Source organism: Paenibacillus sp. IHB B 3415 (assembly GCF_000802655.2).
GTDB lineage: Bacteria > Bacillota > Bacilli > Paenibacillales > Paenibacillaceae > Paenibacillus_AQ > Paenibacillus_AQ phytohabitans.
In genome coordinates this window covers 1-57,671 of the sequence record NZ_JUEI01000076.1, presented here as the reverse complement: position 1 = coordinate 57,671, position 57,671 = coordinate 1, and the positions used below count along the sequence as shown (strand labels likewise).

Genomic DNA, 57,671 nt, shown 5'->3' with positions numbered 1-57,671 from the left:
TCGCCTCCTGCACAATTCGGAACAAATGATTCTCGACGCCTTTGAGCAGCTGCACGCCCTGATCCATCTCGAACACAATATCAATCGGAACCTTGATCTTCAGTTCCTTGATCAGCTCCTGCAGCCCCTGCTCCAGCCCCTTGCCTTCCAGATATACCGGCCTCAGGTGCAGCAGCAGTGCCCGCATCTCCGACTGGGCTACGGCGGACATCTCCTCAATCAGCGCAATTTGCCGCTGCGCCTTGTCGAAATCCTTCTCCAGCGTCCGGCCTACAGCCGTTGCCGTCATCGAGATCGCGAACAGCTGCTGGGATACGGCATCATGCAGCTCGCGTGCCAGCCGCTGACGTTCCTCGATAATCGCCGTCACCCGGGCTTGCTCGGCAAGCTTGGCATTATTGGTGGAGAGCCGCTGCAGCGTAGTCACCTGATTCTCCCACTTGCCGCCGATCCGTCCGAGCTGTTCCCCGAGCCGGCCCAGCTCATCATGGCCCAGATCCGGCATTACCGGGGTGAGGTTACCCTTCTCCCAGGCTACCAGCGTCGCCCGCAGCAGCTCCAGCTTGCGCTTGCTGCGGAAGCCCTGATAGAACCCGTACCCGATGCCGAAGGCCATCGGCAGCAGGATCAGCGTCATTGCCGTTCTCACGCCGACCTTCCAGTCCTCAAACGGCTGTAATAATCCATATGTATACATAATGTATGTAATAACAAGCAGCATGATCAAAGAGAACAGAGCCCCCTCGCCCATACTGCGCGTTACCATGTTACTGCTTTTTTTGCCCATGCCCGGGAGCCCTCCCTTCCATCTCTCTGCTCATATGCTGTATTCATCAGGGAAACCGTATGTCCAGATCGCCCATCAGATATGAGATATTGAATTTCACTTTATGCTCGCTGCTGTCGTAGTTGGGTGACTTCCAGTTCAGCCGGTTCAGCATCCCTGTGTCCCGGTGACTGCCGGATTCAATAGAGCCGAACAGCACGAAGGCTTCGATCTCTACCCCGTAATCCTCGGACATCAGAATATCCACATCGCCAAAAATACCCTGGAACAGCATAATCGTCTCTTGTTCTTCCGCCATGGCCAGCGAAAGATCCACATCCGCCTCACCCAGCACATGCCAGGCACTGAGGCTGCGCATGACCCACGGCGAGAGATCCCAGTCGAATCTGGAAGAGAAGCTTTGCTTCTGCATAAACCCGGCCTTGCGCTGCATTCTTTTGGATTTGACAAAGAACATACCCAGCGAAATCAGGCAGATTCCAAGCACCAGCAGCAGATGGTCCAGCAGCAGCAGCACCGCGCCGATCCCCAGAAGCTTATACCCTTGCTTCACCTTGCCTGACGTTGTCCGGTAAATACCCAGCAGCAGGAACAGGAGTGCGACAATGGAGAAGAAGCCGATCCATTTGCCAAAAATCATCAAGCAGCCGACACCAATCAGTCCGATGGCAATCAAACGGTTCCGTTTATCCATTCCGCACCTCCTAAAAGTTTTGCCAAGCAAAACTGACTTCGTAAGCATGATCTAAGTTTTGCGAAGCAAAACTCTCTTCGCAAGCATGATCTGAGTTTTGCGAAGCTGGCTTCGTAAGCCTCAGCCTATCTGCATCTATAACCGCTTCCCGCTACAAAAGCCATACCGGTATGGAGAATCCATACCGTATGGCTTTACCTTGTTCAGCATATCATATCTGCCTATTCTTTAGGAACAGGCATTATTCTTCTTTTTTATCAAGTGAAGGAGCTGCCGGAGCAGAATTCAGCTTGCTCTTAAGTGCTGCGAGCTGTTCTTCCACTTTGAGCTGCTTCTCAGGATCTACCGGCTTAGCATATGCGGTTGCCGAAGGGCTATACGGAGCACGCATAACATCTGCTTCCGCTTCAAGCTGCATGATCTTTTCTTCCATGCGGTGGAATCCAAGGGATGCACTTCCGCTTTCAATGGAATGTACACTGCTGATCTGGGACATTTGCTTCTTGGCTTTAGCCATTTGAGCGCGGGAGACCAGTTCATTACGTTTGTTGCGCAGCTTGTAGAACTCATCCTTCATATCATGAAGCTGCTGCACCAGTTCCTTGGCTTGAACTTCAGCCTGGGCGTGAAGCTCGCTGTATTCAACATGCTTTTGGTCGAAATAAATCTTCTCTTCCAGCAGCTTGCGGGTAACTTCCTCCTGGCCGTTCTTAAGCGCAAGTTCCGCTTGTGCTGCACGCTGTCCGGATACCTTAGCGGCTTCATCCACACGCTGCTTCATACGGCGTTCATTGGCCATCTGCTTCGCTACCGTTACTTCAGCCTCATGAATCTCAGCCTCCATATCGCGCAGATATTGATTCAGCATTACGATTGGGTCCTCTACCTTATCCAACATGTCGTTTACCGACGCTTTAGTCATATCTTTAATCCGTTTGAATACTCCCATGATTTACACTTCTCCCTTCTCGTATTTAGACAGTTTTTGTTTGAGCTCTTCTACTTCTTTTTGCAGTGCCTTCTTCTCAATATCCTTCATCATGGCATCCAGACCGGAATCGGGAGCCGTGTAAGTGCCCGCTTTGTCATAGCCGGGATTATAGCCCGGCTGTCCGCCGTAAGGGCCATATCCTTGTTGTCCCTGAGGTCCCTGCGGTCCGCGGCCATGCTCAGGTCTGCCTGAGTAAGGACCGCCATATGGGCCGCCCGGCGCACCGGGTCCAGGTCCGAAGGGATTGTACTGGGTAGGCTCCTTGGGAATTACCATTGCTGCGATAAGGTACACCAGAATAGTGGCTCCTCCGCTAAAAGGAATGCTGACCACCAGCAGAATTCTGAACAGTGTGGAGTCAATGCCGAGTGTCTCGGACAATCCGCCTGCCAGCCCTGTCATTACCCTGTCTCTGGTTGAACGGTACAATCGGGTCATAGTACTACTCCTTTCTGCCATCATTGTTCAGCTTCTCCTTCAGGCGGGCCATTTCTCTTTCGAGCACGGTCGCCACCGTCTCACCGGCCTGCACTGCGTATTCCTGTCCCATCCGGCGCAAATCGCTCAGGCTTTTGGCTTCCAGCTCCCAATCGGTCATCTTGTCTTCCAGACGGCCGAACATCTTGGGAACATCACCGCCGCCAAAAGCACTCGCTCTTTGATTCATGCGCTGCTGCAGCCGAAGTGATTCCATCCGGGCTGCATAGAACTGGCGTTTGCTGTACACTGTCTGATACTCAATTTTGAGTTCATTCAACTGGCTTTCAAGCTCAAAGAGTGATTGCTGGCTGGTTTCCAGCAGCCCGCTGTATTGCTCCAGCTTTTCCTCGTGGATAATTTTCTCCTGCAGTGCCAGTTTGGCGAGATGATCTTCGCCGGCCTTGAGCGCGAGGAGTGCCTGCTCTTCACGTTTGTTTCTCATGGCGGTTGCCTGATTCACCTGCTGCTGCAATTGCTTCGTATGGGAAGCATACTGCTGGTACAGCCGCTCAGCCTCCCCTATTTCTTCACGGGTTGAATGTAGAAATTGATCAATCAGCTTCACGGGATCCTGACTCTGCTCCAGGCGTTCATTCAAGTTGGCTACGGTGATATCCCTCATTCTGCGAAAAACACTCATGATTTCCTGTTCCCTCCCTGCTTCTAATTAAGTAATTGTTCTGCCTCTTAGTATGTTCTGCTCCGCTTACCCCGGAGTACCGAGATGCCCCACACTACCAGCGCCACACCGAGCAGCGGTCCGATAATCCAGGAAAGCTTGGAGAGCAGGGACATGATACCGATGAACATTACCACCCAGCCGATAATCTTGCGTCCGCTCTTAATTCCATAGTATCCGAGAACAACCAGCAATACCGGGAACAGGATGCCGAAGATGCCGTGAATCAAATGAGGCAAAATCCCTAACAGCATTACCGCTCCAATTGCAATCAACACAATCGCAAGTCCGTTACCTTTTCTTTGCATTTTTTCTCACCGCCTTTCGCTGATCTCTTTCTTATAACCTTATTCTAGGGTAAACCGCAGATTTTCAAAACAGACTGTGGACGGTTTTATGTACTGGACCTTAGTCGGGGACTTATGCACGACCGCAGACGGCGGGGCTCGGGAAATAATTCATCTTGCATAAAGCTACACAACAATTGTTGGACTCTACATTATAATGAAGACTTTTGTCGGATAATGTCCAGAATATGTCCACTTTACTGTGATAGAGTGTGATATATATCATTTCGAATCAAATGGAGGGATTGAATGCAAGTATCCATTATCATATTGGCCCAACATCTTCGATTACTTAAATCATGCCTGGCCAGTATTGAGTTATTTACGGAAGCCCCCTATGAGCTGATTGTGATTAACGATGGCGGCGGTGATGAGATCAGCAGCTATTTAACTCTCCATAGAAAAGCGCGCTCCTTCTCGTCCAAGGAACGTATCGGCGTGTCCGGAGGATACAATCTGGGCGCATCCTTTGCGGCTGGCGAATACCTTGTATTCATGCGTGACCATATGATTGTGTCTGAAGATTGGCTGTCCAGCCTGACCGGCTGTGCCCGGCAGCACCCGCAGGCAGCGATGATCGGCCCTGTCAGCAATGATGTTAGCGGCCCGCAAAGACTTCCGGTGATCTGTACAGAGATGGAGCAGCTGGATCATATCGCCAGATCGTTCGCACTCTCCAAAGCCGGACAAGCCAAGACCACAACCCGGCTGCTAAGCCATCTGCTGCTAATGCGCCGTGATGCCTTCAATCAGCTTGGAGGCTTCGATGAACAATTCGGACTGGAATGCTACGAGGATGACGATCTATGCTACCGTGCGCTCCAGGCAGGATACAGTATGCAGATCGCCCTGGACTGCTTCGTGCGCTATATCCAGCCTCCACCGCTGTTCCCGGAATCCCCCGGCTGGTACAACGCACAGCTGATTGCCAATAAAGAAAAAGCCCGCAGGAAATGGGGCCTCGATATTACAAGTGCTCTATATGAAATGAAACGCAGCGTCACCGTGAGTCTCTGCATGATTGTCAAGAACGAGGAAGCCACCCTTGAACGCTGTCTGGACAGCGTCTCAGGACTGGTGGATGAGATCATCATTGTGGATACCGGGTCTACAGACCGTACCAGGGAAATTGCCCTCCGCTACACGGACAAGGTAGCTGACTTTACATGGGTTAACGATTTTGCCAAAGCACGAAATTATGCCTTCAGCCTGGCGACACAGGATTACCTGCTCTGGATGGATGCTGATGATATTCTGCTTCCTGCAGATGCTGAGAAGTTCAGCACCTTAAAGAGCGCCTTGGAATGGGATACGGATGCGGTATCCATGAATTACAATCTGGCCTTTGACGAGCACGGTAATGTCACCTCCAGCCTTACACGCAACCGCCTGGTCAAGCGGGAGAACGGCTTCCGCTGGATCGGTATCGTCCATGAATACCTGGAGGTTAGCGGCAAGGTGCGACGTTCGGATATTTCTATCACCCATGGCAGAGTCCACGGGAATTCTGACCGTAACCTGAATATCTACGAGAACCGTCATGCGGCCGGGGAGATTTTCTCCACCCGGGATCTGTTCTACTTCGCCAATGAGCTGAGGGAACATAAGCAATGGGACAAAGCCATCTCCTTCTATGAAATGTTCCTGCAGCAGGTAGACAGCTGGATCGAGGACCGGATCAATGCCTGCGGAAGCCTCTCCGATTGCTACCGGGAGCTTGGCAATGAACAGCAGGCCAAAGCTAAAGCGCTCCAGTCTTTCTCTTATGATCTGCCCCGTGCAGAGAATTGCTGCCGGCTTGGCAGCCTGTACATGCTGGAAAACGACTTCAGCAAAGCCATCTTCTGGTACAAAATGGCGAGCGAATTGACCAAGCCGCTGGACAATTACGCCATTCTCCAGCATGCCTGCTGGAGCTGGCTGCCGCATCTGCAGCTCTGTGTCTGTTATGACCGCATCGGCCAGTATGAACGGGCTAGTGCCCATAACGAAATGGCTGCGGAACACATTCCTTTTGACAGCAAAGTGCTGGCGAACAGAGCCTACTTCACCGGCCTGGGCGTTGCAAGACAAACATATACTTTAGGGGGAACTACTCGATGAAAAAAGCAACAACCCGCTATACAGAAATCGCCCATAGCAGCGAACACTCCAAAAAGGATATCAAACCCGCTTTAGTAAAAACCTCTATGGCGGTTATGGTGCTTAGCCAGGTAGCTGCCGTGCTGCCCAGTGCCGGATTCGGCGGTACAGGCATTGCCTCAGCAGCTGAAAAGAAAGGCTTCAATGATGTAAGCAGCAGCTCGTGGATGTACAAATATGTAATGAAAATCGCCGCATTGGGGTTTGCGGAGGGAGATACTACCGGGAACTTCAATCCAAAGGCGCCGCTGACTCATCAGGAAGCTGCAATTATGGCAGTCCGTTTCCTGGGCACAGAGGAGCCTTCCGCCACTTCGGCCAGTTCTTCGCTTGAAGTCAATGATTGGGCAAGTGCCTGGGTGCAGACCGCCATTAATGAAGGTTTAATTAAACCTGAAGAGGAAACCGCTTCGGGCTGGGGAACACAGAATGCCAGCCGCGAGTGGCTGACTAAACTTGTAATCCGTCTGCTCGACAAGGAGAATGAAGCACTCGCCCTGGCCAGCGAACCGCTCCCCTTCAATGATGAGAATCAAATTTCCGCCTGGGCTACCGGCTATATCAATGCAGCTTCCCAGTTAAAAGTAGTCCAAGGCTTCGAGGACAAAACGTTCAGACCTACCGCTGATGTGACCCGTGCTCAGGCGGCAGCTATTTTCAGCTTGGCGGAAAGATATGCTCCGGCCCAATCCGGAACCGTTGCCCGCGGCACCGTCGTCAGCCTGACTGGCAGCCAGATTGGTGTACTGACAGAAGCAGGCCAAGTCGTCAACCTGAAGATTGACAGCACAACGCTGATCTTCGGCACTGGCGGAGCTTCCACTTCTGATATAGCCGTCGGGCAGCCCATCACGGCAATCTACAGTAACGGCGCAGCTTCTTATATTGAAATCGCCGACATTACCAAGGCAGAAATTACGCTGCCGGCGCCAAAAGGCGAAACCGGAGCGACGGGCGCAGCAGGCCTGGTGGGTGCTACGGGGGCCACTGGCGCTACTGGGGCGACTGGCGCAACGGGCAGCGCCGGCTCCTCAGGAAACCAAGGAGCAATCGGGGCGACTGGGGCGACGGGGTCTGCCGGTCCTGTCGGTGAAATAGGTGTAACAGGTGCAACGGGCCCGGCAGGTGAGACCGGCGTAACCGGAACCACGGGGCCTACCGGGGCGACGGGGCCTGCGGGTGAAGTCGGCGCTACGGGTGCGACTGGTGCAACCGGCCCTGCGGGTGAAGAAGGAGCCACTGGCGCTACTGGCGCTACTGGACCTGCGGGCGAAGAGGGAGTCACTGGCGCTACTGGGGCGACCGGAGCCACTGGCGTTACGGGAGCAACTGGTGCTACGGGGCCTGCGGGCGAAGAAGGAGCCACTGGTGCTACTGGTGCTACTGGTGCAACGGGCGCTACTGGGGCCACTGGCGTTACGGGGCCTGCGGGCGAAGAAGGAAGCACTGGCGCTACTGGGGCGACCGGAGCCACTGGCGCTACTGGCGCTACCGGGGCGACTGGTGCGACTGGTGCTACCGGAGCTACAGGTGCTACTGGTGCTCCAGGGGCTAGCGCAAATGCCTATATCCCGTTTTCTTCAGGAAACCCTGCTACTGTAACTACGATAGCAGGCGGTTTGCCAGGCACTGGTGCACTGATTGGCTTCGGAAACTCAGTAAGCGGCGTATCAGTTACCTCAGGAACTATTGATTTAACCGGAGCAAGCGGCACAAATCTCAATTATGCCTTTTCTGTACCAAGTGCCGGAACCATTACATCCCTAAGCGGATATTTCAGTACAACACAAGCACTTACTCTGGTGGGAACTACGGTGACTATTACAGCCCAACTGTACGCGAGCACAGCTCCCAACAACACATTCGTGCCTGTACCTGGAACTGCAATGACATTGTCTCCCCCGCTTTCAGGATTAATAGCCTTAGGATCCATCTCTTCCGGTATAATTACAGGCCTATCTATTCCTGTTACAGCACAAACGCGCCTGCTTATGGTATATTCAGCATCCGCGGCAGGTCTCAGCCTTATCAATACTGTTAACGGCTACATGAGCGGCGGCCTCAATATTTCGATGCCGGCAACTGTACCAACACCTCCTTGATAATTCATTTTATTAATTAAAAAGCTGATTCTTAGCAGATATTCTGCTGGGGATCAGCTTTTTTTACTGTCCCTTCCAACATTATACGGCATCATACTCCCTTGCAGGATCTCCCAGTCATGGCCATAATATTGAGATAACGCTTCATTCACACAAAGGAGTTACGCCCATGAAGACACTGCTGATCGTTGAAGATGACCGAAGCCTGAACAAGGGAATCGCCCTGTCCTTGGCTCAAAATGACTTAATTATAGAGCAGGCCTATACTGTGGCAATGGCTGATCAGATTATCTCGTCAACCCAGATAGATCTCATTCTGCTGGATGTGAATCTTCCGGACGGAAGCGGACTCGATTACTGCGAGAGAATCCGCCGAACCTCACAAGTGCCGATTATATTTCTGACTGCCAACGACATGGAGCCGGATATTGTTACCGGCTTTGCGCTGGGAGCTGATGACTATATTACGAAGCCATTCAGTCTGATGATTCTGCGAGCCCGGGTAATGGCCGTCCTGAGAAGGAGCGATGCGCCTGCCAGTGACAGGATCGTTATCGGGCCGCTGGAATTTGATTTTGGCAAAATGGAATATTTCAAGAACAGCCGCCCCCTGCTGCTGAGCAAGTCCGAACAGAAGCTGCTGCGCATACTGGTAGCGAACAGAGGCAACATTCTGACCCGAGAGCAGTTAATCGACAAAACGTGGAGCCAGGAGGCTGTTTTCGTGGATGAGAATGCATTGACTGTAGCGATCAAAAGATTGCGGGCCAAAATCGAAGATGAACCCTCCTCGCCCCAATATATTAAGACCGTTTATGGTTTAGGGTATACATGGACAGAAGGGCCGACTCTATGAAGGGACAAGATCGACTGCCGCATACCCGGCTGGTAAATCTGGGGTTTGCTGCGGCTTTTATCATTCTGGTGCTGGCTTATGCAGCTTGTATTATTTTACTGGAGACCACAGGTTCATCCCTCCTCGGACTCTCCCTTCTGTTTATACTCTGCATGCTGATCCTTGGAGGGGCCTGGTCCTGGTCGCTCAGGCATCAGCTCACTTCTTTTATGGGAAAGGTAGAGACACTGGTAGACAACGCTACTCTCGGGCGTGAGCCAAACTATAATTATGAAGAAACCCTTCTCTCCTCCATAGAACATAAATTAATGCGGTACATAGAGATTGCCAGAGTGAACGGACAGAATCTGGAAACGGAAAAGAACAAAATTAAAGAACTGATCTCCGATATCTCCCATCAGACCAAAACACCGTTATCCAATATTATGATTTACAGCCAGCTGCTTGAGGAGAATCTGGTGCATGATGAGCATGCGCTCCCGCTTGTTCTCCAAGTTAAAAAGCAGTCGGAAAAGCTCGACTGGCTGATCCAATCCCTGGTCAAGCTGTCCAGACTGGAGACGGGCATAATTTCTTTGCACATGGAGTCTTCTCCTGTGATCCGCGCCGTCTCTGAGGCAGTCTCGCAGATTTTCATCCAGGCAGAGAGCAGCTGTATCACTATCAGTATAAGCTGTGAAGCTCACATCACCGCGTACCATGACTCCAAGTGGACAACCGAGGTGTTATTCAATCTGCTGGAGAACGCCGTGAAATATACAGAACCGGGAGGCAGCATCCATATCACCGCTGAAGCGAATGAGATGTTTGTACGCCTGGATATCGCAGATACCGGCCGGGGAATCTCACAGGAAGAGCTGCCCCAAATCTTCAAGCGGTTCTACCGGGGAAATAATGTGCGCGATATAGATGGCGTGGGAATAGGACTATTCCTGGCCCGGGAGATTATCACTGCACAAGGCGGACATATGAAGGCTGCTTCTGTGCCCGGGCAAGGCACTGTGTTCTCGATCTTCCTGCCGCTATGCTGAATATGTCCATTCCGTCAGAATTCAGACACTCTCCTGTTAGATTTGTCTGATACCTTGAAGATGTGAATAAGAACATACGCACAGGAGGAATAGAACATGCCCATTCTGCGAATAGAAAATCTCAAGAAATATTATGGAAAAGGAGCGCAGACGGTCAAGGCTCTGGATAACGTATCTATGAATGTCGAGAAAGGGGAGTTCGTGGCAATCGTCGGCACGAGCGGCAGCGGAAAAAGTACACTGCTGCATATGCTCGGGGGTCTGGACCGGGCCACAGAAGGCAAGGTGTATGTCAACGGGCATGATATTTTTCAGATGAGTGATGAGAAGTTAACCATATTTAGGCGCCGCTCTGTCGGATTCGTCTTCCAGAGCTATAATCTGGTGCCGATCCTGAACGTGCTGGCGAATATCGTCCTGCCCATTGAGCTTGACGGAGGCCAGATCGACCAGGAGTATCTGAACCTGATTATCACGAGTCTGGGACTGCAGGAGAAGACCCGCAATCTGCCTGCTGCACTCTCCGGCGGCCAGCAGCAGCGCGTGGCCATCGCAAGAGCGCTTGCGACCAAACCTTCCATTATCCTTGCTGATGAACCCACCGGCAACCTGGACAGCAAGACCAGCCAGGAGGTGCTTATCCTGCTGAAGCAGCTCAGTGTCAAATTCGACCAGACTATTGTTATGATTACGCATAACGAAGCCATCGCCCAGATGGCGGACCGGATCATCCGCATTGAGGACGGCAGGATCGCCTCAGGATTAACGCAGACACCCGGGGAGAGCCGGTTATGATCGCTACGAACAACCGGAAGACCGTATTCAACCTGGCGATGGCCAGCCTGCGGGCCAACCGGTTGCGAAATTTGGCTGCCATCTGCGCTATTGTGCTGACTACTCTGCTTATTACTTCCATTTTCACTATGGCGCTGAGTATCAACCAATCTATGCAATATGCACAGATGAAAACAGCCGGAAGTGACTTCCACGGAGGCTTCAAATACCTTACTCCGGAAGAAGCCGCTACGCTGCGCAAGCATCCTTCAATTAAACTAAATGACTACTCGCTTAATTCCGGCAGATTGGGGAATAAAGAATTTAAGCATGATCCCGTTGAGGTGCTGCAGATTGATCAGGTCTATGCGGATCACAGCTTTATCGTGTTCACAGAGGGAGGATTGCCTACTGGAGAGAACGAGGTTGCCCTGAACACCTGGATTCTGGACAAGCTGGGGGTGCAGCCGGAGCTCGGTAAGGAAATCACGCTGCAGATAGATATTGGTGAGCGGATGATCAGCCAGAAGTTCACTTTGTCAGGCTATTATGAAGCGGACAAAGAGCTTGCGATGGCGGGACTGGCCTTTGTCTCGAAAGCTTTTACCGATAAAAATCTCTCAGACATCGATCCCGTACAATCAAGGGACAGCGGTTCCTACGTTAATACCTCAAATCTGAGTGTCATGTTCAGCAATTCCTTTCATATTGAGAGCAAGCTCAACAAGGTCCTGGCAGACACGGGAATTAAGGCTCCTATCGGAATCAATTGGGCTTATTCCAGTGTATCTTTGGCGGAAAATGCAGTGAATATCATTCCATACGCTGCAGTTATCTTCATCATTATGCTTAGCGGCTACCTGCTTATTTATAATATTTTTTATATTTCGGTGGTCCGTGATGTGAAGTTCTACGGCCTGCTGAAAATGATTGGCACCACCCCGAGACAACTGCGGAGAATCATCGCTATTCAAGCCAGGCTGCTATACCTCACTGCCCTGCCGTTCGGCCTCGGCTTCGGCTATCTAATCGGCAGATGGGTTACACCTCTGACCACTTCGCTTTCGGGGGAGTTTAAAGGAAGTTCGCTTTCGTCCAGTCCATGGATTTTTGCAGGCGCAGCCCTCTTCTCCTTCCTGACCGTGTGGATCGCAGCGCATAAGCCGGGACGGCTGGCAGCGGACATCGCTCCCGTGGAAGCTGTTAAATTCTCAGGCGTTCAGAATGGCGGAGTGAAGACTCTCAGGTCCTCAAACCACGGGGCCAAGCTGCACCGGATGGCGTTCTCCAATCTGTTCCGGAGTAAAAAGAAGCTGAGCCTGATGTTATCTTCCCTCTTCTTAAGCATTCTGCTGTTTAATACGATATTCACCGTGATCTCCTCCATGGACGTCAATAAGTACCTCAGCGCCTACATTCATGGAGATTATATGATTCACAACAAGGGCATTATCCGGCAGGAGGGGGAACGCTCAGTCAATGAAACAGAGCTGTCCGAGGAACTGTGCGGGCAGCTGAGTCATATAGACGGGGTGAAAAGTATCGATAAAGTCTATTATAGCCTGCTCACCGTTCCTCCGGATGATATCATCAGCGCTTCACTGAAGTCGTCATCCAATCCCCAGGGCATCCCTTCCCGGGTCCACGCTCAGCTCTTCGGACTGGATTCAGGCTGGTACGATCTCGCAGAACAGGATGTGCTCGAAGGGGAATTCAACCGGGAACAATTTGATTCCGGGGACTTCATACTGGTGACCCAGACTCTTACAGAGCCAGGCGCCTATGCAAGCTACTATCATCCCGGAGATAGGATTGGCTACCCCGGATTGAAGCAGAGCTACGAAGTGATGGCCGTGCTGAAATATGACGCTTTCTTTGCGGCAACCACCCAAACGTATTTCGGCAACGGCTACAATGCCTTCCTGCCTGCAGCCAAGCTCCGCCAAGCCACTTTGGAGAGCGGGACTCCAGCAGACATCCTCTCGCTTACCCTGCATGCAGATCCCGCCAAGCTTGATGAAACGGGGCAATTGCTCAGGGAGGCTATCCGCCCGCTGGATGCTCTGCAGCTGAAATCCAGAGAAGATTACAGGGAGGAGTTAAGCGATAATATCCGTATTTTTGAGATTATCGGCTATGGCCTGAGTCTCGTAATCGCCCTTATAGGTCTGCTTAATTACATTAATTCTGTCCTTACCGGGGTGATCGCCCGCAGGCATGAATTTGCCGTGCTGGAGAGCATCGGGATGACTAAGAAGCAGCTCAAACGGATGCTTGTTTACGAAGGATTGTATACTGTACTGCTCACCGCTCTGCTTACCTCTACTGTAGGCGTGCTGCTGACTTACTGGATCGCCAGGAATATTGCCGCGGGCATGGCCTATATGGAATTCCGCATGATGTGGCTGCCGTTTATTCTGGTCCTCCCGGTACTGGCTGTCTTGTCTTATCTCATCACAATAAGTGCCTATAGACCGCTCGCCCGCAGCCCGATCGTCGAACGGCTGCGTGAAATGGAATAAAGGCATGCTGAAACAGCCGGATACTCTAACGAGTACCGGCTGTTTCAGCAGTTATTTGGCGAAGGCCCGCGACACCCAATCGCCCAGAATATCCTCACTGAGGAATGGAGCCAGCGGCAGGAGTGCTGCGGCACCTTCTTTTTGGAAGATACGCTCAGCTAGTCCGTTCAGCACCTCTTCACTGAGGAACGGAGCCAAGGGAAGCAACGCTCCTGAGCCTTCCTGCTCAAAGACTGCCTCTGCCAGTTCATCCAGTAGCTCTTCTTCGAGGAACGGAGCCAGCGGGGGTAGCGCTCCTGAGCCTTCTTTGGCAAAAGCGAGCTTGGCGCATTCCTCCAGCCCCTCCTCACTTACAAACGGGGCAAGCGCCACAAGTGCATGTTTTCCTCCTGCGGCATAAGCTTGTTTGGCAAGCTCGTCCAGCGCTTCCTCGCTCATAAACGGGGCCAGCTTCAGCAGCGGCTGAATCCCCTCCCGCTCAAACACCTCCACGGCGCATTTATCCAGCGTCTCTTCGCTTAAGAATGGTGCCAGTGCCAACAGATCGTCTACTGCCGCCCCCACCTTCACATGCTCAAACGCTTCGCCGATCTGTTCATTTTGCAGCAGCGGCGCAAGGTCCGAAAGCTCTTGTGCCGTGCCTTCCCCCCGCTGGAAATAATCCCCCGTGGTCTGATCCAGTACACTTTCGATAATGCGGGAGCTTTGCCCTTGCTCTTCTCCGAGGATCTCGCCGATCCCTACGCCAAAGATTTCCGCCAGCTCCGGAAGCTTGGAGATATCCGGCATACTTGCGCCTCTCTCCCAGTTGCTGACCGCCTGATAGCTGATCCCCAGCTTATCTGCGAGCCCCATTTGCGTAAGCCCGGCGGCTCCTCTTAATCTAACGATATTCCTGCCCACCTTCAACATGTCAAACATGCTTCCACCCCTTCGGCTAAGATGCTCTCAGTGTACCGACCGCTGCTGTTTTTGTATATCAAGCGCTGCTTGAGTTGCCGCCTGCTGCGGCTTGCCGCGGAAAATAGTCACCAGAACCACCGCTGCAATAATGATCACGGCTGCAATCAGTGTATTCAAGGTAAACTGCTCACCGACCAGCAGCCAGCCAAGCAGTACCGCCACCACCGGATTAACGAAGGCATAGGTTGAGACGAGAGACGCGTCGGCATTCTTAAGCAGCCAGATGTAGGCCGTGTAGCCGATGATGGAGCCGAAGACGACCAGATAACCGAGTGCCAAATATGAGCGCATAGAAATGCCGGAAATATCGAGTCTGGACCAGTCGCCGGTGAAATAGGAGAAAATCATCAACAGCGCCCCTCCCGTCAGCATCTGTGCTGCCGTTGACATCAGCGGGGAATCCGGCATTGCAGCACTGCGTGAATACATCGACCCGACTGCCCAGCTTATGGAAGCTATTAATAAGGTAACAATACCGATCAGATCGGTGGCGGTCCCCGTATCTCCCTTCCCCGGCTGGAAGACCAGCACGGCAATGCCCAGCAGCCCCAGTACAATGCCGGCGATGACACCGGTATTCGGACGTTTGCCGCCGCGGCCAAACCAGCCCATCAGCATCATCCAGACGGGAACGGCTGCAACGATCAGTGAAGCGATGGATGAAGATACTCTTTGCTCTGACCAGGCCACCACACCGTTGCCTCCAAGCAGCAGCAAGGCGCCGACAATCGCCGAAGACCGCCACTCGCGCCCGGCCGGACGCTTCGCTCCGCTTAATCTGGCAATCATATAGAGCACAGCACCGGCTGCAAAAAATCGCACTCCAGCCATCAGAAAAGGCGGCATCGTCTCAATCGCAATCTTCATACCGACATAGGTGCCTCCCCAAAACAAATAAACGCACAATAGCGCAATACCAACCACGTACACCGGATTCACTTTCTTCTTCTGCGGCATACCGCTACACCCCCTTCAATCCGTCCTCATATATAGTAGTTAAAATAAAAGTGGTCGAGGTTTCCTTAACGTCAGGAATACGGAGAATCTCGTCAAGCAGCAGTGTAAGCTCCTCCGGCGAGGTCACCCTTACCTTGAGCAGCATGCACCACTCTCCCGCCAGCCGCTGGCATTCGATGATGCTCACACCCGGGATTTGGATGCGGATAATCTGTTCTGCCGCCTCCTTAAAGCCCTGGCTGACCACCTTCACGGAGATCATGACCTTAATCTTCTGGTCCAGCTTGCTCCAGTCCACAATCCCCCTATAGCCCTTGATCACTCCGCTTTTCTCCAGCTTGCCGACCCTTTGATGCACAGACGGCCGGGAGATATGCAGCAGCTTGCCGATCTCTTCATGAGACAGTCTCCCGTTCTCTTCCAGCAGCTTTAGAATTCTGACATCGAGTTCATCCACAAGACCGCCTCCTGGGCAAAATTATAGCATGATTTATATGAATAATGACTAATCGTTAGTGTTCATCAGTAAAATCAAACGTTTCGTAAGCAAAATAGGCAATAATATCGTTAATCGTTATAATACCGTCTCAAATCTATCAGGAGAATAACGAATCGTAGGTGCGTTTGGTACGCAAAAAAAACCAAGTCTTGAGCCGCCAGCTGGAGAAGCTGGTTTGGGCCACTGCTTGAGCGGGATGATGCTGGGGGATATTTGCTGCGGAACTCCAGATTGGGGCGGAACGGAGAGAGCGTAAAATAACCAGCTGGCTGCATGAGTAAATAGACTGGACTGGGTTGGGTTGGGTTGGGTTGGGTTGGGTTGGGTTGGGTTGAACCCATCCGTCAAACCCAAGCCATACTCAACCGGACTGAGAGGACTCTATTTTACGAAAAGGACTGCTTTGTCCGGGCAAACGGACTCAGAATCCTCTATTTACTTCCGGGCACGCCAAAACAATGGTCTTTGAGACATTTAGCGGAATCTGAGTCCGCGTAGGCTAAATAACAGGGTATTTTCGCCAAATAGGGGATTGTCAGTCCGGTTCCCGCAGGATATCGGTCTCCCCCACAGTTGTGTACCCATGTCACAGATGAACTGGAGACGCAGACTTTCATTGCTCCGTCCGCAGCGACAGCGATCAGCAGCTACTTCTATCTAGGCGTCGGCGGCTTACGCATCCCCGAACTCAGCAGCTACTCCTGTCCAGCGTCGGCGGCTACGCATTCCCCGAGCCCAGCAGCTACTCTGTGCCCGGCAAGCCGCCGCCGAACACCGTTCCTTCCGCAAGCCCCGACACGAACTGCTGCAGCCAGACATAATATTCAGCGGCATGCTTCAGCTTGTCCAGATCCTTGAGGCAGGCCTGCCGTTCTTCCTCCGGAGTGTCCTCCGCATCGATAAGGGCCTGCAGTTCAGGCACCGCCGTCCCCATCGCCTCCTGCATCACATCAATCTCCCGCTGAAGCTTCAGCGTGAAAAAGTTCCGGAAGGCCTGGAAGAAATCCGTCTCCGCCGCATACAGCTCCTTCCGCTCACGTTTCTCCTCCAGCTTCGTAACCATCCGGGAGGCGATCAGGGAACGTACACCGTAGCTCATATTGCTTTTGCTCATATTCATGACCTGCTTCATTTCCTCCAGCGTCATCGGCTTGTCCTCAAAGAACATAATTCCGTACAGCTGCCCGAAGGAATAATTTGCGCCATACAAATCCATCGTCTGCGCTATCGCATCAATCATCGGGCCGAGCAGCTGCTCCCGTGGTGAACGATGCGGGTTGTCCTCGCCAAATGCGGCCTGCTTCATCAGGGTAGCACCTCATTTTCGCATAGAATTGTTCTCTCTACATTACACAAAACTGAAGCTTTGCGGCAGACTTCCTACAAATTTTACACAAATTCCGAAGTATGTTTACTCCCGCTTGACCACAAGCCTCGCCCATGAGTGTACAATTTTTTTTGAACAGAGGAGCAGTCCTCTGCATTATACCGCACCAAACAATGTAGATGGAATGGGGTATTGGAACGAAAATGACACGTTCAAAGCTTATTAGCGGATTGAAGCCTGTGCTGTTCACGCTGCCGGCAATGGTCCCGTTCGCCCTGTTCTGGCTGGCACCGCTGCTGTATGTACTGTATCTCAGCTTCACGGAATGGGATTTCATGAGCCCGGAGAAGACCTTTGTCGGCCTCCAGAATTATACCGACCTGCTCAGCAATCCTGCTTTTTACCAAGCCTTAAGAGTAACTGTGCTCTTCTGTGCGGGCAGTGTGCTGCCAATCATCCTGCTGGGACTGGGCCTTGCCCTCCTGATGAACCAGAAGCTGAAAGGCTCCGCACTCTATCAGGTGCTGCTGTTCTCGCCTTGGGTCACACCAACCGTTGCCGTATCCATCGTCTGGTCCTGGATATATGAGCCTGACGTCGGCCTCGCCAATACAGTGCTCGGCTTCTTCGGCCTTGAGCCGATCGGGTGGCTGCAGGATCCCGAGTGGGCGCTGATTGGCGTGCTGCTCGTAACGATCTGGAAATCAGTAGGCTGGGCGATGATCTTCTATCTGGTGGCGCTGCGGAATGTGCCTTCAGACCTGCTGGAAGCCGGGGAGCTTGACGGGGCAAGTCCGGTGCAGAAGTTCCTCCGCATCACGCTGCCGCTGATCTCGCCGACCACACTGTTTCTGTTCGTGGTACAGCTCATCTCAGCGCTTCAGGCCTACGATCAGATTAATGTGCTGACGCAGGGCGGCCCGTCCGGATCTACCCGCACCTTACTGTATCTGTATTATCAGTCCGCCTTCGAATCGTTCCAGATCGGAGAGGCTTCCACTGTAGCTGTCGTTCTGGTCTTCCTCTGCATGCTGCTGTCGGTGTTCTCTTTCAGCATCAGCAAGCGGACCACCCATTATCAATAGCAGTTATCTGTTCTTATCTTTCGTACAAGGAGGTCTCACCGCTTGCGTATGCTCACACGTCTCAGCGGACCGGCCCGCCAGATTTTTTTCGCCGCGCTTGCTCTGCTGATGGCTTTTCCGTTCTACTGGATGGTTACCAGCGCACTCAAAACCAATGATGAAATCTGGCGCTCCCCGCCCACGCTCTGGCCAGAGGTGCCGCTCTGGGGGAATTTCGCCGCAGCCTGGAACGAGGCCCCCTTCGCCAGATATATGGGCAACAGCATCTTCGTGGCTGTCTCCATTGTCATCCTGCAGACGATCAATTCCGGGATGATGGCGTATGCGCTGACGCATATGAAGTTCCGCCTGAAGGGTGTTTTTGCCGGAGTCATTCTGTTCGGTTACATGGTTCCGGCTACAGCCGTCTATCTGCCCGGATATCTGGTATTGTCCGAGCTGCATCTGCTGAACTCCTATGCCGGCCTGATTCTCTCTAATTGTGTAAGTATCTTCTCCATCTTCCTGATCAGACAAGCCTTCCTGCAGGTGTCGCATGAGCTGGTGGAGGCGGGTGAAGTGGACGGCGCTTCGCATATGCGGATTCTCTGGACGGTGCTGGTGCCGGTTACGCGGTCATCCTTCGCCGTACTGGCGCTGATTACCTTCATTGATCAGTACAACAATTATTTCTGGCCGATGCTGATTACCAAGGACCCTAGCCTGCAGCTGGTATCAGCCGGTCTGCGCAGCTTCTTCGTGGAAGGAGGTGCGTACGGACTGAAATGGCCGCTCATTATGGCCGCCAGCGCCTTCACGATTGCCCCGCTGCTGCTTGTCTTCCTGCTGGCGCAGAAAACGATTATGCAAAGTGTCAACATGACCGCAGGCTCCAGTAAAGGCTGAAATCTAACACTTCCAAACAAAGAGGAGAATGATGATGAACGTATTCAAAAGGTTGTCTGCAGTATCCATGATCGCCGGACTTTCCGTACTCACCGCCTGTGGCGGTAATTCTGCTTCGGGTAATGTTACGGCAGCGGACGGTGCCGCCACAGTGCCTGCCGCTAATGCTGCTCCGGCTGGAGGCGCACCGGTAACTATTGAATTCTGGTATGGACTCGGCGGCAAGCTCGGCGAAAATATGGAATCGCTCATTCAGAAATTCAATGCCTCCCAGCAGGAGGTCATCGTCAAGGGCATTGTGCAGGCAGATTATACAGAAACCGAACAGAAGCTTCAGGCAGCTATCGCTACCGGGCAGGTTCCGGCAGCCGTGCTCTCCTCCAATATAGACTGGGCCCGCAAAGGCTACTTCGCAGCGATGGATGAGCTGATTGCCGGGCAGCCGGATTTCAATCAGGCGGATTTCGTCCAGACCTTCCTGAGTCAGGGCCAGGTTGACGGCAAGCAGTACTTCCTTCCGATGTATGGAACGACACAGGTGATGTACTACCGTAAGGATGCTTTTGAGAAAGCCGGCATTGATGCCAGCCAGATTAAGACCTGGGAAGACCTCGCTGCAGCTGCCAAGAAAATGACAGTCACAGAAGGCGGCAAAACCAGCTTCTACGGCTGGGAGCCGATGTGGGGCTCCGGCAATATGATTGACGCTGTACTCAGTAAAGGCGTCAACATTCTCAGTGAGGATGGCAAAACGGTTACGATTGACTCTCCTGAATGGATCGAGACCTGGGACTTCTTCCGCCAGTCGATTCATGAAGACAAGACCATGCGTATTCACTCCGGCGGACAAGGCTGGGAGTACTGGTACAAGACGATTGACGATGTAATGAAAGGCCAGGCGGCCGGATACACCGGCTCCAGCGGCGACCAGGGCGATCTCGACTTCAGCATCGTCTCCGCGATGGAGCAGCCGGGCTGGGCCGGAGTCGGCGAAGGCAAACCTGTGGCTCAGGCAATTATGGCCGGTATTCCTGCCAAGGCTGGAGATGCCGAGCAGCAGGCTGCTATGAAATGGCTGGCCTACTTCACGAACTCCGAGAATACCGCCTTCTGGTCCATTAACACCGGATATATTTCCGTCCGCCAGTCTGCACTCGAAGATCCGGCATTCGTCACATTCAGTGAGACTAATCCGCAGATCAAAATCCCGTTACAGCAGGCCTCTCACGCCTCCGCTCCCTTCCAGGACCCTACCGGCGGCAAAATCAACGATGCCCTGACAATCGCTGCGGACAAGGTGCAGATTGAGAATATTCCGGCGGCTGAAGCCCTTAAGGAAGCGCAGCAAACCGCCCAGGCGGCCTTGGATAAACTGAAATAACCGGCAATTCATGCTCTAAATACTTCAGGTAATGAACTATCAGATACAGGAGGACGGCAGCATGCCTACGCTCATTACCCCGCACGGGGAGCAACCCATATCCGCCATTCTGTTCGACAAGGATGGCACCCTCCTGGAGTTCGTCTCCCTCTGGGGCAGCTGGGGCGAGTGTTTCCTCGCCCGGTTCTCGCGGCAGCTGGAGGAGCGTGGCCTTGAATTTCCGGCGCAGCACCTGGCCTCGCTGCTCGGGACCGTTCACGATGCAGAAGGCAGAATTATTGATTATGACCGTAACGGCCCCCTGGCCATGGGAACCATGAGCGATCTCTATGCCATTCTGTCCTGGCAGGGCTATCTGCTTGGCTTATCCTGGGCAGAGTCGATGGAACTGACTGACCGCTGCCGTCAGGAGGCGGATGCATTAATGGAGCAGAGCAAGCCAGTGCTCCCGCTCCCCGGCCTGCTGCATTTCCTTGACGAGTGCGCAGCCGAAGGAATTCCGCTGGCCGTAGTCACTGCCGATGAAACCGCAGCGGCGGAGAATCACCTCCGCTGGCTCGGCATCCGCGGGTATTTCAGCGCCGTGATCGGCACAGATCAGGTGGAGCGCGGCAAGCCCTTCCCCGACATGGCGCTGCTGGCCTGCGAACGTCTGGGGATACAGCCGGCCGAAGCTGCCGTGATCGGCGACACGAACGGCGATATGCGGATGGCCAAGGCTGCCGGGATGGCGGTGGCCATCGGGATTGCCGGCAATGCGGCAGCCGGGCCGGCAGCTGCTGCTGCGACCAGAGCAGCTGCCAGCTGCTGCTGCGACCAGAGCAGCTGCCGTTGCCGCCAGCAGCCCGGCCGACGTGAATGCAGCGGCAACAGAACGGGCTGCTGGCAGTAGCCGTGCGGCAGATACACGGCCTGTACGCACTCTTTTACCGGATGCAGATTGTCTGGTGCAGTCTTATGCAGAGCTTGGTATAGGAAGGATAGCACGATGAGGGCCGAGGGGGCCTTAGCCTGGGTGTTTCTCGCAATGGCGATTGTGTTCGAGCTCTCCGGAACCCTCTCGATGAAACTATCCCACGGCTTCACCCGGCCCTGGCCCTCCGTGCTGATGTTCCTGTTCTACGGGATAAGCTTCACCTCGCTCAATGTTGCCCTTACCTCCATCAAAGTTGGAGTTGCTTATGCGGTATGGTCGGGGGCAGGCATCATCCTGATCTCCGTGGCGGGCGCGCTATTTTTTGAAGAACGGCTGACCTTCTCCTCACTCTTGTGGGTGACCGTAATCGTAGCCGGAATAGTGGGATTGAACATTAGTGCCAAAGGGCATTAGCAGATTATTCACACATCATCAAAGGAGGCTCTCCCTGCGAAATGAACACAAGCGGACATGGCGGACAACCGCCGCTGTTAACCTTCCAGATTATTACCGACACCCATGTCACGGCCGATCCGGCACATGAATACAATCTGAATTTCGAACGGGCACTGCAGGATTTGGCCGTCCATGCGCAGGGCAGCAGCGGAATTATGCATATCGGGGATATCACGGATCATGGCTTCGCAGAGGAATATGCGGAGGTCCACCGTATTCTTCAGCTGCATCAGGCATCGCTGCCTGAGATCCGCTTCACCTTGGGCAATCATGATGTGGGCCTCGGCCACTGGGAATCCCGCCTTGCAATGTACACTTCCCGTATGGGTATGCCTGGTCCCTATCATGACCATTGGACCGGCGGGTATCATTTCATCTTCCTTGGAACTGAGGAGGGTCTGCCCACGTTCTGCAATCTGTCGGACGAACAGCTTAAGTGGCTGGACCGTAAACTCGGAGAACAGGCACCGGACAATCGGCAGTCTGGCGGGCAGATGGAGCTGGAGCTCGGTGCAGCCGCGCCGCCGGATCAGCCGGTCTTTCTCTTCCTGCACCAGCCGCTGAAGGACACGGTGGCCGGTTCGCTGGAGTCACAGGAGTGGTATGGCGTTACACAGGATAAGGAGCTACGCTCCATCCTGTCGAGATATCCGCAGACGCTGCTCTTCACCGGACATACCCACTGGGAGCTGGAGGCCGGCAATACAATGTACCCCGGCAACGGGGAGACAGCTACCATGTTCAACGCCGCTTCTGTCGCCTACCTCTGGACGAATGCGGATGAGCACAAGACGGGCAGCCAGGGCTTCTATGTGGAGGTCTACGCTGATAAGGTGCTTGTACGGGGCCGCAATTTCACTACGGGAACCTGGGTGGAGGCGGCGCAGTATGAGGTTGTTAACACTGTTAATGTACGCAGCTAATTCCCCGCAGCGTCTCTATTTAATAGCCAAGCTTCATTATAAAAGCTGCAATAAAAACAGCCTTCTCCGTCAATAAGGAGAAGGCTGCTGTGCGTAAAGGCTGCAAAACTATACATCCGTTTGCGGATGCAGTCTATTTTCAAAAAGCAGGCAACGCAATATCCGCGTAATTATCCTCAAGGAACTTCTTCACTTCCGGGCCGCTGATCGCCTTAGCCAGCTTCTGGATCGCCTCGGAATCCTTGTTGTCCTCACGGGCAACGAGCGTGATCGTAAATGCGGAATCCTCACCTTCGGTGATCAGCGCATCCTTCTTGGGGGTCAGGCCGAGCGGGCTGGCATACGCCGGAGTCATCGCCACCAGGTCCGCATCATCCAGCATCCGGGCCAGCATCAGCAGATCGACCTCCTCGAACTTATAGTTCTTGGTATTGGCGGTAATGTCCGCCTGGGTCGCCTGGATGCCAACCCCTTCCTTCAGCGTAATCAGTCCGGCATCCGCGAACATTTGCAGGGAGCGTCCGATATTCGAAGGATCATTCGCCATTACGAGGGTTGCTCCATCAGCCAGTTCATCAATGCTCTTGTAGCGTTTAGAATAACCGCCATAGATGGCATCATATACTGGCTGAACGGCTACCAGGCTTGAACCTTTGCTGGCATTGAACTGTTCCATGTAAGGCACATGCTGGAAGAAGTTTGCGTCCACCTCTTTGTTCGCCAGCGCTTCGTTAGGCTGCACGTTATCGGACAGCACCACAACCTCCATATCCACGCCTTCTTCTTTCAGGATCGGCTTCACGATATCAAGAATATCCGTCATCGGCGGAATCAGCGAGGCTACCTTAATCTTCACAGGTTCAGTGCTGGTGGCAGCCGGTGTCTCTTCTGCTTCCTTGTTGTTTCCGCAGCCCGCAAGCGCGAGTACCAATACGAGCAGTGTTAATCCGAAGGCAGCTTTCATTCTTGTTCCGGTTCTCTTAACCGTTCCGTTTCCTGCAATTATCGTCTTTTTCATTGTTATCTCCAGCCCCCATTGTTATATAGTTTCTCAGCGTTTATCCAGCAGTCTTGCCAGTGTACTTCCTGTGAACTGAATCAATTGCACCAGCACAATCATGACGAGTATGGCGTAGATCATCACTTCTGTCTCGAACCGCTGATATCCGTAGCGGATCGCGAAATCGCCAACCCCGCCGCCGCCGACCACGCCCATTACTGTTGAAAAAGAAATGAAGCTGATCGTAGAGGCTGTCAATCCCAGCACCAGTCCGGAACGGGCCTCCACATACAGAAACTTAAAGATCACTCCCAGTCTGGATGCCCCCATGGATAACGCCGCTTCTATCGTTCCTCTGGGAACCTCCAGCAGAGACTGCTCCACCAGCCGTGAATAATAGGCAATAGCGACGATAGACAGCGGCACCGTTGCCGCCAGCGTGCCAATCGCCGTTCCCACCACCAGGCGGGTGAACGGAATCAGAGCTACTACCAGCAGCAGGAACGGAAACGAACGCACCACATTTACGATGCTGTTCAGTATGAGAGACAAGCTTCTGTTCTCATACAATTGGCCTTTGCGGCAAAAATACAGCAGTGTCCCCAGCGGAAGCCCCAGCAGCAGCGCGGCCCCCACGGAGATTCCGACCATCACAAAGGTCTCTCCGATCGACTGCCACATCTGATCCTGATACTTCAGCATGCTCTCAAACATAGGGTTCCCCCGTTCTTCCCGTAATTCTCTCCCGGTAGGAGCCCGAATGACTCCCCGGCGGAAGAAATCCGACCTCATCCCGGGAAAAGAAATCAACCATCCGCCCGCTCTCCATTACAGATACCTCTGAGCAGATGCTCCGGACGACATCCAGCTCATGGGTAACTATAACGACAGTAACACCGAGCGAATCATTGATGTGGCGGAGCACACCCAGGATATCCGCCGTGGTGCCCGGATCAAGCGCGGAGGTCGGCTCATCGCACAGCAGCAGCTTCGGATTGTTCGCCAGCGCCCGGGCAATCGCTACCCGCTGGCGCTGGCCGCCGCTGAGCTGTGCCGGATACTGATTAGCTTTGTCCGCAAGACCGACAAACTGCAGACATTCCAGCGCCCGCTTCATCCGTCCGGCACGCGGCACTCCGGCAAGCTCCAGCGGAATCGCCACATTGCGGCTGACGGTGGCATTGCCGACAAGATTGAACTGCTGAAAGATCATGCCGATTCTTTGCCGCTGCTGCCGCAGCTCCTTGTCCGGCAGCTCTGTAAGCAGCTTGGCGTCTACAGTAACCGTTCCCATATCGGGCCGCTCCAGCAGATTGATCAGCCTCAGGAGTGTAGATTTGCCGGCACCGCTTGCCCCGATAATGCCGTGAATAGCACCCGTCTTCACTTCAAGCGATACATTGTCCACAGCAGTATAAGGGCCGTCCTTCAGAGCGAAGCTTTTGCTAACCTGACTCAGTGATAGAATATGAAGCCCTCCTCAATAGACTGTCTGGACTACAGCTCTCCACCTTCGGCTGTATTGTACTATAATTATTTAAAATCTGTTTCATTAAAAATCTCTTTAAATAATAAGGCATTTCTTCCGCTGTGTCATCATTTTTCTCAAAATGATTTATAAGCGCTCCGGAATGGATCCCCATTATAAGGATGCCCCTGGGCCGTTTGGGATTATTCTTTTGTATACGCAAAAAAGGATGCGGCCCTAATAGGGCCCCATCCTTTTTTTGCTATTTTATAAGAAAAATCTCCTCCGCTCAGCGGTTCCCCGGCACAATCCGGTTATACGCAGGCTTGGGCTGATGCTTCTCATCGAACAGAAACGGCCAGTTCTTCCGTCCCCGGACCGGGAAATCATCCAGCCAGGTATAGTCATCGGCTGCGCCCCAGAAGGTGACAGAGGAGATGACCTCGCGGTATTCCTTCAGCAGCCGGAACACGGCTTCATACCGCTCCGCCTGCAGCTCAAGCAGTTCCGCAGGAGGAGCCTTAAGATCCGTTCGCCTGTCATCGAAGCGGAACAGCGACAGATCAAGCTCCGTAAGCTGCAGCTGAAGACCGAGCGAAGCATATTTCTCAATCGCTTCCCTGATTTCATCCAGGCCCGGATCATACAGATTCCAGTGGGCCTGCAAGCCGACGCCGTGCACCGGCACCTCCCGGTCAATCAGGGATTTCATGAGCGTGTAAATTTTGTCCCGCTTCTGCGGGTCGGATTCATTATAGTCATTGTAGAAGAGCAGCGCCTGCGGGTCCGCTTCATGCGCGTACCGGAACGCTTCGGCAATGAATTCCGGTCCGGCGATCTCCAGCCATTTGGAGGGGCGCAGCAGCTCACTGCCTTCATCGGCAATAGCTTCATTGACCACATCCCAGGCGTAGATATCTCCCCGGTAACGCCCGACCACGGTCTCAATATGACTTTTGAGCCGGGCCAGCAGTGTATTCTTGTCTACGATGCCATGCGTTTTGTCCTCAAACAGCCAATCGGTTGTCTGATTATGCCATACGAGGGTATGCCCGCGCATCGCCATGCCATGCTTCCGGGCAAAGGCTGCCAGCGTATCCGCCGCCCCGAAACGATAGATATCCTCTGCCGGATGCAGACTCTCAAACTTCATCTCATTCTCGGCAGTAATGCTGTTGAAATGATAAGCCAGCAGCTTTTCCTGTGAACTGGCCGTCCGCGGATTGACCGCTGCGCCGATCTTGAAATCACCAGCGAACACCAGCTTCAGTGCAGGCTCCTTGAAGTCCAGGCTTTCTCTCACGGCTAACAACACTCCTTATTCACATTAGTCGGATCAGGCAAAGCAAGCACCGTTCCGGCCGCCTATTCTTTCACACTGCCGACATTCAAGCCCACTACAAAGTACTTCTGCATAAACGGATACACCAGCAGGATAGGCACAGAGGCCACGACTGTGATAGCTGCCCGTATAGAGAGCGGTGTCACCATCGCTCTTGCCGAATTCTGATCCATCCCCACCCCATTCTGTACGGTTGGGTTGCCGTTGGAATTCATCGTTGAGGATAGCAGCTTCATCAGCTCATATTGCAGCGTACTGAGATTCTGTCTGGATGAGGTATAGATAAAGGCATCGAACCAGGAGTTCCACGCGCCGACAGCCACAAACAGTGCGATGGTAGCCAGCACCGGCTTGCAGAGCGGAAACACCACCCGCATGAATATTCTGAAATCCCCGGCGCCGTCGATCTTCGCCGATTCCAAGAGGCTCTCCGGAATGGTTCCGATATAGGTACGGATGACGATCATATTGAATGCGCTGATCATGGACGGGAAAATATACACCCAGAAGCTGTTTAACAGGTGCAGGTCCTTGATCAGGAAATAGTTCGGGATCAGACCGGCGCTGAAATACATCGTAAGCACAAAGATAACAGTAATCGGCTGGCGGAATACATATTCCCTGCGGCTTAAGGTGTATGCAAGCATTGTGGTCAGAAAAATATTGAGTATCGTAGAAATCACTGTACGGGCTACTGAAACCAGGAAAGCGTCAAAAATAGTTCCCGTGGCAAAAATTGCCCTGTAATTCTGAAAAGTCCATTCTCTCGGCCATAAGTAAATACCGCCGCGGATCGTATCGTTCCCTTCATTAAACGAAACAGCTATCGTATTGATGAATGGATATAATGTCACAACCACCAGACAGATCATAAAGAGCGTATTGAAGGAAGTGAACAGAATCGGCTCAAGCCTTCCGGTGCCTAGACTCCTTTTCACCGTATAGCCTGCTTTTGGCCCAGGGCTAATTTGTCGGTTATCCATCATTATAACAACCTCTCTTCCCCAAGCCGCTTGGAAATCCCATTAGCCATAAGCAGCAAGGTTACACTGACAACTGTTTTGAAAATCCCGCCCGCAGTCGCGAGTGAATAATTCCCTTGGGCAAGCCCGTATTTAAGCACGAAGATATCTATCGTCTCCGCCCAGTCCACTACCAGCCCGTTGCCCAGCAGATACTGCACTTCAAAGCCTGCTTCCAGGACATGTCCTATGGACATAATCATCAGAATTACAATCGTTGCTTTGATACCAGGCAGGGTTACAAACATCATCTTCTTGTAACGGTTAGCACCGTCAATTTCGGCAGCTTCATAAAGGGCCGGGTCAATGGAGGCAATGGCCGCCAGATAAATAATGGTATTCCAGCCCACTTCCTTCCACACATGCGAAGCCCCTACGATTCCCCAGAAGTACTTTCCCTCACTGAGCCATAGAATCGGCTCTTTAATCAGATGCAGCTTCATCAGAACGATATTTACAATCCCGTCGTTAATGGAGAGCGAGGTGGCCACAATGCCGGTAACGATAATCCAGGACAGGAAGTGGGGCAGATAAGAGATTGTCTGCACGGTCCTTTTCCAGAAGACCTTCTTGATTTCATTCAGCAGCAGCGCAAGCACGATGGCTGTAACAAAACCGAGAATCAGATTGATAAGCCCCATCGCCAGCGTGTTGCGCAGTACACGAATAAAGTTATCATCTGTAAACAGAAACCTGAATTGCTTGAGTCCCACCCATTCCTGTTCACCGAAGGACTTCGCCGGCTTGTAATTCTGAAAGGCCATGGTCCAGCCCCAAACGGGAACATAGGCAAAAAGAATAATGTAGAGCATCAAAGGCACAGACATCCAAATAAGCTGATTCTGGTTTTTGATCAAGCGCCAGGTAATCGGCTGTTTTTTCTTCTTTCGGTTCTTCTTCGGATGCCGGACGACGGTATCTATTTCTAGGGTCTCATCCATATTCGTTGTCTCCTACTCCATGAAATTAATTTAGCAAGTGGAAGGCCCTAATCGGCCCTCCACCCTCTGATCCCGGAAACAGCGTTCCGTTATTTACTCCAGTTCTCAATTCTCCACTTAATCTGCTCATTGATCTTGTCTTCATATGCCTTCACATTAGCCTTTTCGATCTGTCCGGTGTAATCGGTCCATACGGAATCGAAATCTGCCGGGTCGGCAAGGATGGCTTTAGGCAGGAACTTGGTCTGCAGTTCATTCAGTTTGGTACTGGCTATTTTGGCATCCGATCCTTCAATTAAGTCGATGGACCAGGCAGGATAATAGACCGGGTTGGCAGGAGGTTCACTGAAGAAGTCCACGTAAGAGTCAAAGCCATAGGCATCAAGCACTTCCTTGTCAAAAGGCTTCAGACCCGCTTTGTATTCTTCCGGCTGTGCAGCAGCATCCGTTGAGTTGCCGTCACTGAAGCTTCCTTCGGTTTTGGGCAGGTAATCAAACATCGCTTTGGCTTTGTTGGCCAGCTGCCAGGTGGCATCGGCTGCATTGTCACGCTGTTCCTGGGTTCTCATAAATCTGCCGTTCTCCACGATATAATCTTCGCCTTCCACACCCCAGGAGAACGTTTTCTGCCAGTCTTCCTGGATCAGAGTGTCGAGCAGCTTGATGATCTGCACGGCATTTTTGGCATTGATGCTGATACCGAAGCCGTTGTTAAGGTTAAGAACGGCAAGATCGCGGTAGTAGTCTTTGGTCGACTCGTCGTATACGAGCGGAAGACCGACATAGGTGCGTTCAATTTTACCTTGGGTAGTCAGAGAATCCTCAGCAGCGTTGAAGTTCCAGTGCTGGTCGAACATCCCCAGAACGGTACCGCTGGACAGCTTTGCCATATACTGGTCATAGTTCTGTACGAAGGTCTCTTTATCGATCAGACCCTTCTGGTTGATTTCATTCAGCTTCTGGTAGTATTGCTTCGCATAATCTTTATTTGCAAACACTTCAGCTACGCCGTCATTGACAACCACACCGCCATCGTTTGGATGGCCGATCAGATGCTGCGGCGCATTGAACAGACCCCAGTTTTTCCAGTCATAGTTCAGGATTTCGAACCCGATCGTCGGGCTTCCATCGATTTTAGGATATTTCGCCTTATACTGCTCAATCAGGTCAAAGTATTGATCCAGAGTCTTCACCTGCGGATAATTGAATTCCTTGAGGACAGCTTTTTGAATCCAGAAAGCAGGTCCCGAATACCAGGAGCTGTTGACCTTACCATTGTATACACCGTAGTTAGGCAGGATATAAATATGGCCGTCGTTCGGGTCCTTCATCATGTTCCAGTAATCGGCATAATGCGCTTTCAAATTTGGCGCATGCTCTTCAATCAGGTCTTCCAGCGGAATATAAGCCCCTGCTGCTGTAAGCTTGGTATTCCCGGTCATGAGGTCCGGGTAATCCTGGCCGGCAATCATAACGCCCAGCTTCTGGTTAATGTCACCTGCTAGGAATTCCATATCGAAGCTGGCTCCGGTTTCTTCCTTGATCTTCTTGTAAATTTTGTTGTCCGGTGTCGGCTGTTGTCCAGCTGCGCCGATGAATACGCTTACCTTAAATGGCTCTATCTTGCCTTCCGTGTTAGCTGAAGCGGTTCCTGCCGCAGTTGTCTCTTCAGCTTTGCCCGCAGTATTGTTGTTGTTGCCCCCGCAGCCGGATAGCGTAAAGCTAAGGGATAACAGAACAATCAGGGAAAACTTGTACATCGCTTTTGACTTGCCCCCCATAAAGCACCTCCATAATGTGTTGGTCTTTAATTTGTAAGCACTTACATATATGAATTATAGAGGTGATCCGCCTGCTAAAATACGACCGAATTAAAGGTATACCCCCATAAAAGTTTAGAACTTTGTATGGCGGTACTCATTCGGGCCCATGTGCATCTCCTTCTCAAACCGTTTCAAAAACTGGCCGTAATTGACATAACCTACACGTTCAGCTATCTCCGATAGCTTCAGCTTGCTGCCGCGCAGCAGAACCGCCGCCTCCTGAATCCGCAGATGATGCAGCTGCTCATTGAAGGTCATGCCGTTCTTCTTAATCAGCAATTGCCCCAGATAGACGGGATGCAGGAAGAAGACCTCTGCCAGCTTCTGAATGCTCAGACTCTCCTGAAAATGCGCACTGATATACTCGTTAATCTCCTGCACAATGCCATGCGACTTTTGATTCTGCTCACGCATCAGGAGATCAATTGCCATTTCACCGCATAATAATAAGCGGCTGAGCAGTTCATCCAGCGGGATCATGGCCTGCTGGATCTCCGCGATTCCAGACCCTGCCGCCCCCTGCTCCCTGCCTCCGTCCTCCGCCCCGGGCGCGAGCTCGGTGATCCGGTACATGAGATGAATCACAATTTTCCGAACCACCTCCGGCGCCACCTGCTGTGCACGGAAGCTGTGGTCTGCTTCCTCCAGCGCTCTGCGGTAACCGTCCGCATCGAGCAGATTAACAGAATCAAGCAGGGCATCCATCAGCCGGATATGGTCATAATGATAGCTGAAGGGATGGCCCTGTATCCCGCGGTAAGCCAGAACCCCGGCATACTCAGGATTATAGAAAAAATGCTGCAAAGCTTCTTTGGCACTGCGGTAACTCTCCGCAATCCCCGGCAGGGAGTTCTCCGGGGCGCCAATGGCCATATAGATCTGTCCGCTGCCGTATTCCTGCCGGAGGATGTTCAGCCCCTCTTCTATTGTGCCGCCTTCAGGTCTGTCTGCCGGCATACCGTATACAATTCCGAGAATGCCCGCCTCCAGATCCATCATCACCATGACCGGATAGGCGGCCAGCAGGGCAGCCGCCCTTCCCCGCAGCTCTGCATACAGCTCCGGGACAGTCTGAATCAGACAAAGATTCCAGGTGCTGACCCCCTGAAAGCCAGGCAGGCGATCCAGCAGCTCCTGAAGCGCCGGGTCTGCTTTTTTCCCGTACAGCAGTCCTCTAATTAAGGCCACCGCCTCTTCTTCAGAGGCAATCTCATGAATCATTCTGCGGTTCGCTTCCTGTTCCAGCTCCTGATGAATTTCCCGCAATTCCTCAGCGGCCTCCTCCGGAAAGACCGGCTTCAGCAGATAATGACTGATTCCGTAGCTGATGGCCGTACGGGCATATTCAAATTCACTGTAGCCGCTCAGAATCACGAACTTGGGTCTGCCGGCATCCTGCTCTTGCCAGGCCTCTATCATCTCCAAACCATTCATCAGCGGCATGTTCACATCTGTAATCACCAGGTCCGGCTCCAGCAGCTTCATCAGCCGCAGCCCCTCCCGGCCGTTGCCGCAGGTTCCGCACAGCTCGAAGCCGAGTTCCTCCCAATCAATCCACAGCTGCATACCTTCGAGGGCGCTCGGCTCATCATCGATTAATAATACTTTGTATTTCACAGGTTACACCTCTCCTTCCAAGGGATGATTCATCTCCAGCAGCCTGAGCGGAATGCCGAAGGTGACCAAGGTCCCCAGACCCGGTGTGCTGGATATCTCGAAGCGCACCTGATCGGCATAATACAGCTCCAGCCTGCGGTAGACGTTGCGGATTCCGATATTGGCCCCGGAGGAGTCCTCCTTGCGGATGGCAAACAGCAGCTCTTTAAGCTTATCCGGCTCTATGCCTTTGCCGTTATCCGATACGCTAATCTGCAGCCGGTTATCCAGCACTGCCGTGCTCACCCGGATAATGCCAAGCCCTTCAATCGTCTGCAAGCCATGCTTGCAGGAGTTCTCGACCAGAGGCTGCATGCTCAGCTTCGGAATTTTATATTTCAGTGACTGCTCATCAATCTCAAACACATAGTCGAATTTATCCCTGAACCTGAATTTCTCGATTTTGAGATACATCTCGATGAATGTGATCTCCTCCTGCACCGACACCAGGTCTTCCTTCCAGCTGAGCAGCCTGCGCAGCAGCTTCGACAGGCTTTTCACAATATCCGTAACATCGGAATACTTATTCTTGGTGCAGACCACCAGAATCGCATTCAGCGTATTGAACAGAAAATGGGGGTTCATCTGGCTCTGCAGGAAGTTCAGCTCCGCCCTGACGCGCTCCATCTCCAGATTCTTGCTCTGGATCTCCAGCTTATACACATCGTTGATCAGCGAGTGGATTCTGGAGGTCATCCGGTTGAAATTGTGAATTAAGCCGCCAATCTCATCCCGCCCCTCATCGATGGTGATCAGCTCAAACTTCTCGTTAGACACCTTTTGCATATGACGGGACAGGCGTTTCACCCGGTAATTGTAAGAGCGCAGCATAATATAGATGAACCCGCTGGTCAGCAGCGTAAGCGTTGTTGCCAGCGCAGCCGCGTACAGACGTATATCCAGAATCGCCTGGGAAATCCGCTCACCCTGGGTGATTCCGGCAATTCTCCAGCCTTTGAGATAGTTGGCCGTACCCACAGCTACTATCCGAACATCCTCCTCCTGACCTTGACCGTTACCCAGCTGATCGAATAAGGGATAGGGCTCTTTGGTGAGCCGCTGATAGCCGCTGTCCGCTGACATGACAATCTTGTTCTGCTCATTGATGAGGTAGAGGCTTAAGTAATCCTTCTCCCGGACAATAATGTCGTAGATCTCATTAAGATCCAGATCAATGCGCAGCACTTTCTCATACTTATTCAAGTTTCTGTAATTATCCATCGTTTCAACTACACTTAGCGTAGGGATTGACGATGCCAGATTCTTGTTCTCACTCGTCCGGTAGGCGGTCACAAACACCTGGGTACTCGAATTCTTCGCCTGTCTATACCAGTCGCTGGCCCACACCTTGTCATTCATGACCTGGTAATTCCCGCCGGATACAATGGTGCGGTTGTCTGTGTAGATGCTGATCCGCTCCAGCTGGTTGTTGACAGGCATGTAGCTGTTCATCCGGTCCCTCAGCTGTTCGTCGAACATATTATAGAATTCTATGGAGTCCGTGTAGGTGCGGTCCAGCATCTCGTACAGATTCTTATCCGTAGACAATGCATATCCGACGGAGACCCCCCCTTCGATGAAATCAAGAATATCCTTGCGCGCCCGCTCCAGAGAAATCTCCAGGTTCTGCTGTTCTCTGGACTTGATAAGATCCGTAATCCGGTCCAGAAATACAAGATTAAGCACCATTATAGGCAGGAGTACGCCGACAATATAGATCAGGTAGAACTTGTAATTGAGCGGGATATCGTTAACAATCGTCGTGAATTTGAATCTTTTTCTCCACATGCCTTATGCACCCGGCTTTCTTATAGCTGCTTGTTCTTATTGGCATTCTTGTAGACTGAAGGTGAAGAACCAACCCTCCCCTTAAACTTGTCGATAAAATAATCCGTATTCGAAAAGCCCACCTGCAGTGCGATATCCGATATCTTGAGCTGGGTGCGCTTAAGCAGGCCCTTGGCAGCTTCAATCCGTTTCTCATTCAGATAATCGCTGAAGCTCCGGCCTGTTTCCTTACGGAACAGCTGGCCCAAATAGGCTGAATTCATATGAAACTGCTTGGCAATATCCTGAAGCTGCAGCTTGCTCCGGAATTCAAGATCCACGTACTGAATGACATTATAGATCGTATTCCCTTCATTATCCGCCCGTAATTCAGCCAGGTAAGCCGCTGCCTGCAGGCAGAGCTTGTCCACATACAGACTCAGCCGGTAATAATCCGCGAGTCTGCCAAGATTGCCATACTCCGTCCGCATCGCGTTCATGATACGGTCGGGATCTCCCTGCATTTCAGCGATGCTCCGGCATAAGGTCATCTCCAGATGGGCCACCTCGGCCTGGGCAGCATCGATCTTCAGCGGCTTGGCCGTAATGGCAGCGAACGCTTCCCTGACACAACTCTGAATCTGCCCGGTCTCGCCTGCCTTGACCTTCTCCAGCACACAGGTGAAGTGCCCTTCTGCTAATTCCAGGGACTGGCCCTTTGCTCCCAGGTCGTTATAATAGAAGATTCCACCCTTCTCCCTGCGGTACTTCAATCCCCAGACCTCAAGGCTCTGTGTGTACAATTCCTGGATGGAGCGCGCCCCCTTCCGCTTGCCGCTGATCAGTACGGCCACAGGAACGCCAAGCTTCTCCGACTGTGCCCTCTGCACCTGGGCAGCGGCTGCCTCAATGGCTTCGGAGGACATCCCCGCACACCGCACAATAAGACCCGGCCTGCCCGCAGGGTCCTGAAAGACATAGCCAAGCTCACCCGGGAATCCTTCCCCATTCCCTTCATTCAGGCTCATTGTGCTTGATACAGCAGCAGCAAGTATGCACTGCAGCTCCGTCTCAGGCTGAAGGTCCATCAGTCTATCCGCTGCGCGCTCCAGCTCTTCGCTCCATTCCCCCTGAATGAACCGGTTGATCAGATTATGGACCAGGAAGTTTTGCTTCTTGCGGCCTTCCTCTCTGGAAGCGATTTCATTTTGGATGATGGCTCTGATCTTCAAGAGCAGCGCCCCGATCTCCTCATCATCGACCGGCTTCAGCAGATAGCCATCCACCTTCTGGCGCAGCGCTGTGCGGGCATAGTTGAAATCATCATATCCGCTCAGAATAACGAATCTGGGCGGGTGGTCCATCACTTCCTTCACGGCAGCAATCAGCTCGAGTCCGTTCATTACGGGAAGGTTGATATCCGTAAGCAGCAGGTCCGGCTTATGCTCCTGAATTAACCGGAGGGCCTCCACAGCGCTAAGCGCTTCGGCGCATACTTCGTAACCGGATTTCTCCCAGTCGACCATCGTCCTAAGTCCTTCAAGAACCCACGGTTCATCGTCAACAATCATGACTTTCAGCATGAGCCTCGCTCCAATCCCCGAATCTAAATTTGTCAGCAAATGAATTACAAATAATGCTAACATACAAGTTCGATGATGTGAATTACAACTTAATCAGATATCGGAGTCATATAAAGTAACATTGGTCATTTACTTTTTGCGGATATTCTCTATAATTAGGGTTAATTTTATTGATTAACCGGCATTATCTCACACAGGGAAGTGATATTCTTGACGGTAAACAGTCTTCTATCCTCCAACGAATTCAAGAAGCGCCTCTCCCGCTGCTACAATGAAGTGCATAGGGAACTGTATGGGGTGGGTGTCACACAGCTGAGAATAGACGCCGCCGGCGAATCGATGATCCTCTTTCTGGTGAAGCATCAGCGGGTAACTGCGCTGCGGGCGCTGGAAGAGAACTATCCCGAGCTGAAGCAGTCAGTGGATGCTGCGCTCCATCAGGAGTTCAAGCGGATCTTCCGGAAGAAGCTGGCCGATGAGCTGTATCTGCCCGTCACCGGTGTACTCCGGGATTATGATCCGGGCACAGGCTGGGCCAGCACGATCATTATCAGTGAATAACAAGTAGAAGCGGCGGCGTCCGGATTGTATTCTGGGTGCGCTGAATAGGCCTAAGGTTTGCCCGATTTCTGTTTACAGACTGAAGGAAGCCGTTGATTAGAGGGATACCTCTCTAGTTCAGCGGCTTCTTTTCATTTCAAAGGAGCTTACGCCATGAAAATTATCGTCGGCATTACCGGAGCCAGCGGCTCCATTTACGCTTATTCCCTGATCCGCAGCCTGCATCAGCTCGGGGCTGAAACCTATGTCATCGCCACAGGTGCCGGAGAGAATGTGATGAAATACGAGTGCGGTGCGGATATGCAGGAATTGGCCGGATATGCCACTGTGCTGTCCAATACAGATCTGTTCGCACCCGTGGCCAGCGGGTCCTTCAAAACTGACGGGATGGTGATTATTCCCTGTTCGATGAATACGCTGGGAGCTATCGCTAACGGCATGGGTGATACACTGCTTAGCCGGGCAGCCAGTGTGGTGCTCAAGGAGAAGCGGCGGCTGATTATCGTTCCGCGCGAAACCCCGCTCCATGTGATTCATCTGGAGAATATGCTGCGGATTGCCCGGGCGGGGGCGGATATCATGCCCGCTTCGCCGGGCTTTTACAATCATCCGACCGAGATCTGGGAGCTGGTGAACTTCATGAATGCCCGCGTTCTAGACGCACTGGGGATTGACCATCAGCTGATGAAGCGCTGGGGGGAAGCTTAGGAGGGCTGTGCCGGCCTTCTGCCGAAATAGGGAAGCCCGCAGCCTGTGTGGCATGGCTGGGGGGGGGGGGGGGGGGCTTCCCTGTTCTTTTGAGATACAATAATGTATGAAATAATCCTATTCTCCCAGCTCTGCACGGATCTTCAGGAACACCTGATAGCTCCGCTCGGCAACCTCCGAAATCGCAATCGGGTGGAAGCCCGGCAGATCCGCGTACAGCAGATCATTCAGCGGTGCGGTCCAACTGGCGGGAAGCCGGGCTGCGCCCAGCTTCGCTCCCATAATGGAGCCGACTGTGGCACCGTTGCAGTCGGTATCCATCCCGGCAGAGACAGAGGTAACCACGGCTTTCTCGAAGTCATTGCCGCCGTATATAAGCGAAGCTGCAACGATGGCGGCGTTGTTATTGGTATGCACCGGGTCATAATGGCTGAACCGGTCCCATAGCCTGCTGACAAGCTCCCGCTCGCTGCCCGCTTCCTGTGCAATGGCTATTCCTGTCCGCACATCCCCGGCCAGTCTGCTCGTCTGCGGAATTTCGCTCAGTCCAATCTCCACAATCCGCTCGTTATCAAGGCCCGCGAACGCAGCAGAGATCATTGCAGCATTGAACATTTCGCCGTAGATCCCGTTCTTCACATGTGAGAAGGAGGCATCCCGCCAGCCCAGCTCCGCGGCAAGCTCGGGGTTCCCGGCCACTCCATAGGCCAAGGCGTCCGCACGGATAGCCGCCCCGATCCATTCGCGGTACGGATTCAGATGCATGCGCACCCTCTCCTGCCGCAGCGGCCAATCCTCCGGCTTCTCTCCGTGCAGATGGGAGGTTTCACCGGCAAAGTTCATATAGGCCTGTGTTTCTGCTGTACATACCTGGCTGTAGGTCAGATGCCCGTGCCACAGCTTGCCGATATCCCAGGAGTCCCAGTCCAGCCCCTTTTGCTCCAGCAGCATCAGACCGAGGACCGTATAACGGATATCGTCGTCACTCTCCATGTAGCTGATCTTCTCCCGGGTACTGGTGAATGACCAGTCGCTTAAGCCCAGACCGTATTCCGCCCGGGCCGTAGAGTACTCAGGTGTATACCCTGTAATCGGCCAGGCATCCGCACCGCGGAACCACAGCTCGATGTTCTCCCAGCCGGTACGGCCGTCCTTCCCGTACAGATAATCCCAGTATTCCAGCGGCTTGCCCAGCGCACAGCCTACACTCCGGCCAAGCCAGGCTCCATAGAACCTGTCCCTCCACTCTTCCGGTGTCCAATTCACCGCTAGCTTACGCGGACCTCCGGGGCGCAGCCGTCTGATCGACGCCAGATCCGAAGGCTCCTCGTAAGGAAAGTCGGCGGCCACCGGAAGGGCCATCAGCTCCCGGTACACCTCCATGAGCTTGCCCTCATCACTTCCGGCAGCAGCCAGCTTATCTGCCAGACGGCCTGGCCGGCAGCCTTCCTCTATCCGCTGCTGCAGCTCCAGCCGCACCGTCTCCTGTAGGCGTTCCCAGCCTGCCATCCGCTACAATTCTCCCGCCGGTCTAACCGCTCCAGTGAATCAAACAGCAGCTTGATAAAGGCTTCACGGTCTACGCCGAGCAGCACCTCTGTATTGGCAGGCTGCTCCGGCTTCTTGCGCCGGTCGGCAACAGTCATCCCCCGGGTCAGCTTGCCTTCGGTTTCCACTGTTACATGCAGATGCTCCGATTCAAAAAGCTCCGGATGCAGCAGCCAGGCAATCGCGCACGGGTCATGCAGCGCATTGCCGATATAACCCATCTTTTTGCCATAGATCGAATAGAAATCCAGCAGCTCTCCGACCATTACGGATACGGGTCCACGGGTTTTCAGCTCCTGAATCTCCTCTTCAAAAATCGCCGCCTTATCCGTTACATCCAGTCCGCTCATCACAATGGGAATCCCGGATTCAAAGACAATCCGTGCCGCCTCCGGGTCGACATATATATTGAACTCCGCTGTCCGGGTCACATTGCCATAGGCAAGCCCGCCGCCCATCAGAGAGATCTTCTCGATTCTGTCCTTCACTTCCGGATAAGCGGTAATCAGGAGGGCGATATTCGTTAGCGGAGCTGTAGGCACCAGGGTAATCTTCTCTTTGGATGCGCGGATAATCTCCAGCATGAATTCTACTGCCCCTTGCTCCACCGGCTTAAAGCGGCTGGCCGGAAGCGCGGGGCCGTCCATGCCGGACTCCCCATGTGCTGCTTCTCCGGTTACCAGCTTGCCAAGCAGCGGAGCCGCCGCTCCCTTGGCCACGGGAATATCGGCATTTACAAAGCTAAGCACCTTGAGTGCATTATCGGTGATTTTATCCAGAACCTGGTTGCCGCCAACCGTGGTAATGCCCCGGATCTCCAGCTGCCCGGGATGAGCCAGCGCAAGCAGAATGGCAATCGCGTCATCATGCCCCGGATCGCAGTCAATTATGATAGGTGTTGGCATCGTTGTCGCTCCCTTGTAGGTTTAATATTGAAAAGCCGAAGGCAGCCTCGAAGGCTCCCGATATAAGGCCCACTTAAGATTTGAACTTGAAGCTTGGTCGTCACTGCGGTGAACATTTGGACTTTCGGCCGCTGTTGTCCCCAGATTTTCATGATTTGAACCGCTTTTCGCGGTAGAAATCCGGTGACAAAGGCGGTCGCTATCGCTCCTACAGTTCCAAATTAGGCTCCCGATATAAGGCCCACTTAAGATTTGAACTTGAAGCTTGGTCGTCACTGCGGTGAACATTTGGACTTTCGGCCGCTGTTGTCCCCAGATTTTCATGATTTGAACCGCTTTTCGCGGTAGAAATCCGGTGACAAAGGCGGTCGCTATCGCTCCTACAGTTCCAAATTTCCCCTACGCTTCTTTTGCTTTTCGCTAATTTCTTTAGTGCTTCTTATAGAGCTATCTATTTGACAGTCGTCTTAAGCTTCTTGTTCTTCTTCCTTGTCTCAGAGACTGCGTATATAATCAGCCCCACTACCGTCGCCACGTAAGGAAGCGTAGCGATCAGCTCCGCCGGAATCTTCAGCACCTGCAGGGCATTGGAGAGCGCATCGGCCGCGCCGAACAACAGGGAAGTCAGCGCTGTTCCTACGGTTGTGCTCCGGCCCATGGATTCAGCAGCAATCGCAATCCAGCCCCGGCCGGCCACCATATCACGGGTGAACAGCGACAAATAGCCCATCGACATGTAAGCTCCGCCCAGACTGGCGAAGAAGCCGCTGAGCAGCAGCGCCGTGTACTGGATCCGGACCACGCTGACTCCAACCGACTGGGCCGCATGCGGATTCTCGCCTACCGAGCGGATACGCAGCCCCAGCGGGGTGCGGTTCAGCAGATAATAGACCACAAGCACAGACAGAATCGAGAAATAAGTCAGAATGTGATGCCCCGACAGAATCGGACCCAGCACCGGAATATCCTTCAGCAGCGGAATCTGCACACTCGGCAGTACTTTGCTCGCCAAGGAGGTCGATGAACCCTTGTCCCCGCTGAGCAGATACAGAATAAACACCGTTCCGCCTGAGGCGAACATATTAATCGCCACACCGCCTAGAATGATATGCGTCTTGAATTTCAAGGTGAAAAAGGCCAAAATCCCGGCAATCAGCGTTCCCGACAATACCGCACCCAGCAGCCCAACCCAGGCGCTATGCGTATAGGCGCTGACAATAACACCGGCCAGAGCCGAGACCAGCATAATCCCTTCCATCCCGATGTTGATGATTCCGGCACGGTTCGAGATGAGCGCTCCCAGTGCAGCGAACAGGATAGGTGTTGTCACACGCAGTACAGAGAAGGCAAAATCCGTCGTCAGAATGACATCCAGCAGACTGTTCATGCTTCCTTCGCCTCCTTCAGCAGCATGCGGTTCTTCCAGAACTTGAGGAACTGCTCAGCGGAAATCAGCAGGATAATCACAGCCTGAATGATCGAGATCATCTCGGACGGCACATCGGACAGCCGCGCCATCAGATCGGCTCCAATGCGGATATAGGCCAGGAAGAGCGCAGAGACAATGACAGAAAGCGGATTGTTCTTGGCCAGCATCGCCACCAGGGCACCATCCAGGCCGTAGCCCGGCAAAGAAGTCCACTGAAAGCGGCTGTACATCCCGAGTACTTCCACCGAGCCGCCCATACCGGCAATAAACCCGGCGATCAGATGCACGAGAATGATAACCTTGGCAGTCTTCATGCCCGAGTAACGGGCAAACTCCCGGTTGACGCCTGTCATCCGCAGTTCATAGCCCCATTTGGTCCGGTAGAGGAACAGATGGGCCAGTACAATCAGCACCAATACAATAATAAGTCCGGTATGAATCCGTGTGCCTGCAAAAAGCTTGCTCAGCTGCGCAGTTTTCTCGAATTTAAACGAAACGTTGGCGAAGGCCTTGGCATCCCGCAGATGATAGTTCAGCAGGTATAGCCCCACCCCGAACAGGATATTATTGAACATCAGCGAGGTCACCAGTTCATTGGCGTTCCACTTCGCTTTGAGAATTCCGGGAATGGCTGACAGCAGCGCCCCTGTGATAGAGCCTGCTAATATCGCCACCAGCGGATGCAGCCAGCTGTTCAGGCTGAGATGAATCGCCAGTACAGAGGCCACGACACCGGAGAAATAAAAGATCCCCTCTGCCCCCAGGTTGAACATATTGGCCCGGAACAGCAGCGAGACGGCAAGGCCAGTGAACATCAGCGGAATGGCCATCTCAATGACATTGCCGATATGCCCCTTGGTGGAGAACGGCTCCAGCAGGAAAATACCAATCGTCTTGAGCGGCTGGTCACTGACCAGCGAGATGATCAGGAATGCGATAATCAGCGCAATAACAATAACCGCTGCCGTCCGGATTGCCTCAAAATATTTAGCTCTAAACATGATTTAAGGCCCTCCCGGTCTGCTCTTTGTCCTGCCGGTTAATTCCCAGCATATAGAGTCCCAGCTCTTCCTCACTCACGGCAGAAGGATTGTCGAAATACGCAACGATCTGCCCCTCGTACATCACAAGAAGACTGTCGCTCAGCTCCAGAATTTCATTCAGATCCGCCGATACCAGAACTATGGCGCATTTGTCCGAGCGCAGCTCCAGCAGCTTCTGATGAATGAATTGCGCGGCCCCGATATCCACACCCCGGGTCGGCTGCTCAGCGATCAACAGCTGCGGATTCGTGGAGCACTCCCTTGCAACGACCACCTTCTGCATATTGCCGCCGGACAGCATGCCGACCGGCTGCCGGGTGCCGGAGCAGCGCACTTTGAATTCTTCTACCAGCGATGACGCCAGAGCAGCAATTTTGGAGCTGTGGAGAAAAGGCCCCTTATTCATATCCTTCGAACGGTAGCGCGTAGAGATCAGGTTGTCGGCAATGCTGGCGTCTCCGGCGGAGCCCTGCCGCATCCGGTCCTCCGGGATATAAGATACGCCCAGGCTGCGGATGCCCAGAATATCCAGCCCGCGGATATCCGTGCCTTTTACACTAACCGCCCCACTGCCGGAGACGCCGCGCAGACCACCGGTCAGCGCTTCAATCAGCTGCGTCTGCCCGTTCCCTTCGACGCCGGCGATGCCGACAATCTGGCCTTCGCGGACCGAGAAGCTAATCTCCGCGAGGAGTGCTTTGCCCTGACTGTCCGAAACAGCCAGCTGCTCCACCCTAAGCACCGGCTTGCCGTGCGGAATGCTGTCCTTGTCGTACTTCAGCACGACATCGCGGCCGACCATCAGCCTGGAAATTTCCTGCTCCGTCACCTCGCGGGTCTGGAAGACTCCTTCGCTCCTGCCGCCACGCATAATGGTAATCCGGTCACAGATTGCTTTAACTTCCTTCAGCTTGTGGGAGATAAACACGATGGTGTGGCCCTGCTCCTTAAGCTGCTGCAGCTCATGGAACAGCTCCTCAGTTTCCTGCGGAGTCAGCACGGCGGTCGGCTCGTCGAGGATGAGGATTTTGGCCCCGCGAACCAGCGCCTTCAGAATTTCCACCTTCTGCTTCATGCCGACTGACAGATCCTCCACCTTAGCCCTGGCGTTTACCGAGAGGTTATATTTGCGTGCCGTTTCCTCCGTCAGACGCACCGCTTCACCAGCATTGAAGCCCACACCTTTCCTAGGCTCCATGCCCAGCACCATATTTTCGGCCACAGTAAAAGAAGGCACCAGCATGAAATGCTGATGAACCATGCCGATGCCGCGGTCAATTGCGTCCTGCGGGGACTGCAGCTTCACTTGCTCTCCCCGGATATAGATCGCGCCTTCACTCGGCTCCTCCATCCCAAACATGATTTTCATCAGAGTCGATTTACCGGCTCCATTCTCTCCCGCGATCGCATGAATTTCGCCCTCCCGCAGGGAGAATCCGACATCCTTATTGGCAACAACGCCGTTCGGGTATACTTTGGTGATTCCCCGCATTTCCAGCAGAGCATTTGCCATGGGTCATCAACGCCTTTCAACTTGGGTGGTCTGCAAAAATAGGCAGCTGGAGCTCTCCCAAAGAGAAGAGCCTCCAACTGCAGAGCTGCATAAGCCAATTTCATTTTATAAAGCTATCTTTGATCAATAATCTTAAGGCTTCACGGCATTGCGGATTGCTTCGACTTCAGCCGTTTCCATGCCCATCGCATTGTCGACGTTAACTTCCTTATTAATCAGCTTCTGCTTCACTTCTTCCACCTTAGCCTGAAGATCAGCAGGGAATACGTCTTTGTAAATGTCATTCTCCGCAATGCCTACGCCGTCTTCAACGAAGCCTAGCACATCGCGTTTGCCCATCTCAAGCGTCCCGTCCTGCAGTTTTTTCACTGCGCCGAGAATGGCCGTATCGATCTTTTTAATCGCGGAAGTGACAATCAGGTTTGCCTTTTCACTATCCGTATCTTTTAGCAGCAGCGCCTGGTCCGAATCAACACCGATAGCATATTTAGTCTTTTCCTTGGCTGCATCAAAGATTCCCAGTCCCGTACCGCCGGCTACGTTGAAAATAATATCCACACCCGAGTTGTACTGAATCAGCGACAATTCCTTGCCTTTGGCAGGGTTCACGAAATCTCCGGCATAGGATACCGCTACCTTCACATCCGGATCAACATACTGTGCGCCCTGGATGTAACCCACCAGAAAAGCATTAATGCCGGGGATATCCATCCCGCCCAGGAATCCGATCACATTCTCCGGGTTGGCATTCGGCATATCAGACTGTGTTGCAAGTGCGGCTGCCGCCCCTGCCAGGAAAGAGACCTCGTTGGTCGAATACGACATGTTGTACATATTTTCAGGCGCTTCATCGATATCGGTATCGTAGTTGATGAATTTTTTATCCGGATTCGCCTCAGCCGTTGCATTGAACATTTCCGTAATTTCCGAGCCGCCCGAGATGACAACATCCCAATTTTCAGCAGCAATATCATTAAAGGTAGGTTCCCACTTCGTCTTGTCCGCGCCCATTTCCACCACTTTCGTTTCCGCGCCGAGCTCGTCCTTCACTTTTTGCAGGCCGCTGTTCGCCGCATCAAAAAACGACTTGTCGCCCAGCGTTCCCGGAATAAGCAGCACCACCTTGAGCTTGTCCCCTCCAGCAGCCTCTCCGCCTTCAGCATTCGTTCCCGTATTGGCAGTATTTCCATTGCCGGACGTGTTGTTTCCGCATGCAGTGACCAGTACCATAACCGCCATCAGCAATAAAGCGAACATCTTCTTTTTCATTTTCTAAGTTCACACCCCTGTTTTGTAATAGATCAACGCCGATAAAATAGCATAAAGTTCCAATTACACGTTTTGTCTAACGGATAGCATCGGGCAGCATGAATAAAAGACGGTTGAAATTCTGAAAACAAGCAATTTACTTTGAAAACCAAACATTTCATGTTACATTTCTCGAAAAAACCGCATAAATCCGAACAAGATGGCCAGTCCAGTTGAGAATCTTCGGTTTAATTGATAAGATCATAACAAAAGAAAAGATAAATATTTATATATTTTCGGTCATCTTTTTGTACGATTCGGCTAAATGACGATAAAGGGAGGCTCATCATGGACCGTGTTCTATATATTGTAAATGCAGAGCATGAAGCAAATACGTATATCCCCCCGCATCAACATGAATGTTTCGAGCTTGTGTATTATATCCATGGCCAGGGAACCTGCAGCATTGGACCGCGCAGCTATCATTTCCGGCCCTTCACCTTCGGCCTGATTCCGGCCGGTTTCAAGCATGACGAGAATCATCAGCCCAGCCCGGAGGTGCTGTTCGTCGGCTTCCATTGCGGCAATCCGATTATCAATACACTATCCGGCGTTTTTGACGATGATAAGGAACATACCGTACTGCAGACCCTGCAGCGGATGAATGCGGAATTCAAGCGCAAGCGCGACGGGTTCGCCGAGCTGCTGAATCTGCAAATGAGCGAAATTACCGTGTATCTGCAGCGGCTGCTCGCCGCCTCGGATTTCCATTCCCCGGCAGAGGATCAGATGCAGTATGTGCTGAATTATATGAATGAGCATTACCGCCATAAGCTCTCCGTGTCCTCTCTGGCAGAAATGTCCGGTTATAGCTACGACCGCTTCCGGCATCTGTTCAAGGAAAGATTTGGACATTCCCCGCACCGTTATCTTGTACTGAAGCGCCTGGATTATGCCAAATCTCTGCTGCTGCATACCCAAATGCATATTTCGGAGGTCTCTTCCGCTGCCGGATTCGTTAATGATGCCCAATTCTGCAATATGTTCAAAAGAGAGAGCGGACTCTCCCCGCGTACTTTCCGCATCAGAAGTAAGGTCATGTAATATAACATTAGTCATTTACTTTTCGCTTTTTTTCACTATAATGGAACTTAAGCTTACGTGATGATGACTTATACCGGCTGATCCCGATTATATCCAGATCCGCTGCCCCAATATAAGGTTCGCCCCATTTCTGTTCACAGAATGAAGGAAGCCGCGATTTAGAGAATCTTTTTTCTCTATGTCTGCGGCTTCTTTTTTTATTCCCTTTTTGGTAGGTGCGCGAGCCAAGGCACGCTGAAGCTTCATGGTGTGCAGTACAACAATTAACGATGTGAAGGAGGTGCAGCCTGGATGGCATTCATGAATATGCGGCAATTGCTGGAGCACTGGGAACGCAGCGGCAGACTGCTGAAGGTCCGCAAGGAGGTGAACCCCAAGTTTGAGCTCGGGGCCGTAATTAAGGCCGTGAAGGGCAGGCAGCCCATGGTCTTCCAGAAGGTAAAAGGCTATTCCGTCCCGATGGCAGCCGGTCTTGGCGGCTCCAAAGAGCTGCTCGCCGAAAGTATGGGCATGCAGCCGGAAGACTTGCTGCCACGGCTGATCGAGGCCGTTGTTCATCCGCTGCCTACGAGAAGCTGTGAGCAGGCTCCGGTACACGACAACGTGATTACGAGCCGGATTAACCTGCGGGAGCTGTTCCCGGTCTGCACCTATAACGCCTTGGACAGCGGAGCTTATTATGTCTCCGGGGTGATGGTCGTCAAAGGCGCGGACGGGCAGAAGCGCTACACCTCCATCCGGCGGATGCAGCTGCTGGACGGCAACCGGACCAGCATCCTGATCTCCTCCCCTGAATTATTCCAGCAGTACAGGGAATTCGAGGAACGCGGTGAGCCGATGGAGGCGGCATTCATGTTCGGCATCGTCCCGGCAGTCGTGCTGGCTTCCCAGGTCAGCACCCACCTGTTCCATGCCGATAAGCTGGAGATCGCCTCTGCCCTGCTCGGCCAGCCGCTTGCAGTAGTACGCTGCAAGACGATCGATCTTGAAGTGCTGGCCGAGGCCGAGGTTGTATTCGAGGGCCGGATTCTCCCCCGGGTCCGCGAACCGGAAGGTCCGTTCGGCGAACTCGGCGGTTACTACGGCCCGCGCACCGAGCAGCCGGTCGTCGAATTCTCTGCTGTCACCTACCGGAACAACCCGGTCTGGCAGACCATTCTCCCGGCCAGCTATGAGGAGAAGCTGCCGATGGCGATTGCACGCGAGATTGCCCTGCTGAGCTCCGTCCGCCAGGTCGTCCCCGGTGTCAAAGATGTTCACATCACCATGGGCGGCGTCGGGCGTTATCATGCGGTTATCCGCATCCGAAAGGTGCAGGAAGGCGACGGCAAAACCGCCCTCCTAGCCGCCTTCGCCGGCGACAAGGATCTCAAGCATGTGGTCGTTGTCGACGAGGACGTCAACCTGCTGGACCCGCTTGATGTGGAGTGGGCGATCGCCACCCGTGTCCAGGCTGACCTCGACACCTTCATTATCACTGGAGCGAAGGGTTCTCCGCTTGAGCCCTCGCACAATCTGCGCGGCGTCACCGCCAAAATGGGCATCGACGCCACCTTCCCGCTGGCTGAAGCGGAGCATTACCAGCGGACCTCTATCCCCGGCCAGGAGGAAATTGAACTGGCCAGTTATTTATAGACGAAGAAGCCGGATCATCGAGACACAATTTAGCTTAACAGGAGGTGGATCATGCAAGCGATCGGATTGATCGAGACCCGGGGACTAACCCCGGCCCTTGAAGCACTGGATGCGATGTGCAAAGCAGCAAATGTGAAGCTGGTCGACTTCAAGCGCGTCGGCTCCGGACTTATAACGGTTATCGTCGAAGGCGATGTCGCCGCAGTTCAGGCAGCCGTGGAAGCCGGCATCGCCGCTTCCCCCCGGACGGGGGGACAGCTGATTTCCTCCAACGTCATTCCCCGGCCGCACCCGGATCTGGCGCGGATGCTGCTGTAGATGGATTGAACTATAGAACTATGTGCATGCACCTAAGACTATAGCTAACAGGCAGCAAATCAGCGGTGACCGGAGCAAGCCGGTTCTAAAGGGCGGGTAGCAGGAACTGCAAGAAACGGTTCTGCAGCTGTATGTAAATAGCCATGAAGCTGCGCTGGCTATACACAACACGTGTGGCACTCTACCCGAGGACTAACTCGTTACTCTCCGGCCCGCTGCACGGCAGCGAAACGAGCTAACTTATGTACAGCTGTAAGTACTACCTCCTAGCCGCTACTGTGAGTACATCCGTAAGTACTGTGACTACTACTGTAAGTACATCTGTAAGCACTGTGAGTACTATCTCTGTAAGCACATCTGTAAGTACAGGTCTAAAAGTTGTACGTTTTACAACTTAGATACCCCGATACTAGGGAATTCCTAAGGATTGTTGTATGAAATACAACAATTGTCCGCTTAGCAGCTTGAATATGGGAGGAAATGTTGCCTTTTATACAACAATTCCGAATTAAGCTCGATTTCACGAGGGAAATGTTGTATTTTGTGCAAGATTTTCGTTAGTGCTTAAAGTTCAGCTTATACAGACGCTATATATATAGTATTCTCCCCATAATTAGTGGGACGTTTTTCCGTTTGGCAGCACTTCTCTGCGTGTGAACAACGCGAACCAAGTTGTCTGAAAAGTTGTCTGAAGGAAACCTATACTGCGCGCATTAATACTTAGTTTAGGAGGTGATTTCCCTTGTCCAATTTCATGAAGAGCATTGTTGCCGAGGTTTTGGAGCGAAATCACCCTGCTGCTGCTGCTCTCACTTCCGTTACTTCACCCGTTACCGTTACTATTCCAGCTCCGGCGCTTGCTTCTGTCTTTGCTCCCGCTCCGGCTTCCGTTTCTTATGCTACGGCTACTCCTGCTGCTTCTGCTGCTCCGGCTGCTCCGGCTGCTCCTGTTGCTTCTTCTGCTCCGGCTCCGGGTGCGACTGCTGCTTCTGCTTCTTCTGCTCCGGCTTCTGTTTCCGCCAGCCCTTCCTGTTCAGCAGGCAAGCAGGCGGACTGCCCGGACACTTGCAGCAGTCCCCGGGATTGTCCGCAACCTCCGGGCGGGATCAAGCGGGTCAATTACCAGCGGGAGCAGGCCGGGAAGAGGCTCGCATTACTTGGCCTGCCCGGTGATCCCGGCTCCACAGGGTCACACGGATTACCAGGATCACACGGATTGCCCGGCGCATCCCCTACTCCAGTCCGGTTGCCGGATAACGCTGCACAACTCAGCACCAGACATCTTCCTCAGGAACTGCCGGCAGCATCCACAGCTACCGGACGATCCCCGGCAGCAGCTGTTCCTGGGGATCACCAGAGCTTTGCCGAACGGTATCTGTCTCCTCTGCTCTTGCGCACCCTTCCTACCGGGAGCGTGCATTCTTCCGGGGGCTGGCAATCTTCCGGGAGTGGGCAGTCTTCGATTCCAGCCGGAGATATTCCCTGCCGGTCCGGCGGTATCCCGGGGGCTGGCCCCACCCGGACGATGGATTCACTGGCAGTGTCCTATGACCGGAATGCCGCTTCACCGGACACTCCATTCCCCCTCATCCAGGATGGAACTATGGATGCCTGGATGTTCCCTGTAATCAGCAGTAGGCTCCGCGTGGTGCTCGGCACTGCCGGCCGCAGCTACAGCTCAGCAGGCATACTAAGCGTTCCTGTCTGTCATCCGGGCCAGCTGTTCGCCGCAGAAGAACTGCTGGGCAGTGATCCTGCTCTGGAAGCAGATATCCAGTGGGGCGCCAGCGGCGGGAGCTTTGAGCTGCGGCTGTTCAGCAACGATTCCGCCAAGCTGGACCGCTTGCTGACGGAGCTCACCGGAATCCTGCAGCGGGATTCCGCCCGCCGGGTCCGGGTATACAGCAGCCTGCAGCCCGGTCCGCTGCTGCGGCGGCATCTGGCTGCAGGCCAGCAGGAGGCCATTGCCGTAATTGATGCCGCCTCACGCTGGAGCAGCATCAGCCTCGCGGAACAGCTGCTCAGCAGCTGCCCGGATGCAGGCCTTAGCCTCCGCGCCGAGCGCAGCTTCTGCATAATCAGCGGAACCTCCGCTCAGCTGGCAAGCGTGCCTGGGTTAACGCGCCTTGCAGACCAGCAGCAACTCTGAAAAAGCAGTCCTGCCCTGTCGCCTAAGCAGCCCTAAAGACTAAGCCCATCAATAACAAAGGAGGTGCCCGTGATGCAGGCACTCGGATTGATTGAGACTCTCGGATATACCACCGCCGTCTCCGCCGCAGATGCGGCCCTGAAAGCGGCGAATGTGCAGCTGATTGCCGTTGAGAAGGTTATCGGCGTCGGCGGTTCACTCGGTGTGACCATTCACTTAAGCGGTGATGTCGCTGCGGTCGCTGCGGCAGTAGATGCGGGCAAGGCTGAAGCCCGGCGGATAGGCACAGTCATTTCCGCCCATGTCATCGCCAAGGCCCACGAAGATGTGAACCGCAAAATACTGTCCAGATTCCTGCCGGGCCTGCCGGCAGACTCCAAGACGACAGACGCCGGAACTACATCGGACGGAGCCAAATCTGCCGCACCTGCCATACTTGCCGAAGCTGATCAAACCGACCAAACCGGAACTGCCAGTACCTCGGCCCCGGATCTGCCAGAAATTGAATAAGCACTAACAATCTACCTATCTACCTATCTATCTATCTATCTGTCTATCTGCCTGCCTGCCTGCCTGCCTGTCTATCTGTCTATCTGTCTACCTACCTATCTACCTATCTATCTACCTATCTACCTATCTATCTATCTGTCTGTCTATCTGCCTATCTGTTCGTCTGTTCGTCTGTCCGCCTGTCTATCTGTCTTATCCCCTTACTGCGTGTCTCGTTTCCGGCAGGGCATTTTTGAATTACAACTAAATTATTGGAGGTTTTTTATAATGGGAGAATCACTCGGATTGATCGAAACTAAAGGTCTGGTAGGCGCAATTGAAGCAGCGGATGCAATGGTGAAGGCAGCAAACGTAGAAATCTGCGGGTATGAAAAAATCGGCTTTGGTCTGGTCACGGTTATGGTACGCGGGGACGTAGGCGCCGTAAAAGCCGCTACGGATGCGGGAGCCGCCGCCGCCAAACGGGTCGGTGAACTGGTATCCGTTCATGTCATTCCCCGTCCGCATAGTGAAGTGGAACGCGCCTTGCTCTCCAAGGGTATTGAATAAATACTCCCATGGACAGCCGGCATAGCACAGTTGCGGAGAATGCCCTGCTGGGATTGTCTTACCGGTCCAGAACGGCGGCGCTGAATGAGGAATACCCCCGGGTGCTGGTGCTGCTGGCCGGCCATTTTATCGGTATGGAGGAAGGTTACTCTGCGCTGCGGAGCTTAAGTACGGAGAAACTCAGGCTGCGCTTATGGGCGGAAGATCAGCTGCTTGAAACCAAAAACGCCGGAGAACTTGCACGACAAACCGGAGTAGATGACCTTATCCCCCCCGGGCAGGCCCATAAACTCTCTCCTGCCGATGCTGACGCCTTGTTGATTCCTGTACTATCGCTGTCGCTCTTGTCCCGGCTCGTGCAGCTGGACACTGGGCATCCGTTCGTGGCTCTGATTGTAGAAACGCTGTGCGCCGGCAAGCCGGTTGGCGCGCTAACTCTCGGAGCGGAGCCGGAGCATTACCGCTGGAGCGAACAGGGTTTATCTCAGGCCAGTCCGCTGCTGAAAGAGAAAATGCGCAGCATGGTGACCGCCATATCCGGCTACGGAATCAGGCTCCTGGCGCCCAGCGATCTAGGAAGCTGGCTGTCTTCCAGCAATGAACCGCCGAGGAAGCAGGTTCTGACAGAGGAGAATATCATCGCAGCCCTCAAGCTGGGCAGAACCTCCATTACTCTGAACGGCCCGGCAGTCATTACCCCGCTGGCCCGGGACACGGCCCGGCAATACGGAATTGAGATTATCCATGCAGGATTTGAATAGAAGAGGTGACGATCACATGAAGCTAGGAATCATTACAGGACACGTCGTAGCTACACGCAAAGATGAGAATCTCGTCGGTGCCAAGCTGCTGATCGTACAGCCCATTCTTCCCGATAACACCCCTGCGGGACAGCCGCTTATTGCGGTTGATACTGTAGGAGCAGGCATCGGAGAGACCATTATCTATGCAGTGGGCAGCGTGGCTTCAAGGGCGTCGACGCATCCGAATGCTCCTATAGATGCCGCAATTGTCGGAATCGTGGATAGTGTGGATTGTCCCAGAGCAGGAGGCTTGTAGATTATGCTAACAACCGATATCAAAGATGCGATTCAGCGGCGGCGGATGATTGATGTGCTGCTCTCCGGCCAGCTTCATGCCGATCTGGTGCTGAAGGGCGGCTATATTATCAACGTAATCACCCGTGAGATTTACCCCGGGGATGTAGCTATTAAAGGTGACCGGATTCTTCTTGTCGGCGAGGCTGATAAACTGATCGGGCCGTCCACAGTAGTCGAGGATATGCGCGGTAAATTTATCAGTCCGGGCTTTATCGATTCACATATGCATTTTGAAAGTGCGATGCTGACAGTTACGGAGTTCTCCAAGCTGTCGATTCCAACCGGAACAACCACGCTGGTGGCTGATCCCCATGAGATTGGCAATGTGCTGGGCGTTCCCGGAATGAAGGCGATGATTGAAGAAGCGAAGACCCTGCCTAACCGCGTGCTGTTCACCGTACCTTGCCTTACACCCGATGTGCCCGGTCTTGAGACCGCAGGCGCAGATATCGGCTCCAAAGATATGCAGGAACTGCTGAATGACGACCATGTTCAGGGAATCGGCGAGCTGCAGGGCTTCAGCAACGTCCATCCCGTATACCGCAACGCCCCTTACCTGATCGATGATCTGCTCGCTTCAGTGTCCTATGCCAAGGCTATCGGCAAAAGCATTGAGGGCAACGCCCCCGGCCTGTTCGGCCAGGAGCTGGCTGCCCACATCATCTGCGGCGGCGGCCATGTCTCCTGCCATGAGACAACGACCAAGGAAGAAATGATGGAGAAGCTGCGCTACGGGGTCAGTGTATTCATGCGCGAAGGCTCCTCGCAGCGCAATATGGCGGAGTGCATCCGGGCAATCACTGAGGAGGGTATGGATTCCCGGCGGGCCATCCTGGTCTCCGACGATATGGTGCCGGAGGATCTGCTAAAGCACGGCCATATGAATGATATCATCCGCCGGACGATCGCCGTCGGCATTGATCCGGTTGAGGCAATTCAGATGGCCACAATTAATCCGGCTACCCATTTCGGCTTCCAGGATATCGGCGTGCTGGCTCCAGGCAAGAAGGCCGATATCGCCGTCATCAGCGACCTGACGAACATGACCATTGACGAAGTCTATATCAGCGGAGCCAAGGTTGCCAGTGATGGCGAGCTGACCCGCAAGATCCCCTCCTATATCTATCCGGACTCTGTTAAAAAGTCTGTAAAGCGCAAGCCGGTTAAGCTGGAGGACCTTCATCTCTCCGCTGAAGGTGCCCAAGGAACCGTCCGGGTCCGCGCCATCGGGGTCATCCCCGACCAGAATCTGACCGGCTCCGGCATCTACACCGCCGCTGTGAAGGATGGCGTTGTGCAGCCCTCTGTCGAGGACGATCTGCTGCCCTTGCTCGTCGTAGAACGGCATGGCCGCAGCGGCAAGATCGGCAAAACCTTCGTCCGCGGCATGAAGCTGAAGGCCGGCGCCATCGCCGAAAGCGTAGCCCATGACACCCATAATATTATCGTCACCGGCACCAATTACGCCGATATGGTGACTGCGGTCAACCGCGTCATCGCGATGGACGGCGGCATCGCCATGATCGAAGGGGGTAAGGTCGTCGGCGATCTGCCGCTGCGCATCGGCGGACTGATGACCGATGAGCTGACCGGCAAAGAGATGAGCGCAAGAATTACCGAGCTGCACCGGCTGGCCCGCGAGGAGCTGGGCTGTACGCTGCATGTCCCGTTCATGCATCTCTCCTTCCTGTCGCTGGTCACCAGCCCGGCCTGGAAAATCACCGACATCGGCCTGATCGACGCCGATGCCTTCACCGTGCTGCCGCCGCTCGCCTGAGCCCGTATTTTAAATGAAAGGAGTACGCTACATGGGGATTCAAGTGATTGATCTCTCACAGGAAATCTATCAGGGAATGCCGGTTTTTCCGCCGCATCAGAAGACGATGATCTTCCCCAATATGAGCCATGAAGAGAGTAAGAACAAGCTCGGCTTCGAGTTTGCCACGAACAACCTGCTGATTAACGAGCATGGTCCGACCCACAGCGATGCGATTTACGAATATGATCCGCACGGGCCGACGATTGATGAGATGCCGCTGGAGTATTTTTACGGACCGGCCGTCTGCCTGGACCTCTCCCATATTTCACCGGACGCTTACATTACCCGGCCTGATCTGGAACAGGCGCTGCGCAAAGACCATCTCCATCTGGATAAAGGCGATATCGTCCTGCTGTACACTGGACATTATAACCGTGCCTACGGCACTGAAGAATGGCTGACCCGCTATACTGGCCTGGATTATGAAGCGGCCGGATGGCTGGCGAAGCAGGGGATCATTAACATCGGCATTGATGCGCCTTCTATTGACAACCCGCTGGACCCGCTATTTTCCGGCCACCTGATCTGCCGTGAGTACCGGATGACCAATACCGAGAATCTCTGCAATCTGCATCTGATCGCCCAGAAGCGTTTCCTGTATTTCGGACTTCCGCTCCGGATCCGCCGAGGCACCGGCTCCCCCATCCGTGCCGTCGCGGTATTCATAGAATAAACAGATGAGGCAGGTGACTGTACCGTGACCACAGACAAGGTAATTGAAGAAATCCTGGTACCGGCTTACGAGGGAAGAAGCGCGCGGGTCCGCCAAGGCCAGACGCTCTACATCATCGATACCGAGGGCAAGCAGGTGGGCGATTTCGTCTGCTTCAATGCTGAGGACCCTGACGAGCATGTCTCCCCCGTACACATGAGATCCTCGCTCAGCAGTATCCGGCTCAAGCCCGGTGACGGTCTCTACAGCAACCGCCGCAGACCGCTTATGCAGCTGATGGAGGATACGGTGGGGAAACATGATTTCTTTTTTCCGGCATGCGACTATTACCGCTATAAGATCGACTTCGGGCTGGAGGAGCATCCGAACTGCCATGACAATCTGCAGAAGGCGCTGCATAAATATCAGCTGGGTCACAAAGAGCTGCCCGATCCCATCAACTGGTTCATGAACAATGCACTGGACGGGAATCTCGACTACGTTATCCAAGAACCGCTCTCCCGGCCCGGCGATTATGTTGCGCTCCTGGCGCTGACCGATGTGATCGTCGCCCTCTCCTCCTGCTCGCAGGATCTGGCCCCGGTCAACGGCTTCAAGGTAACCCCGCTGATGATGCAGATTACTGAACCAGCTCCGGCTGTACCCCCGCTTTACCGGGATATACCGTATCGTTAAAACTGCACTCTGGTAGCTTTTGTACACAAATCTTGCATTTGTTCACTGCCGGATTCTCCATCCTGTTCACTGTTGTAACCTTGCTCTACTGTCCCGTTCATGGTATGCAGCTTATAATTGTACTATGAACAATATAGATCAGGCCGGTATCGCCAGAGTACACAGTGAATCAGGGGGCTGTTTATGGGACTGCACAAACTCGGCAATCGAAGAGCATTGTACAGCAGATTATTAGTCAGTATTACGCTTTGCGTCTCCTTAACTTTTCTTGTCTCCACCATCATCTATTACAACTACTATATCGGTGTGGAAAAGAAGCAGGCCTTCCAGTCCGACCTCGGCAACCTCACGCAGACCAGCAGGGAAGTCGTTAACATGACCGATGCTGCGCAATCGCTTTCTTTTCAAATTTACCGCAACAGTACGATCTCCAAAATTGTTTTCTACGACAAGCCCGATATCTATGATGTCACGGCAGCCATGTCCGAGCTGGGCAATTACTTAAGCTCCATGCCTTACATTGAGTCTATATATGTCTATAATCCCAAAAGCGGACAGCTGTATATTGCCTCTTCCCACGGGCAGAACGGTGTATTTACTGAGCAAGAGCTGGTAGACACCCCTATTCTGGATATCCTGGGCCATTATCAGGACTACAAGGCCTTCACACCGATTCCCAGAGTGTATTCCAATGGTGCGCGGGAGAATGACCAGGTTCGTGCTTATACTTTTTTGTGTCTGGATGCCATCGGCTGGGACCGGGCCATCAACTCTGCGGTAATCGTTAACATCTCTGCCCCCTGGATCAATAAGGAAATCACCAGTCCTATTAATTCTGCCAGCGCCACTTACATTCTGGACGATCAGGGGGCTTTCCTGTCCGGCAACAGCCTGAAGCAGCAGGAGCTCTCCCCGGAGGAAGCCGGATGGATTGAACAGCGGATCAAAGGCCAGGAGGCGGGTTATTTCATCGGGCCCTTCGGAGGCGTGAACTCGCTGATTTCTTATACTGCACCAGATGACTTAAGCTGGCAGTATGTGCGGATTACCCCCTACGACAACATTACTGAGCATACGAATACTATCCGCAACACCACCCTGCTCATTGCAGCTCTTGTTCTGGTGGCCGGCATCGGCCTCTCCTGGATCATGTCCAGAAGCCTGTATCTGCCGATTGACCGGATTGTCAGCGAGATGAACATTCTTGAAACGGAGAAACGCGACAGCATGTTCATGATCCGGCAAAATACACTGCGCGATCTCATTCTCGGCCTCAAGCCGTTGCAGTCTATTCAGCAGGTAGAGAAGCTGCGCCAGCTCGGGATTCACTTCACCTTCAATGATGATTTCCGCCTGATCCTGCTGCGGATTGATCACTACAAAGAGTTCAGGGAAGCCCGCTCTTCCTACCTGCTGGCCTCCAAGTTTGCCATTATGAATATCGCTTCGGAAATTTGCGGCCAGACGTACCGCGTCGAGACTGTCGATATGAATGATGACGGCATCCTTGTGCTGCTGAACATTATCGATCCCGTGGAATATACGGATACCGGGCTGATTGAGGCGCTGCTCCGGCAGATCCAGCAGGCCTGCTCCGACTATCTGAAGCTAAGCCTTACCCTCACCTACAGTCATATTGACCATAACGCGGGCCAACTGCACCAGCTTTACAAGCAGGTCCGGGAAGCATCGAATCACCGCCTGTTCTACGGACATGGCTGTATCATTAACGCCCAGGACATATGTGCTCTTGAGTCCAGTACGTATCATTATCCTACCGACAAGGAGAAGAAGCTCACCGATGCGCTCCTGAGCGGTAAACTGGAGGACGCTGCCGGGCAGTTCAGCAGCATTATCCGGGAGACCGAAGCCTTTCCCTTCCAGACGGTGCAGTTAACGGTATCCAGACTCAGCGTGACGGTCAGGGAGATCGTGAATACTGTCCAGAAACGTAACCGTTTACAATCTGACGGAATCAGCGGACTGCCTTGCCTGGATTCCATTGAGACCATTGACGAGCTGGAGGAGGCCTTCTCCGCTCTCTTCACTGCATTGCGCGAACAGCTGGATGAGAAGAAGAACTCCAAGCAGCATGATCTGATCTGCCAGATTAATAGCAAGATCAACGAGGATTACATGAAGCCGAACCTAAGCCTCAACCAGATTGCTGATGAGCTGGATATGTCACCGATCTATATCAGCCGTCTTTACAAGCAGCAGACCATGAACAGTATCGTCGATGTCATTCTGGAGGTGCGGATGCGCGAGGTATGCGCCCTGCTGGAGAATACCGACCTGCCGGTAACGAGCATTGCCGAGCGCTGCGGCTTCACCAGCAGCTCTTATCTGCACCGGATGTTCAAGCGCAGCTTCGGTACGACGCCTACGGATTACCGGCGTTCGAAGAATGCTTAGATAGTTGACTCATTAATGTTCTGGGAGTGCCTGCTATGCTGGCAGTTCCGGCAGTTCTGCTGTAGCAGTTCCAATTCTAGTTCCTGTTCCAGTTCCAGTTCCTGTTCCAGTTCCAGTTCCAGTTCCAGTTACAGCTCCAGCTCCAATCCAGTTACAGCTCAAGTTACAGCTCCATTCCAGTTCCAGCTCAAGTCCCAATCCCATTTCCGGTCCCAGCTCGCTCCAGCTCCAGCTCAAGTTCCAATCCAACTCCAGTTTCTATTCTGTTCCCGCCAGGTTCCCATTGAAATTGGTTGTGACAAGCTAAATGTTGTACGTATTATAGGGCTGTTGATTAGCCAAAAAAAGGTAGAAAAAAGGCCGCTTATTC

At 53.2% G+C, this 57,671-nt stretch carries 52 protein-coding genes (1 of these 52 running past the window's edge); 26 read left to right on the top strand and 26 right to left on the bottom strand.

The features are described 5' to 3' along the window. The 6 genes from QW71_RS28550 to QW71_RS28525 all read right to left on the bottom strand — a co-directional run. Positions 1 to 787: the 5' portion of a sensor histidine kinase gene (locus QW71_RS28550; RefSeq protein WP_039307348.1), read on the bottom strand. Its footprint begins 248 nt before the window's first position; 787 of the gene's 1,035 nt are visible here — the first part of the coding sequence; its start codon is at positions 785 to 787; its stop codon lies beyond the left edge, outside the window. Between the two features lie 46 nt (positions 788 to 833). After that, positions 834 to 1,481 (bottom strand): cell wall-active antibiotics response protein LiaF, encoded by a 648-nt coding sequence (gene liaF / locus QW71_RS28545; RefSeq protein ID WP_039307347.1) that lies wholly within the window; start codon positions 1,479 to 1,481, stop codon positions 834 to 836. Positions 1,482 to 1,722: 241 nt separating this feature from the next. Beyond that, the gene (locus tag QW71_RS28540) at positions 1,723 to 2,430 is read right to left on the bottom strand and encodes a PspA/IM30 family protein (protein ID WP_039307345.1); all 708 of its coding nucleotides are present in this window, start codon (positions 2,428 to 2,430) and stop codon (positions 1,723 to 1,725) included. A 3-nt stretch (positions 2,431 to 2,433) separates the two neighbouring features. Next, on the bottom strand, positions 2,434 to 2,910 hold the full coding sequence (locus tag QW71_RS28535) for a PspC domain-containing protein (RefSeq protein WP_039307343.1): 477 nt from the start codon (positions 2,908 to 2,910) through the stop codon (positions 2,434 to 2,436). 4 nt (positions 2,911 to 2,914) lie between these two features. Next, complete coding sequence (locus QW71_RS28530; protein WP_039307341.1) at positions 2,915 to 3,592, bottom strand: PspA/IM30 family protein; 678 nt, start codon at positions 3,590 to 3,592, stop codon at positions 2,915 to 2,917. A 47-nt stretch (positions 3,593 to 3,639) separates the two neighbouring features. Next, the gene (locus QW71_RS28525; RefSeq protein ID WP_039307338.1) at positions 3,640 to 3,939 is read right to left on the bottom strand and encodes a hypothetical protein; all 300 of its coding nucleotides are present in this window, start codon (positions 3,937 to 3,939) and stop codon (positions 3,640 to 3,642) included. A 288-nt stretch (positions 3,940 to 4,227) separates the two neighbouring features. Here QW71_RS28525 and QW71_RS39360 point away from each other — a divergent pair, with 288 nt between their 5' ends. The 6 genes from QW71_RS39360 (at position 4,228) to QW71_RS28495 (ending at position 13,405) form a co-directional block, all read left to right on the top strand. After that, a complete protein-coding gene (locus QW71_RS39360) occupies positions 4,228 to 6,081 on the top strand; it encodes a glycosyltransferase (protein ID WP_083442768.1) in 1,854 nt (617 codons plus the stop codon). Then, entirely contained in the window at positions 6,078 to 8,222 is a 2,145-nt protein-coding gene (locus QW71_RS42060) for an exosporium glycoprotein BclB-related protein (RefSeq protein ID WP_052770375.1), read from the top strand. The genes QW71_RS39360 and QW71_RS42060 overlap by 4 nt, the downstream gene beginning before the upstream one ends. 169 nt (positions 8,223 to 8,391) lie before the next feature. After that, positions 8,392 to 9,078, top strand: a complete 687-nt coding sequence (locus QW71_RS28510; protein WP_039307335.1) for a response regulator transcription factor — start codon at positions 8,392 to 8,394, stop codon at positions 9,076 to 9,078. After that, positions 9,075 to 10,109, top strand: coding sequence for a sensor histidine kinase KdpD (locus tag QW71_RS28505; RefSeq protein ID WP_039307333.1), 1,035 nt, complete (start codon positions 9,075 to 9,077; stop codon positions 10,107 to 10,109). Before QW71_RS28510 ends, QW71_RS28505 begins: the two co-directional genes overlap by 4 nt. 96 nt (positions 10,110 to 10,205) lie before the next feature. Further along, complete coding sequence (locus QW71_RS28500; protein ID WP_039307331.1) at positions 10,206 to 10,904, top strand: ABC transporter ATP-binding protein; 699 nt, start codon at positions 10,206 to 10,208, stop codon at positions 10,902 to 10,904. Further along, the gene (locus tag QW71_RS28495) at positions 10,901 to 13,405 is read left to right on the top strand and encodes an ABC transporter permease (protein ID WP_039307329.1); all 2,505 of its coding nucleotides are present in this window, start codon (positions 10,901 to 10,903) and stop codon (positions 13,403 to 13,405) included. The genes QW71_RS28500 and QW71_RS28495 overlap by 4 nt, the downstream gene beginning before the upstream one ends. A 51-nt stretch (positions 13,406 to 13,456) precedes the next feature. Here QW71_RS28495 and QW71_RS38325 read toward each other — a convergent pair whose 3' ends face one another. From QW71_RS38325 to QW71_RS28475, 4 genes are all read right to left on the bottom strand, one after another. Further along, a complete protein-coding gene (locus tag QW71_RS38325; RefSeq protein ID WP_052770372.1) occupies positions 13,457 to 14,326 on the bottom strand; it encodes a helix-turn-helix domain-containing protein in 870 nt (289 codons plus the stop codon). 27 nt (positions 14,327 to 14,353) lie between these two features. Further along, positions 14,354 to 15,325: an EamA family transporter gene (locus QW71_RS28485; RefSeq protein WP_039307327.1), complete on the bottom strand. Its 972-nt coding sequence runs from the start codon at positions 15,323 to 15,325 to the stop codon at positions 14,354 to 14,356. A 4-nt stretch (positions 15,326 to 15,329) separates the two neighbouring features. Next, positions 15,330 to 15,782, bottom strand: coding sequence for an Lrp/AsnC family transcriptional regulator (locus QW71_RS28480; RefSeq protein ID WP_039307325.1), 453 nt, complete (start codon positions 15,780 to 15,782; stop codon positions 15,330 to 15,332). 784 nt (positions 15,783 to 16,566) lie between these two features. Further along, positions 16,567 to 17,130 (bottom strand): GbsR/MarR family transcriptional regulator, encoded by a 564-nt coding sequence (locus tag QW71_RS28475; protein ID WP_039307324.1) that lies wholly within the window; start codon positions 17,128 to 17,130, stop codon positions 16,567 to 16,569. A gap of 224 nt (positions 17,131 to 17,354) precedes the next feature. Between QW71_RS28475 and QW71_RS28470 the strand changes: the two genes are divergently transcribed. The 6 genes from QW71_RS28470 to QW71_RS28445 all read left to right on the top strand — a co-directional run bounded on the left by QW71_RS28470 (position 17,355) and on the right by QW71_RS28445 (position 22,797). Continuing rightward, the gene (locus tag QW71_RS28470; RefSeq protein ID WP_047014033.1) at positions 17,355 to 18,236 is read left to right on the top strand and encodes a carbohydrate ABC transporter permease; all 882 of its coding nucleotides are present in this window, start codon (positions 17,355 to 17,357) and stop codon (positions 18,234 to 18,236) included. A 48-nt stretch (positions 18,237 to 18,284) separates the two neighbouring features. Then, the gene (locus QW71_RS28465; protein WP_039307391.1) at positions 18,285 to 19,121 is read left to right on the top strand and encodes a carbohydrate ABC transporter permease; all 837 of its coding nucleotides are present in this window, start codon (positions 18,285 to 18,287) and stop codon (positions 19,119 to 19,121) included. Between the two features lie 34 nt (positions 19,122 to 19,155). Further along, positions 19,156 to 20,502 carry an ABC transporter substrate-binding protein gene (locus QW71_RS28460; RefSeq protein ID WP_047014030.1) on the top strand — a complete coding sequence of 449 codons (1,347 nt, stop codon included), beginning with the start codon at positions 19,156 to 19,158 and terminating at the stop codon, positions 20,500 to 20,502. A gap of 61 nt (positions 20,503 to 20,563) precedes the next feature. Then, positions 20,564 to 21,394, top strand: a complete 831-nt coding sequence (locus tag QW71_RS28455; RefSeq protein ID WP_052770369.1) for an HAD family phosphatase — start codon at positions 20,564 to 20,566, stop codon at positions 21,392 to 21,394. A 96-nt stretch (positions 21,395 to 21,490) separates the two neighbouring features. Beyond that, complete coding sequence (locus QW71_RS28450) at positions 21,491 to 21,832, top strand: multidrug efflux SMR transporter (protein WP_039307319.1); 342 nt, start codon at positions 21,491 to 21,493, stop codon at positions 21,830 to 21,832. Between the two features lie 41 nt (positions 21,833 to 21,873). Further along, positions 21,874 to 22,797 (top strand): metallophosphoesterase, encoded by a 924-nt coding sequence (locus tag QW71_RS28445; protein WP_039307318.1) that lies wholly within the window; start codon positions 21,874 to 21,876, stop codon positions 22,795 to 22,797. A 139-nt stretch (positions 22,798 to 22,936) separates the two neighbouring features. On the opposite strand, the gene QW71_RS28440 is transcribed toward QW71_RS28445, so the two are convergent. From QW71_RS28440 to QW71_RS28390, 10 genes are all read right to left on the bottom strand, one after another. Beyond that, entirely contained in the window at positions 22,937 to 23,761 is an 825-nt protein-coding gene (locus QW71_RS28440; RefSeq protein WP_039307385.1) for a MetQ/NlpA family ABC transporter substrate-binding protein, read from the bottom strand. An 87-nt stretch (positions 23,762 to 23,848) separates the two neighbouring features. Then, positions 23,849 to 24,511, bottom strand: a complete 663-nt coding sequence (locus QW71_RS28435) for a methionine ABC transporter permease (RefSeq protein WP_039307317.1) — start codon at positions 24,509 to 24,511, stop codon at positions 23,849 to 23,851. Next, on the bottom strand, positions 24,504 to 25,265 hold the full coding sequence (locus QW71_RS28430; RefSeq protein WP_083442766.1) for a methionine ABC transporter ATP-binding protein: 762 nt from the start codon (positions 25,263 to 25,265) through the stop codon (positions 24,504 to 24,506). The genes QW71_RS28435 and QW71_RS28430 overlap by 8 nt, the downstream gene beginning before the upstream one ends. Before the next feature lie 289 nt (positions 25,266 to 25,554). After that, positions 25,555 to 26,568, bottom strand: coding sequence for an endo-1,4-beta-xylanase (locus QW71_RS28420; RefSeq protein ID WP_083442765.1), 1,014 nt, complete (start codon positions 26,566 to 26,568; stop codon positions 25,555 to 25,557). A 62-nt stretch (positions 26,569 to 26,630) separates the two neighbouring features. After that, positions 26,631 to 27,590: a carbohydrate ABC transporter permease gene (locus QW71_RS28415; protein ID WP_083442769.1), complete on the bottom strand. Its 960-nt coding sequence runs from the start codon at positions 27,588 to 27,590 to the stop codon at positions 26,631 to 26,633. Positions 27,591 to 27,592: 2 nt separating this feature from the next. After that, a complete protein-coding gene (locus QW71_RS28410; RefSeq protein WP_039307312.1) occupies positions 27,593 to 28,570 on the bottom strand; it encodes a sugar ABC transporter permease in 978 nt (325 codons plus the stop codon). Between the two features lie 89 nt (positions 28,571 to 28,659). Continuing rightward, complete coding sequence (locus QW71_RS28405; RefSeq protein ID WP_039307310.1) at positions 28,660 to 30,351, bottom strand: sugar ABC transporter substrate-binding protein; 1,692 nt, start codon at positions 30,349 to 30,351, stop codon at positions 28,660 to 28,662. Between the two features lie 114 nt (positions 30,352 to 30,465). Further along, entirely contained in the window at positions 30,466 to 32,010 is a 1,545-nt protein-coding gene (locus QW71_RS28400) for a response regulator (RefSeq protein WP_039307307.1), read from the bottom strand. Positions 32,011 to 32,013: 3 nt separating this feature from the next. Continuing rightward, positions 32,014 to 33,837 (bottom strand): sensor histidine kinase, encoded by a 1,824-nt coding sequence (locus QW71_RS28395; protein ID WP_039307304.1) that lies wholly within the window; start codon positions 33,835 to 33,837, stop codon positions 32,014 to 32,016. Between the two features lie 20 nt (positions 33,838 to 33,857). Next, on the bottom strand, positions 33,858 to 35,399 hold the full coding sequence (locus QW71_RS28390; RefSeq protein ID WP_039307301.1) for a response regulator: 1,542 nt from the start codon (positions 35,397 to 35,399) through the stop codon (positions 33,858 to 33,860). A gap of 210 nt (positions 35,400 to 35,609) precedes the next feature. Between QW71_RS28390 and QW71_RS28385 the strand changes: the two genes are divergently transcribed. Next, a complete protein-coding gene (locus tag QW71_RS28385) occupies positions 35,610 to 35,960 on the top strand; it encodes a hypothetical protein (protein ID WP_047014029.1) in 351 nt (116 codons plus the stop codon). Positions 35,961 to 36,113: 153 nt separating this feature from the next. Continuing rightward, positions 36,114 to 36,668 carry a UbiX family flavin prenyltransferase gene (locus QW71_RS28380; RefSeq protein ID WP_039307295.1) on the top strand — a complete coding sequence of 185 codons (555 nt, stop codon included), beginning with the start codon at positions 36,114 to 36,116 and terminating at the stop codon, positions 36,666 to 36,668. A 117-nt stretch (positions 36,669 to 36,785) separates the two neighbouring features. On the opposite strand, the gene QW71_RS28375 is transcribed toward QW71_RS28380, so the two are convergent. From QW71_RS28375 to QW71_RS28350, 6 genes are all read right to left on the bottom strand, one after another. Continuing rightward, positions 36,786 to 38,177, bottom strand: coding sequence for an ADP-ribosylglycohydrolase family protein (locus QW71_RS28375; RefSeq protein ID WP_039307293.1), 1,392 nt, complete (start codon positions 38,175 to 38,177; stop codon positions 36,786 to 36,788). Then, positions 38,120 to 39,121, bottom strand: coding sequence for a nucleoside hydrolase (locus QW71_RS28370; protein WP_235441576.1), 1,002 nt, complete (start codon positions 39,119 to 39,121; stop codon positions 38,120 to 38,122). Before QW71_RS28370 ends, QW71_RS28375 begins: the two co-directional genes overlap by 58 nt. 451 nt (positions 39,122 to 39,572) lie before the next feature. Further along, on the bottom strand, positions 39,573 to 40,508 hold the full coding sequence (locus QW71_RS28365) for an ABC transporter permease (protein ID WP_039307290.1): 936 nt from the start codon (positions 40,506 to 40,508) through the stop codon (positions 39,573 to 39,575). Then, positions 40,505 to 41,551, bottom strand: a complete 1,047-nt coding sequence (locus QW71_RS28360; protein ID WP_039307289.1) for an ABC transporter permease — start codon at positions 41,549 to 41,551, stop codon at positions 40,505 to 40,507. The genes QW71_RS28365 and QW71_RS28360 overlap by 4 nt, the downstream gene beginning before the upstream one ends. Continuing rightward, positions 41,544 to 43,106, bottom strand: coding sequence for an ABC transporter ATP-binding protein (locus QW71_RS28355; protein ID WP_039307286.1), 1,563 nt, complete (start codon positions 43,104 to 43,106; stop codon positions 41,544 to 41,546). Before QW71_RS28355 ends, QW71_RS28360 begins: the two co-directional genes overlap by 8 nt. Before the next feature lie 132 nt (positions 43,107 to 43,238). Beyond that, positions 43,239 to 44,375, bottom strand: a complete 1,137-nt coding sequence (locus QW71_RS28350; RefSeq protein ID WP_039307284.1) for a BMP family ABC transporter substrate-binding protein — start codon at positions 44,373 to 44,375, stop codon at positions 43,239 to 43,241. A 327-nt stretch (positions 44,376 to 44,702) separates the two neighbouring features. On the opposite strand from QW71_RS28350, the gene QW71_RS28345 reads away from it, so the two are divergent. The 12 genes from QW71_RS28345 (at position 44,703) to QW71_RS28290 (ending at position 57,301) form a co-directional block, all read left to right on the top strand. Further along, positions 44,703 to 45,458, top strand: a complete 756-nt coding sequence (locus tag QW71_RS28345) for an AraC family transcriptional regulator (protein WP_039307282.1) — start codon at positions 44,703 to 44,705, stop codon at positions 45,456 to 45,458. Positions 45,459 to 45,749: 291 nt separating this feature from the next. Beyond that, complete coding sequence (locus tag QW71_RS28340; RefSeq protein WP_039307280.1) at positions 45,750 to 47,093, top strand: UbiD family decarboxylase; 1,344 nt, start codon at positions 45,750 to 45,752, stop codon at positions 47,091 to 47,093. A 51-nt stretch (positions 47,094 to 47,144) separates the two neighbouring features. Beyond that, the gene (locus tag QW71_RS28335; RefSeq protein WP_039307278.1) at positions 47,145 to 47,411 is read left to right on the top strand and encodes a BMC domain-containing protein; all 267 of its coding nucleotides are present in this window, start codon (positions 47,145 to 47,147) and stop codon (positions 47,409 to 47,411) included. 742 nt (positions 47,412 to 48,153) lie between these two features. Continuing rightward, the gene (locus QW71_RS40655; protein ID WP_160311850.1) at positions 48,154 to 49,560 is read left to right on the top strand and encodes a hypothetical protein; all 1,407 of its coding nucleotides are present in this window, start codon (positions 48,154 to 48,156) and stop codon (positions 49,558 to 49,560) included. 72 nt (positions 49,561 to 49,632) lie between these two features. Then, positions 49,633 to 50,070, top strand: coding sequence for a BMC domain-containing protein (locus QW71_RS42055; protein WP_063776476.1), 438 nt, complete (start codon positions 49,633 to 49,635; stop codon positions 50,068 to 50,070). A gap of 267 nt (positions 50,071 to 50,337) precedes the next feature. Beyond that, positions 50,338 to 50,619, top strand: a complete 282-nt coding sequence (locus tag QW71_RS28320) for a BMC domain-containing protein (protein WP_019908484.1) — start codon at positions 50,338 to 50,340, stop codon at positions 50,617 to 50,619. A gap of 8 nt (positions 50,620 to 50,627) precedes the next feature. Then, positions 50,628 to 51,380 carry a hypothetical protein gene (locus QW71_RS28315; RefSeq protein ID WP_039307269.1) on the top strand — a complete coding sequence of 251 codons (753 nt, stop codon included), beginning with the start codon at positions 50,628 to 50,630 and terminating at the stop codon, positions 51,378 to 51,380. Positions 51,381 to 51,396: 16 nt separating this feature from the next. Next, a complete protein-coding gene (locus QW71_RS28310; protein ID WP_039307265.1) occupies positions 51,397 to 51,678 on the top strand; it encodes a EutN/CcmL family microcompartment protein in 282 nt (93 codons plus the stop codon). Between the two features lie 3 nt (positions 51,679 to 51,681). Next, a complete protein-coding gene (locus QW71_RS28305; RefSeq protein WP_039307264.1) occupies positions 51,682 to 53,496 on the top strand; it encodes an adenine deaminase in 1,815 nt (604 codons plus the stop codon). 31 nt (positions 53,497 to 53,527) lie between these two features. Then, positions 53,528 to 54,211 (top strand): cyclase family protein, encoded by a 684-nt coding sequence (locus QW71_RS28300; RefSeq protein ID WP_039307263.1) that lies wholly within the window; start codon positions 53,528 to 53,530, stop codon positions 54,209 to 54,211. A gap of 24 nt (positions 54,212 to 54,235) precedes the next feature. Beyond that, entirely contained in the window at positions 54,236 to 54,886 is a 651-nt protein-coding gene (locus QW71_RS28295; protein ID WP_047014028.1) for a DUF1989 domain-containing protein, read from the top strand. 183 nt (positions 54,887 to 55,069) lie between these two features. Further along, a complete protein-coding gene (locus QW71_RS28290; protein WP_039307261.1) occupies positions 55,070 to 57,301 on the top strand; it encodes an AraC family transcriptional regulator in 2,232 nt (743 codons plus the stop codon). The last annotated feature ends 370 nt before the right edge of the window (positions 57,302 to 57,671 follow it).

What these genes read in the sequence shown, in the direction of transcription:
- liaF (WP_039307347.1), bottom strand. Translation starts at nt 1,481, where the DNA reads ATGGATAAACGGAACCGTTTGATTGCCATCGGACTGATTGGTGTCGGC.
- QW71_RS28540 (WP_039307345.1), bottom strand. Translation starts at nt 2,430, where the DNA reads ATGGGAGTATTCAAACGGATTAAAGATATGACTAAAGCGTCGGTAAAC.
- QW71_RS28535 (WP_039307343.1), bottom strand. Translation starts at nt 2,910, where the DNA reads ATGACCCGATTGTACCGTTCAACCAGAGACAGGGTAATGACAGGGCTG.
- QW71_RS28530 (WP_039307341.1), bottom strand. Translation starts at nt 3,592, where the DNA reads ATGAGTGTTTTTCGCAGAATGAGGGATATCACCGTAGCCAACTTGAAT.
- QW71_RS28525 (WP_039307338.1), bottom strand. Translation starts at nt 3,939, where the DNA reads ATGCAAAGAAAAGGTAACGGACTTGCGATTGTGTTGATTGCAATTGGA.
- QW71_RS39360 (WP_083442768.1), top strand. Translation starts at nt 4,228, where the DNA reads ATGCAAGTATCCATTATCATATTGGCCCAACATCTTCGATTACTTAAA.
- QW71_RS42060 (WP_052770375.1), top strand. Translation starts at nt 6,078, where the DNA reads ATGAAAAAAGCAACAACCCGCTATACAGAAATCGCCCATAGCAGCGAA.
- QW71_RS28510 (WP_039307335.1), top strand. Translation starts at nt 8,392, where the DNA reads ATGAAGACACTGCTGATCGTTGAAGATGACCGAAGCCTGAACAAGGGA.
- QW71_RS28505 (WP_039307333.1), top strand. Translation starts at nt 9,075, where the DNA reads ATGAAGGGACAAGATCGACTGCCGCATACCCGGCTGGTAAATCTGGGG.
- QW71_RS28500 (WP_039307331.1), top strand. Translation starts at nt 10,206, where the DNA reads ATGCCCATTCTGCGAATAGAAAATCTCAAGAAATATTATGGAAAAGGA.
- QW71_RS28495 (WP_039307329.1), top strand. Translation starts at nt 10,901, where the DNA reads ATGATCGCTACGAACAACCGGAAGACCGTATTCAACCTGGCGATGGCC.
- QW71_RS38325 (WP_052770372.1), bottom strand. Translation starts at nt 14,326, where the DNA reads ATGTTTGACATGTTGAAGGTGGGCAGGAATATCGTTAGATTAAGAGGA.
- QW71_RS28485 (WP_039307327.1), bottom strand. Translation starts at nt 15,325, where the DNA reads ATGCCGCAGAAGAAGAAAGTGAATCCGGTGTACGTGGTTGGTATTGCG.
- QW71_RS28475 (WP_039307324.1), bottom strand. Translation starts at nt 17,130, where the DNA reads ATGAAGCAGGCCGCATTTGGCGAGGACAACCCGCATCGTTCACCACGG.
- QW71_RS28470 (WP_047014033.1), top strand. Translation starts at nt 17,355, where the DNA reads ATGACACGTTCAAAGCTTATTAGCGGATTGAAGCCTGTGCTGTTCACG.
- QW71_RS28465 (WP_039307391.1), top strand. Translation starts at nt 18,285, where the DNA reads ATGCTCACACGTCTCAGCGGACCGGCCCGCCAGATTTTTTTCGCCGCG.
- QW71_RS28460 (WP_047014030.1), top strand. Translation starts at nt 19,156, where the DNA reads ATGAACGTATTCAAAAGGTTGTCTGCAGTATCCATGATCGCCGGACTT.
- QW71_RS28455 (WP_052770369.1), top strand. Translation starts at nt 20,564, where the DNA reads ATGCCTACGCTCATTACCCCGCACGGGGAGCAACCCATATCCGCCATT.
- QW71_RS28450 (WP_039307319.1), top strand. Translation starts at nt 21,491, where the DNA reads ATGAGGGCCGAGGGGGCCTTAGCCTGGGTGTTTCTCGCAATGGCGATT.
- QW71_RS28445 (WP_039307318.1), top strand. Translation starts at nt 21,874, where the DNA reads ATGAACACAAGCGGACATGGCGGACAACCGCCGCTGTTAACCTTCCAG.
- QW71_RS28440 (WP_039307385.1), bottom strand. Translation starts at nt 23,761, where the DNA reads ATGAAAGCTGCCTTCGGATTAACACTGCTCGTATTGGTACTCGCGCTT.
- QW71_RS28435 (WP_039307317.1), bottom strand. Translation starts at nt 24,511, where the DNA reads ATGTTTGAGAGCATGCTGAAGTATCAGGATCAGATGTGGCAGTCGATC.
- QW71_RS28415 (WP_083442769.1), bottom strand. Translation starts at nt 27,590, where the DNA reads ATGGATAACCGACAAATTAGCCCTGGGCCAAAAGCAGGCTATACGGTG.
- QW71_RS28410 (WP_039307312.1), bottom strand. Translation starts at nt 28,570, where the DNA reads ATGGATGAGACCCTAGAAATAGATACCGTCGTCCGGCATCCGAAGAAG.
- QW71_RS28405 (WP_039307310.1), bottom strand. Translation starts at nt 30,351, where the DNA reads ATGGGGGGCAAGTCAAAAGCGATGTACAAGTTTTCCCTGATTGTTCTG.
- QW71_RS28395 (WP_039307304.1), bottom strand. Translation starts at nt 33,837, where the DNA reads ATGTGGAGAAAAAGATTCAAATTCACGACGATTGTTAACGATATCCCG.
- QW71_RS28390 (WP_039307301.1), bottom strand. Translation starts at nt 35,399, where the DNA reads ATGCTGAAAGTCATGATTGTTGACGATGAACCGTGGGTTCTTGAAGGA.
- QW71_RS28380 (WP_039307295.1), top strand. Translation starts at nt 36,114, where the DNA reads ATGAAAATTATCGTCGGCATTACCGGAGCCAGCGGCTCCATTTACGCT.
- QW71_RS28375 (WP_039307293.1), bottom strand. Translation starts at nt 38,177, where the DNA reads ATGGCAGGCTGGGAACGCCTACAGGAGACGGTGCGGCTGGAGCTGCAG.
- QW71_RS28370 (WP_235441576.1), bottom strand. Translation starts at nt 39,121, where the DNA reads ATGCCAACACCTATCATAATTGACTGCGATCCGGGGCATGATGACGCG.
- QW71_RS28365 (WP_039307290.1), bottom strand. Translation starts at nt 40,508, where the DNA reads ATGAACAGTCTGCTGGATGTCATTCTGACGACGGATTTTGCCTTCTCT.
- QW71_RS28360 (WP_039307289.1), bottom strand. Translation starts at nt 41,551, where the DNA reads ATGTTTAGAGCTAAATATTTTGAGGCAATCCGGACGGCAGCGGTTATT.
- QW71_RS28355 (WP_039307286.1), bottom strand. Translation starts at nt 43,106, where the DNA reads ATGGCAAATGCTCTGCTGGAAATGCGGGGAATCACCAAAGTATACCCG.
- QW71_RS28350 (WP_039307284.1), bottom strand. Translation starts at nt 44,375, where the DNA reads ATGAAAAAGAAGATGTTCGCTTTATTGCTGATGGCGGTTATGGTACTG.
- QW71_RS28345 (WP_039307282.1), top strand. Translation starts at nt 44,703, where the DNA reads ATGGACCGTGTTCTATATATTGTAAATGCAGAGCATGAAGCAAATACG.
- QW71_RS28340 (WP_039307280.1), top strand. Translation starts at nt 45,750, where the DNA reads ATGGCATTCATGAATATGCGGCAATTGCTGGAGCACTGGGAACGCAGC.
- QW71_RS28335 (WP_039307278.1), top strand. Translation starts at nt 47,145, where the DNA reads ATGCAAGCGATCGGATTGATCGAGACCCGGGGACTAACCCCGGCCCTT.
- QW71_RS42055 (WP_063776476.1), top strand. Translation starts at nt 49,633, where the DNA reads ATGCAGGCACTCGGATTGATTGAGACTCTCGGATATACCACCGCCGTC.
- QW71_RS28320 (WP_019908484.1), top strand. Translation starts at nt 50,338, where the DNA reads ATGGGAGAATCACTCGGATTGATCGAAACTAAAGGTCTGGTAGGCGCA.
- QW71_RS28315 (WP_039307269.1), top strand. Translation starts at nt 50,628, where the DNA reads ATGGACAGCCGGCATAGCACAGTTGCGGAGAATGCCCTGCTGGGATTG.
- QW71_RS28310 (WP_039307265.1), top strand. Translation starts at nt 51,397, where the DNA reads ATGAAGCTAGGAATCATTACAGGACACGTCGTAGCTACACGCAAAGAT.
- QW71_RS28305 (WP_039307264.1), top strand. Translation starts at nt 51,682, where the DNA reads ATGCTAACAACCGATATCAAAGATGCGATTCAGCGGCGGCGGATGATT.
- QW71_RS28300 (WP_039307263.1), top strand. Translation starts at nt 53,528, where the DNA reads ATGGGGATTCAAGTGATTGATCTCTCACAGGAAATCTATCAGGGAATG.
- QW71_RS28290 (WP_039307261.1), top strand. Translation starts at nt 55,070, where the DNA reads ATGGGACTGCACAAACTCGGCAATCGAAGAGCATTGTACAGCAGATTA.